Origin of the sequence: Staphylococcus sp. HMSC062H10, from assembly GCF_001836945.1 — a bacterium.
Lineage (GTDB): Bacteria > Bacillota > Bacilli > Staphylococcales > Staphylococcaceae > Staphylococcus > Staphylococcus aureus.
The window spans coordinates 60,887-118,557 of record NZ_KV831003.1 but is presented as its reverse complement, the minus strand read 5'-3'; the positions used below and the strand labels follow the sequence as shown (position 1 = coordinate 118,557).

47 protein-coding genes and 3 pseudogenes (2 of these 50 running past the window's edge) are annotated in these 57,671 nt (G+C 33.8%); 36 read left to right on the top strand and 14 right to left on the bottom strand.

The features are described from left to right. Nucleotides 1-42: pseudogene (locus tag HMPREF2658_RS13525) on the top strand (hypothetical protein); it begins 560 nt to the left of the window's first position. Further along, nucleotides 1-166 carry the 3' portion of an LPXTG cell wall anchor domain-containing protein gene (locus HMPREF2658_RS14965; protein ID WP_306169543.1) on the top strand. It extends 68 nt beyond the left edge of the window, so the window shows 166 of its 234 coding nt (coding positions 69-234); the start codon falls outside the window, past its left edge; the stop codon is at nucleotides 164-166. The pseudogene HMPREF2658_RS13525 and the gene HMPREF2658_RS14965 overlap by 110 nt, the downstream one beginning before the upstream one ends. A gap of 190 nt (nucleotides 167-356) precedes the next feature. Here the strand turns inward: HMPREF2658_RS14965 and HMPREF2658_RS13520 are convergent, their stop codons facing one another. Next, nucleotides 357-1,112, bottom strand: a complete 756-nt coding sequence (locus tag HMPREF2658_RS13520) for a GntR family transcriptional regulator (protein ID WP_083320060.1) — start codon at nucleotides 1,110-1,112, stop codon at nucleotides 357-359. Between the two features lie 235 nt (nucleotides 1,113-1,347). Between HMPREF2658_RS13520 and deoD the strand changes: the two genes are divergently transcribed. From deoD to deoB, 4 genes are all read left to right on the top strand, one after another. Then, the gene (gene deoD / locus HMPREF2658_RS13510; RefSeq protein WP_000843292.1) at nucleotides 1,348-2,055 is read left to right on the top strand and encodes a purine-nucleoside phosphorylase; all 708 of its coding nucleotides are present in this window, start codon (nucleotides 1,348-1,350) and stop codon (nucleotides 2,053-2,055) included. A 6-nt stretch (nucleotides 2,056-2,061) separates the two neighbouring features. Continuing rightward, nucleotides 2,062-3,414: a tetracycline efflux MFS transporter Tet(38) gene (gene tet(38) / locus HMPREF2658_RS13505; RefSeq protein ID WP_054194495.1), complete on the top strand. Its 1,353-nt coding sequence runs from the start codon at nucleotides 2,062-2,064 to the stop codon at nucleotides 3,412-3,414. 80 nt (nucleotides 3,415-3,494) lie between these two features. Beyond that, a complete protein-coding gene (gene deoC / locus HMPREF2658_RS13500) occupies nucleotides 3,495-4,157 on the top strand; it encodes a deoxyribose-phosphate aldolase (RefSeq protein WP_070854473.1) in 663 nt (220 codons plus the stop codon). Nucleotides 4,158-4,184: 27 nt separating this feature from the next. Beyond that, a complete protein-coding gene (deoB, locus tag HMPREF2658_RS13495; protein ID WP_000197806.1) occupies nucleotides 4,185-5,363 on the top strand; it encodes a phosphopentomutase in 1,179 nt (392 codons plus the stop codon). Nucleotides 5,364-5,493: 130 nt separating this feature from the next. Here deoB and phnE (HMPREF2658_RS13490) read toward each other — a convergent pair whose 3' ends face one another. The 4 genes from phnE (HMPREF2658_RS13490) to HMPREF2658_RS13475 form a co-directional block, all read right to left on the bottom strand. Then, the gene (phnE, locus tag HMPREF2658_RS13490) at nucleotides 5,494-6,309 is read right to left on the bottom strand and encodes a phosphonate ABC transporter, permease protein PhnE (RefSeq protein ID WP_000191092.1); all 816 of its coding nucleotides are present in this window, start codon (nucleotides 6,307-6,309) and stop codon (nucleotides 5,494-5,496) included. Then, nucleotides 6,306-7,106: a phosphonate ABC transporter, permease protein PhnE gene (gene phnE / locus HMPREF2658_RS13485; protein ID WP_001127863.1), complete on the bottom strand. Its 801-nt coding sequence runs from the start codon at nucleotides 7,104-7,106 to the stop codon at nucleotides 6,306-6,308. The genes phnE (HMPREF2658_RS13490) and phnE (HMPREF2658_RS13485) overlap by 4 nt, the downstream gene beginning before the upstream one ends. 1 nt (nucleotide 7,107) lies before the next feature. Continuing rightward, on the bottom strand, nucleotides 7,108-7,881 hold the full coding sequence (phnC, locus tag HMPREF2658_RS13480; protein ID WP_000078092.1) for a phosphonate ABC transporter ATP-binding protein: 774 nt from the start codon (nucleotides 7,879-7,881) through the stop codon (nucleotides 7,108-7,110). 213 nt (nucleotides 7,882-8,094) lie between these two features. Beyond that, the gene (locus HMPREF2658_RS13475) at nucleotides 8,095-9,051 is read right to left on the bottom strand and encodes a phosphate/phosphite/phosphonate ABC transporter substrate-binding protein (RefSeq protein WP_000787672.1); all 957 of its coding nucleotides are present in this window, start codon (nucleotides 9,049-9,051) and stop codon (nucleotides 8,095-8,097) included. 228 nt (nucleotides 9,052-9,279) lie between these two features. Between HMPREF2658_RS13475 and HMPREF2658_RS13470 the strand changes: the two genes are divergently transcribed. From HMPREF2658_RS13470 to cap8P, 20 genes and pseudogenes are all read left to right on the top strand, one after another. Then, the gene (locus HMPREF2658_RS13470) at nucleotides 9,280-10,824 is read left to right on the top strand and encodes a hypothetical protein (protein WP_000725618.1); all 1,545 of its coding nucleotides are present in this window, start codon (nucleotides 9,280-9,282) and stop codon (nucleotides 10,822-10,824) included. 50 nt (nucleotides 10,825-10,874) lie between these two features. Continuing rightward, nucleotides 10,875-12,410: a bifunctional metallophosphatase/5'-nucleotidase gene (locus HMPREF2658_RS13465; protein ID WP_000065022.1), complete on the top strand. Its 1,536-nt coding sequence runs from the start codon at nucleotides 10,875-10,877 to the stop codon at nucleotides 12,408-12,410. Between the two features lie 68 nt (nucleotides 12,411-12,478). Continuing rightward, nucleotides 12,479-12,691, top strand: a pseudogene (locus HMPREF2658_RS13460) (zinc peptidase); the annotation flags it as partial. A 384-nt stretch (nucleotides 12,692-13,075) separates the two neighbouring features. Continuing rightward, nucleotides 13,076-15,685 (top strand): bifunctional acetaldehyde-CoA/alcohol dehydrogenase, encoded by a 2,610-nt coding sequence (gene adhE / locus HMPREF2658_RS13455; RefSeq protein WP_000955801.1) that lies wholly within the window; start codon nucleotides 13,076-13,078, stop codon nucleotides 15,683-15,685. Between the two features lie 343 nt (nucleotides 15,686-16,028). Continuing rightward, nucleotides 16,029-16,697: a capsular polysaccharide type 5/8 biosynthesis protein CapA gene (gene capA / locus HMPREF2658_RS13450; RefSeq protein WP_000446307.1), complete on the top strand. Its 669-nt coding sequence runs from the start codon at nucleotides 16,029-16,031 to the stop codon at nucleotides 16,695-16,697. A gap of 15 nt (nucleotides 16,698-16,712) precedes the next feature. Then, on the top strand, nucleotides 16,713-17,399 hold the full coding sequence (gene cap8B / locus HMPREF2658_RS13445; protein WP_000037324.1) for a type 8 capsular polysaccharide synthesis protein Cap8B: 687 nt from the start codon (nucleotides 16,713-16,715) through the stop codon (nucleotides 17,397-17,399). 2 nt (nucleotides 17,400-17,401) lie between these two features. Further along, nucleotides 17,402-18,166 carry a type 8 capsular polysaccharide synthesis protein Cap8C gene (cap8C, locus tag HMPREF2658_RS13440; RefSeq protein WP_000565293.1) on the top strand — a complete coding sequence of 255 codons (765 nt, stop codon included), beginning with the start codon at nucleotides 17,402-17,404 and terminating at the stop codon, nucleotides 18,164-18,166. A gap of 19 nt (nucleotides 18,167-18,185) precedes the next feature. After that, nucleotides 18,186-20,009 (top strand): type 8 capsular polysaccharide synthesis protein Cap8D, encoded by a 1,824-nt coding sequence (cap8D, locus tag HMPREF2658_RS13435; protein ID WP_000940779.1) that lies wholly within the window; start codon nucleotides 18,186-18,188, stop codon nucleotides 20,007-20,009. Further along, nucleotides 19,999-21,027 carry a type 8 capsular polysaccharide synthesis protein Cap8E gene (gene cap8E / locus HMPREF2658_RS13430; RefSeq protein WP_000459062.1) on the top strand — a complete coding sequence of 343 codons (1,029 nt, stop codon included), beginning with the start codon at nucleotides 19,999-20,001 and terminating at the stop codon, nucleotides 21,025-21,027. Before cap8D ends, cap8E begins: the two co-directional genes overlap by 11 nt. Before the next feature lie 12 nt (nucleotides 21,028-21,039). Continuing rightward, nucleotides 21,040-22,149 (top strand): type 8 capsular polysaccharide synthesis protein Cap8F, encoded by a 1,110-nt coding sequence (gene cap8F, locus HMPREF2658_RS13425; protein ID WP_001028280.1) that lies wholly within the window; start codon nucleotides 21,040-21,042, stop codon nucleotides 22,147-22,149. A gap of 3 nt (nucleotides 22,150-22,152) precedes the next feature. Further along, complete coding sequence (cap8G, locus tag HMPREF2658_RS13420) at nucleotides 22,153-23,277, top strand: type 8 capsular polysaccharide synthesis protein Cap8G (RefSeq protein WP_000413171.1); 1,125 nt, start codon at nucleotides 22,153-22,155, stop codon at nucleotides 23,275-23,277. A 2-nt stretch (nucleotides 23,278-23,279) separates the two neighbouring features. Beyond that, nucleotides 23,280-24,359, top strand: a complete 1,080-nt coding sequence (cap8H, locus tag HMPREF2658_RS13415; RefSeq protein WP_001216936.1) for a type 8 capsular polysaccharide synthesis protein Cap8H — start codon at nucleotides 23,280-23,282, stop codon at nucleotides 24,357-24,359. Continuing rightward, nucleotides 24,352-25,746 (top strand): type 8 capsular polysaccharide synthesis protein Cap8I, encoded by a 1,395-nt coding sequence (gene cap8I / locus HMPREF2658_RS13410; RefSeq protein WP_000036954.1) that lies wholly within the window; start codon nucleotides 24,352-24,354, stop codon nucleotides 25,744-25,746. Before cap8H ends, cap8I begins: the two co-directional genes overlap by 8 nt. Beyond that, nucleotides 25,743-26,300: a type 8 capsular polysaccharide synthesis protein Cap8J gene (gene cap8J / locus HMPREF2658_RS13405; protein WP_000636151.1), complete on the top strand. Its 558-nt coding sequence runs from the start codon at nucleotides 25,743-25,745 to the stop codon at nucleotides 26,298-26,300. The genes cap8I and cap8J overlap by 4 nt, the downstream gene beginning before the upstream one ends. Before the next feature lie 8 nt (nucleotides 26,301-26,308). Then, the gene (cap8K, locus tag HMPREF2658_RS13400) at nucleotides 26,309-27,547 is read left to right on the top strand and encodes a type 8 capsular polysaccharide synthesis protein Cap8K (protein WP_054194499.1); all 1,239 of its coding nucleotides are present in this window, start codon (nucleotides 26,309-26,311) and stop codon (nucleotides 27,545-27,547) included. 33 nt (nucleotides 27,548-27,580) lie between these two features. Then, nucleotides 27,581-28,786 carry a type 8 capsular polysaccharide synthesis protein Cap8L gene (gene cap8L / locus HMPREF2658_RS13395; protein WP_001291029.1) on the top strand — a complete coding sequence of 402 codons (1,206 nt, stop codon included), beginning with the start codon at nucleotides 27,581-27,583 and terminating at the stop codon, nucleotides 28,784-28,786. Nucleotides 28,787-28,796: 10 nt separating this feature from the next. After that, on the top strand, nucleotides 28,797-29,354 hold the full coding sequence (gene cap8M / locus HMPREF2658_RS13390) for a type 8 capsular polysaccharide synthesis protein Cap8M (RefSeq protein ID WP_000825099.1): 558 nt from the start codon (nucleotides 28,797-28,799) through the stop codon (nucleotides 29,352-29,354). Then, a complete protein-coding gene (gene capN / locus HMPREF2658_RS13385; RefSeq protein WP_001230683.1) occupies nucleotides 29,354-30,241 on the top strand; it encodes a capsular polysaccharide type 5/8 biosynthesis epimerase CapN in 888 nt (295 codons plus the stop codon). The genes cap8M and capN overlap by 1 nt, the downstream gene beginning before the upstream one ends. 54 nt (nucleotides 30,242-30,295) lie before the next feature. Then, nucleotides 30,296-31,558 carry a type 8 capsular polysaccharide synthesis protein Cap8O gene (gene cap8O, locus HMPREF2658_RS13380; RefSeq protein WP_000779511.1) on the top strand — a complete coding sequence of 421 codons (1,263 nt, stop codon included), beginning with the start codon at nucleotides 30,296-30,298 and terminating at the stop codon, nucleotides 31,556-31,558. Between the two features lie 76 nt (nucleotides 31,559-31,634). Further along, nucleotides 31,635-32,780 (top strand): type 8 capsular polysaccharide synthesis protein Cap8P, encoded by a 1,146-nt coding sequence (gene cap8P, locus HMPREF2658_RS13375; protein ID WP_000723456.1) that lies wholly within the window; start codon nucleotides 31,635-31,637, stop codon nucleotides 32,778-32,780. A 64-nt stretch (nucleotides 32,781-32,844) separates the two neighbouring features. Here the strand turns inward: cap8P and isdI are convergent, their stop codons facing one another. After that, the gene (gene isdI / locus HMPREF2658_RS13370) at nucleotides 32,845-33,171 is read right to left on the bottom strand and encodes a staphylobilin-forming heme oxygenase IsdI (protein ID WP_000480605.1); all 327 of its coding nucleotides are present in this window, start codon (nucleotides 33,169-33,171) and stop codon (nucleotides 32,845-32,847) included. A gap of 6 nt (nucleotides 33,172-33,177) precedes the next feature. Further along, on the bottom strand, nucleotides 33,178-33,561 hold the full coding sequence (locus tag HMPREF2658_RS13365) for a YbaN family protein (protein WP_001237005.1): 384 nt from the start codon (nucleotides 33,559-33,561) through the stop codon (nucleotides 33,178-33,180). 426 nt (nucleotides 33,562-33,987) lie between these two features. Here HMPREF2658_RS13365 and HMPREF2658_RS13360 point away from each other — a divergent pair, with 426 nt between their 5' ends. Together HMPREF2658_RS13360 and HMPREF2658_RS13355 are read left to right on the top strand one after the other, a co-directional pair. Beyond that, on the top strand, nucleotides 33,988-35,475 hold the full coding sequence (locus HMPREF2658_RS13360) for an aldehyde dehydrogenase family protein (protein WP_000290386.1): 1,488 nt from the start codon (nucleotides 33,988-33,990) through the stop codon (nucleotides 35,473-35,475). A 645-nt stretch (nucleotides 35,476-36,120) separates the two neighbouring features. Further along, nucleotides 36,121-37,080 carry a cation diffusion facilitator family transporter gene (locus HMPREF2658_RS13355; RefSeq protein WP_001013475.1) on the top strand — a complete coding sequence of 320 codons (960 nt, stop codon included), beginning with the start codon at nucleotides 36,121-36,123 and terminating at the stop codon, nucleotides 37,078-37,080. A gap of 61 nt (nucleotides 37,081-37,141) precedes the next feature. On the opposite strand, the gene HMPREF2658_RS13350 is transcribed toward HMPREF2658_RS13355, so the two are convergent. Next, nucleotides 37,142-37,345: a hypothetical protein gene (locus HMPREF2658_RS13350; protein ID WP_000356967.1), complete on the bottom strand. Its 204-nt coding sequence runs from the start codon at nucleotides 37,343-37,345 to the stop codon at nucleotides 37,142-37,144. A gap of 179 nt (nucleotides 37,346-37,524) precedes the next feature. Between HMPREF2658_RS13350 and HMPREF2658_RS13345 the strand changes: the two genes are divergently transcribed. The 8 genes from HMPREF2658_RS13345 (at nucleotide 37,525) to ausB (ending at nucleotide 51,800) form a co-directional block, all read left to right on the top strand. Continuing rightward, on the top strand, nucleotides 37,525-38,037 hold the full coding sequence (locus HMPREF2658_RS13345) for a DUF4242 domain-containing protein (protein ID WP_000171926.1): 513 nt from the start codon (nucleotides 37,525-37,527) through the stop codon (nucleotides 38,035-38,037). A 341-nt stretch (nucleotides 38,038-38,378) separates the two neighbouring features. Beyond that, nucleotides 38,379-39,119 (top strand): ABC transporter ATP-binding protein, encoded by a 741-nt coding sequence (locus HMPREF2658_RS13340; protein ID WP_070854471.1) that lies wholly within the window; start codon nucleotides 38,379-38,381, stop codon nucleotides 39,117-39,119. 13 nt (nucleotides 39,120-39,132) lie between these two features. Then, on the top strand, nucleotides 39,133-40,107 hold the full coding sequence (locus HMPREF2658_RS13335; protein WP_000826681.1) for an ABC transporter substrate-binding protein: 975 nt from the start codon (nucleotides 39,133-39,135) through the stop codon (nucleotides 40,105-40,107). Beyond that, a complete protein-coding gene (locus HMPREF2658_RS13330; RefSeq protein WP_000197554.1) occupies nucleotides 40,104-40,865 on the top strand; it encodes an ABC transporter permease in 762 nt (253 codons plus the stop codon). The genes HMPREF2658_RS13335 and HMPREF2658_RS13330 overlap by 4 nt, the downstream gene beginning before the upstream one ends. A gap of 12 nt (nucleotides 40,866-40,877) precedes the next feature. After that, nucleotides 40,878-41,909, top strand: coding sequence for an acyl-CoA/acyl-ACP dehydrogenase (locus HMPREF2658_RS13325; RefSeq protein ID WP_000171665.1), 1,032 nt, complete (start codon nucleotides 40,878-40,880; stop codon nucleotides 41,907-41,909). A 361-nt stretch (nucleotides 41,910-42,270) separates the two neighbouring features. Beyond that, a complete protein-coding gene (locus tag HMPREF2658_RS13320) occupies nucleotides 42,271-43,521 on the top strand; it encodes an MDR family MFS transporter (RefSeq protein WP_000826852.1) in 1,251 nt (416 codons plus the stop codon). Between the two features lie 446 nt (nucleotides 43,522-43,967). Then, complete coding sequence (gene ausA / locus HMPREF2658_RS13315) at nucleotides 43,968-51,143, top strand: aureusimine non-ribosomal peptide synthetase AusA (protein ID WP_070854492.1); 7,176 nt, start codon at nucleotides 43,968-43,970, stop codon at nucleotides 51,141-51,143. A 12-nt stretch (nucleotides 51,144-51,155) separates the two neighbouring features. Continuing rightward, on the top strand, nucleotides 51,156-51,800 hold the full coding sequence (gene ausB, locus HMPREF2658_RS13310) for an aureusimine biosynthesis 4'-phosphopantetheinyl transferase AusB (protein WP_000215727.1): 645 nt from the start codon (nucleotides 51,156-51,158) through the stop codon (nucleotides 51,798-51,800). Between the two features lie 328 nt (nucleotides 51,801-52,128). On the opposite strand, the gene HMPREF2658_RS13305 is transcribed toward ausB, so the two are convergent. The 6 genes and pseudogenes from HMPREF2658_RS13305 to HMPREF2658_RS14485 form a co-directional block, all read right to left on the bottom strand. After that, the gene (locus HMPREF2658_RS13305) at nucleotides 52,129-52,608 is read right to left on the bottom strand and encodes a YagU family protein (RefSeq protein WP_072468837.1); all 480 of its coding nucleotides are present in this window, start codon (nucleotides 52,606-52,608) and stop codon (nucleotides 52,129-52,131) included. Between the two features lie 285 nt (nucleotides 52,609-52,893). After that, entirely contained in the window at nucleotides 52,894-53,664 is a 771-nt protein-coding gene (gene argB / locus HMPREF2658_RS13300; protein WP_000668887.1) for an acetylglutamate kinase, read from the bottom strand. 15 nt (nucleotides 53,665-53,679) lie between these two features. Beyond that, nucleotides 53,680-54,921 carry a bifunctional glutamate N-acetyltransferase/amino-acid acetyltransferase ArgJ gene (gene argJ, locus HMPREF2658_RS13295; RefSeq protein ID WP_000682591.1) on the bottom strand — a complete coding sequence of 414 codons (1,242 nt, stop codon included), beginning with the start codon at nucleotides 54,919-54,921 and terminating at the stop codon, nucleotides 53,680-53,682. Between the two features lie 11 nt (nucleotides 54,922-54,932). Further along, nucleotides 54,933-55,964, bottom strand: a complete 1,032-nt coding sequence (argC, locus tag HMPREF2658_RS13290) for an N-acetyl-gamma-glutamyl-phosphate reductase (RefSeq protein ID WP_000598494.1) — start codon at nucleotides 55,962-55,964, stop codon at nucleotides 54,933-54,935. Nucleotides 55,965-56,002: 38 nt separating this feature from the next. Then, nucleotides 56,003-57,187 (bottom strand): ornithine--oxo-acid transaminase, encoded by a 1,185-nt coding sequence (rocD, locus tag HMPREF2658_RS13285; protein ID WP_054194491.1) that lies wholly within the window; start codon nucleotides 57,185-57,187, stop codon nucleotides 56,003-56,005. A 210-nt stretch (nucleotides 57,188-57,397) separates the two neighbouring features. Further along, a pseudogene (locus HMPREF2658_RS14485) lies at nucleotides 57,398-57,601 on the bottom strand (IS5/IS1182 family transposase); the annotation flags it as partial. Between the last annotated feature and the right edge of the window lie 70 nt (nucleotides 57,602-57,671).

The window sequence follows — 57,671 nt, the reverse complement described above, 5'->3', positions numbered from 1 at the left end:
AGCAAATATGCATCCATCAAATCATCAAATGAACCAAAGTAACAAAAAAGTTTTACCAGCTGCTGGTGAAAGTATGACATCAAGTATTCTTACTGCAAGTGTTGCCACACTACTATTAGTATCTGGGTTATTCTTAGCATTTAGACGACGTTCAACAAATAAATAAACATAATACGATTAATAATAGAAAAATCGTGTGATTATCTGAGCGAGCCTAGGACATAAATCAATGTCCTAGGCTCGCTAATGTTATATTGGCAGTAGTTGACTGAATGAAATTGCGCTTGTAACAAGCTTTTCCATTTCTTGCCCACTTCCTAAATAGTCATCACAAAATTTCTTATATTTCAATAATTTTAATAATCCGATTGTCTTATACGTGTCAGTGTTAATTCAGATATTTCCTGTGGAATATACCACTTATTAATCATAATCGGATAGGGCGTTTGTGCGTACAATGTTTCAATAATCAGCCAACAATGTGTATCACCATCAAACACGTGACTATGATTTTTGAAGTGGGGCGCTTTGGTAATAGACATTTTTAAATCTGATTGATATGCATTGCTATAAATCGTTTGCTCAACGAACGTCTTCATGTCGTCTTCGTTTTGTGTATTCACTTTAAATGTGTCAATGACATTTAACGGTATAAAGGTAAAACAAAATGCATCAGCTTGCTTAGAATGATTTTCCTTTTTTTGATAATAGCGTTCCATTGCAATGACGGCAGAAGGATGGTTTGCAAACAAATGATTTGTATATTCACTTTCTAAATCAACACGATAATTAATTGATGACATAGATACGCGAGCTAGCAATATTTGATCAAGTGGATGCTTAAATTGATCCATACTTGAAGCGTGTTGGGCATTTGTTTGTGGAATAACAAAGTGTCCCTTCCCTCTTGTACTCTCTACGATGCCATCTTCGGCTAACAATTTTATAGCTTGGCGCAAAGTCATACGACTGACATCAAAGCGCGCACAAAGTTCCTTTTCAGTAGGTAATGCATGGCCACTCGGATATTTTCCTATTTGAATTTCTTTATATAACGTATTATAAATCGTTAAAAATTTTGGTTGTGTTTGCGTCACGTAGACAACCTCCATAAAGTTACTTAATCAATCTCATCATACAATAATTTTTACTCGAATTGGAAAAATTATAAAAATTAAACATAGAAACAACTTGAACATTGGTTTTATGCAAGATCAGTAGAGATAACTGTAAAATGTTCTTAATATTGTCAAAATGTAATGCTTGAAAGCGCTTTTAAAAAATATTATTATATACATGGTTAGACAAATAGACAAATCACTATACAAATATTGGGAGGAATATTTTATGAAATCAACACCACACATTAAACCAATGAATGACGTCGAAATTGCAGAAACGGTTCTATTGCCAGGAGATCCGTTAAGAGCTAAGTTCATTGCAGAAACATATTTGGACGATGTGGAACAGTTCAATACAGTGCGAAATATGTTTGGTTTTACCGGAACATATAAAGGTAAAAAAGTTTCTGTCATGGGTTCAGGAATGGGTATGCCATCTATTGGCATTTACTCTTATGAATTAATTCATACATTTGGTTGTAAAAAATTAATTCGCGTTGGTTCTTGTGGCGCGATGCAAGAAAATATTGATTTATATGATGTGATTATTGCACAAGGTGCCTCTACTGATTCAAATTACGTTCAACAATATCAATTACCAGGTCATTTTGCGCCAATTGCTTCTTATCAGTTATTAGAAAAAGCAGTTGAAACAGCACGTGACAAAGGTGTACGTCATCATGTAGGTAATGTGTTATCAAGTGATATTTTCTATAACGCGGATACAACAGCGAGTGAACGTTGGATGCGTATGGGTATTTTAGGTGTAGAAATGGAATCAGCTGCATTATACATGAATGCAATTTACGCTGGTGTCGAAGCATTAGGTGTGTTCACAGTGAGCGATCATTTAATTCATGAAACGTCAACAACACCTGAGGAAAGGGAACGTGCATTTACAGATATGATTGAAATTGCACTGTCATTGGTGTAGATGATTATGAATGTTGAATATTCTAAAATAAAGAAAGCAGTACCTATTTTATTATTCTTATTTGTATTCAGTTTGGTTATAGACAACTCATTTAAATTGATTTCTGTAGCCATTGCTGATGACTTAAACATTTCTGTAACGACAGTAAGTTGGCAAGCGACATTAGCCGGTTTAGTAATTGGTATTGGCGCTGTAGTATACGCTTCATTATCTGATGCCATTAGTATACGCACACTATTTATTTATGGCGTGATATTAATCATTATCGGATCAATTATTGGTTACATTTTCCAACATCAATTCGCATTACTTTTAGTTGGACGTATTATTCAAACTGCAGGTTTAGCTGCTGCAGAGACATTATATGTGATATATGTTGCAAAGTATCTTTCTAAAGAGGACCAGAAGACTTACCTTGGCTTAAGTACGAGCAGTTATTCCTTGTCATTAGTTATCGGTATATTATCAGGTGGATTTATTTCTACGTATTTACACTGGACAAATATGTTTTTAATTGCATTAATCGTAGTATTTACGTTGCCATTCCTATTTAAATTATTACCAAAAGAAAATAATACAAATAAAGCTCATTTAGATTTTGTTGGCTTAATTCTAGTGGCAACTATCGCTACAACAGTCATGCTGTTTATTACGAACTTTAATTGGTTATATATGATTGGTGCCTTAATTGCGATTATCGTTTTTGCGCTATATATTAAAAATGCGCAACGTCCATTAGTAAACAAATCATTTTTCCAAAATAAACGTTATGCTTCATTTTTATTTATAGTATTTGTAATGTATGCCATCCAATTGGGTTATATTTTTACGTTCCCATTCATAATGGAACAAATTTATCATCTTCAACTAGACACAACATCATTGTTATTAGTACCGGGTTATATTGTAGCAGTCATCGTTGGTGCACTAAGTGGTAAAATCGGCGAATATCTTAATTCAAAACAAGCGATTATCACAGCAATTATTTTAATCGCACTGAGCTTGATTTTACCTGCATTTGCAGTAGGTAATCACATTTCAATCTTCGTCATTTCTATGATATTCTTTGCAGGTAGCTTTGCTTTAATGTATGCACCTTTACTTAACGAAGCCATTAAAACAATAGATCTTAATATGACAGGTGTGGCTATTGGTTTTTATAATTTAATTATTAATGTGGCGGTATCTGTAGGTATTGCGATTGCTGCGGCTTTAATCGATTTTAAAGCATTAAATTTCCCAGGCAATGATGCATTAAGTTCACATTTCGGTATTATTTTAATTATTTTAGGTTTAATGAGTATTGTCGGATTAGTTTTATTCGTCATCTTAAATCGTTGGACACAATCTGAAAAATAAATAGATATAAATTCGCGAGATATATTCGTATTTATAGTAAAATTAAATAAAGAGATTATATAACACGAGGAGTAGTAAGTATGAAATTTGAGAAATATATAGATCACACTTTATTGAAGCCTGAGTCAACACGTACGCAAATCGATCAAATCATCGATGAAGCGAAAGCATACAATTTTAAATCTGTATGTGTGAATCCAACGCATGTTAAATATGCAGCAGAGCGACTAGCTGATTCAGAGGTGCTCGTTTGTACGGTAATAGGATTCCCATTAGGAGCGTCGACAACGGCAACGAAAGCATTTGAAACAGAAGATGCGATTCAAAATGGTGCAGATGAAATTGACATGGTCATCAACATCGGCGCATTAAAAGATGGGCGTTTTGATGATGTACAACAAGACATTGAAGCAGTCGTTAAAGCTGCGAAAGGTCACACAGTAAAAGTGATTATTGAGACGGTATTGTTGGACCATGACGAAATCGTAAAAGCCAGTGAATTAACAAAAGCGGCTGGTGCGGACTTCGTTAAAACTTCAACAGGTTTTGCAGGTGGCGGTGCGACTGCAGAAGTCGTTAAATTAATGAAAGATACAGTAGGTGCTGATGTAGAAGTAAAAGCATCAGGTGGCGTACGCAATTTAGAAGATTTCAATAAAATGGTTGAAGCAGGTGCGACACGTATTGGTGCGAGCGCAGGTGTTCAAATTATGCAAGGTTTAGAAGCAGATTCAGATTACTAATATATATAAAATTTGGGAGTGATAGCTATGACAAGACCATTTAATCGTGTACATTTAATCGTAATGGATTCAGTAGGTATTGGTGAAGCGCCAGACGCAGCTGATTTTAAAGATGAAGGTTCACATACTTTAAGACATACCTTAGAAGGCTTCGATCAAACTTTACCAAACCTTGAAAAGTTAGGTCTAGGGAACATCGATAAATTACCAGTAGTAAATGCAGTTGAACAACCAGAAGCATACTATACTAAATTGAGTGAAGCTTCAGTTGGTAAAGATACAATGACTGGTCACTGGGAAATTATGGGATTAAATATTATGCAGCCTTTTAAAGTATACCCTAATGGATTCCCTGAAGAGTTAATTCAACAAATTGAAGAAATGACAGGTCGTAAAGTTGTTGCTAACAAACCGGCATCAGGTACGCAAATTATCGATGAGTGGGGCGAGCACCAAATGAAAACTGGTGACTTAATTGTTTATACAAGTGCAGACCCAGTATTGCAAATTGCTGCACATGAAGACATTATCCCATTAGAAGAGTTATATGATATTTGTGAAAAGGTTCGTGAGTTGACAAAAGACCCTAAATATTTAATTGGTCGTATTATCGCACGTCCATATGTTGGTGAACCAGGAAACTTTACACGTACATCTAATCGACATGACTATGCGTTAAAACCATTTGGTAAAACTGTCTTAGATCATTTGAAAGACGGTGGTTATGATGTTATTGCCATCGGTAAAATTAATGACATTTATGATGGTGAAGGTGTAACAGAAGCGGTTCGTACGAAGAGTAACATGGACGGTATGGATCAATTGATGAAAATTGTTAAGAAAGATTTCACAGGTATTAGCTTCTTAAACTTAGTAGACTTTGATGCATTATACGGTCATCGTCGTGATAAACCGGGTTATGCACAAGCAATTAAAGATTTCGATGATCGCTTGCCAGAACTGTTTAGCAACTTAAAAGAAGACGATTTAGTAATTATTACAGCAGACCATGGTAATGACCCGACAGCGCCAGGTACGGACCATACGAGAGAATATATCCCAGTAATTATGTATAGTCCGAAATTTAAAGGTGGTCATGCACTAGAAAGTGATACTACATTCAGTTCTATCGGTGCAACTATAGCAGATAATTTCAACGTAACATTACCAGAGTTCGGTAAAAGTTATTTAAAGGAATTGAAATAGAATAAATTTAGATATTATAAAAACAGCAGTGAAGTTAACTATAACAATAGTTTTCTTCACTGCTGTTTTTATTATAATAGAGAAACGTAAGACGGTAGGACCTCTTATTTAGGAGTATCCTGATTTAATGTTAAACAATACGTTTTCGGATTGAACCGGAAATTAAATCGACAATTGCGACCATTAGTACTAAACCGATTAATATAATACCTACACGGTCCCAAGAACGTGTTTGAATGGCAAATATGAGTGGTGTCCCGATACCACCAGCCCCAATTAGCCCCAGTATAGAAGCTGAACGTAAGTTTAGTTCAAAGCGATAAAGTATGAGTGATAGAAAGGCAGGCATAATTTGTGGTATGACTGCAAATACGAGTGTTTTAATCTTATTCGCACCACTGGCCTTTAATGATTCTACAGCACTGAAATCTAGACCTTCAATATCTTCAGCTAAAAGTTTCCCAAGCATACCTACGGAATGGATACCTAAAGCTAATACACCTGAAAATGAACCTGGGCCAACAGCTTTGATAAATATAAGTGCCATTACAATTTCTGGGAAGACACGTATAACACTTAAAATAAATTTGCTTACACCTGAAACTGGGCGTAGCTTTACCATATTATTTGCACCTAGAAATGCTAATGGAATACAGATAATTGCGGCGATGAAAGTACCTACAACGGCTATCGCAAAGGTTTCAAGTAAACCACGTAATAAGTCTTCGCCATCTGGTATATAGATATAGCTGATATCAGGATGGAATAATCCGCTGAATATGGATTTTAAGATTTCTAATGATTTACTTTTAAGTTCTAAACTTGGTACACCTGCAAATGCCCAGATGATAATAGCTAAGACGACAATTGCAATAAGCCATCTTTTAATCAATTTTCGTTTGTGTGCTTTTGTGTGAACATTATATTTTGCTATTTCCTGTGTCATGCGAGATGTGCCCTCACTTTCGTACTGATGTAATCAATGACGACGACGATAACTAAAGTAAATAAAATAATCGTTGCTGTTTTTGGATATTGAAATAAACCAAGTGTTTGATCATAAAACAATCCAATACCGCCAGCGCCGACTAATCCAAGCACAGCTGAAGCACGTATATTTACTTCAAATGCATATAATACGTATGACATAAATGACGATATGGCTTGTGGTACAACACCGAAAACAATCCATTTTATTTTATTAGCGCCAACAGCCGTCATTGCTTCCATTGGACCTGGATCTATCGTTTCCAATGATTCATATAATAATTTTCCAATAATACAGATAGTTAAAATAAACAATGCTAATATCCCTGGAATTTGACCGATTCCAAATACAGCCACAAAGATTGCTGCTAATAGCAAATCCGGTATAGTACGAACTATATTTAAAATAAAACGCGAGGGTATTGAAATCCACTTTTGATGAACGATATTGCTAGCACATAATAACGCAATTGGTATTGAAACGATGCTACCTAATACTGTACTTACGATAGCCATTCGAATGGTATCTAACATTGGCGTTGTAATTTGTTGTAAATACTCGAAATCAGGTGGAATCATTTGTTTGAATAGATCACCTATTTGAGGTATTCCTATCATTAAATCTCCAAAATTAAACCCCGTATAAATGAAGCTCCAAATGATAAGCACAATGATTAACATGAAGGTAAAACTCGTTTTTAAAGAAACCTTTTTCTTTAAAAGGGAGTCATACTTTGTAGGTGTTTCTAAAGGCATGTTAGTTCACTCCTAGCTTTTCATCTTCTTTAATTGTACGTCCATATATTTCACTAAATACGTCATCTGTTGCTTCAGATGCAGGACCATCATAGACAACTTCACCATCACGTAAACCAATGATGCGTGTGCCATATTCTTTTGCCAAGTCAACAAAATGTAAATTAATTAAAATTGTGATGCCTAATTCTTGGTTGATTTTTCTTAAATCATCCATAACCTGTTTCGTTGTTAATGGGTCTAATGAAGCAACTGGTTCATCTGCAAGAATAATTTCGGATTCTTGGCATAGCGCACGTGCAATAGATATACGTTGTTGTTGGCCACCTGATAATTCATCAGAGCGTTGATTATATTTATCTAAGATGTTGACCCGTTCTAGTGCATCCATTGCTTTAATTTTGTCTTCTTTTGGAAATAAACCTAATACCATTTTCCAAGTAGGGTGATAACCTACACGTCCACTTAGTACATTTCGTAATACACTTGACCGTTTAACTAAATTAAAATGTTGGAAAATCATACCTATATTTCGGCGCATTTCTAATAATGCTTTACCATGGGCTTTAGTGATTGATTTACCTTGAATGAAAATTTCACCTGACGTGATATCATGCAAACGATTTACAGATCTTAATAGCGTGGATTTCCCAGCACCAGATAGTCCGACAATGACTGCAAATTCACCTTTTTCAATATTTAAGTTAATATTTTTCAAGCCTACATGACCGTTAGGATAGACTTTACTGACGTTTTTAAATTCGATTTGACTCATGTTTGACACCTTTCTTTAATAAAGAAAAGCCAAGGTAAACTGAAATATCATAGACATTGGGTTTCTGTGTACAAATGGTTTCAAATGTACAGCGACACCTTTCTATATCTGTTTCAGTTTAGCGCCTAGCTTTTCAATATTAATCTAGAATATATCTATTGAACGAAAGCTTTTAATACCAAATTCGATAATGATTCATTGGTTAAATAATGATTATTTCATATCTTTAACTAATTTTTCGTACTCTCTTACAATGTCGAAATTTGAATCTTTCGTTTCTGTGTATCCTTCATGTGAATAAACTTCGCTAATAATTTTGTGACCTTCTTTTGATTTAGCAATGTCTATAAAAGCTTTTTTCAATTTTTCTTGGAAATCTTTATCCATATCTGGTCTTACAGAAATTGTGTCATTCGGAATAGCTTGTGTTAATTTTAAAATTCGTGTGTCTTTAAATACATTTGGTTGGTCTTTTTTCACAGTATTACGTGCATCGTTAAATACAGCCGCAGCATCTACATCTCCATTTAATAATGAGATAACTGCTTGGTCATGACCTTTAACATTCACAATTTTCATATCTTTAGTTGCATTAATACCTGCTTCGTTTTTTAACATCGCAAGTGGGAATGTATATCCAGCAGTTGATGTTACATCTTGTAAGGCAATTTTCTTACCTTTTAAATCTTTCAAGCTTTTAATTTTTGAGTCTTTTTTAACAAGAATTTCTGATTTATAACTATCTACAAGTTCTTTACTTGCTGAACCATCTTCTTTTACACCAAAACGTTGTGCTTGTAATAATAAATCAGCTGCTTTTTGATCATGTGCTAATGTGTATGCCGTTGGTGGTAAGAAACCAACATCAACTTTTTTAGACTTCATAGCTTCAACAATTGTATTGTAGTTAGTTGATACAGACACTTTAACTGGAATCCCTAATTCTTTAGATAGTAATTTTTCTAATGGTTTTGCTTTAGCCTCTAATGTTCCAGCATTTTGCGAAGGTACAAATTGTACTGTTAATTCTTTAGGTTTGTATCCTCCTGATTTAGAATCCGAATCATTACTAGCGTTCTTTTGATTATCTAAAGAACTTGAATTTCCACATGCTGCCGCAAAAACAATGACTGCTAACATTAATACAAATAAACACTTAAAATTTTTCATTTGATAACTGTCCCCTTCACATTCTTAATCGTGTAATATGTATGCAATGAAATTACACTTATAGCGTACCACATTTAAATGCGAAAAAGTATTTTATAAAAATGAATTTTAATAACTTTCTTTAAGAGTTTGATAATATTTTGTAAATTTTTCGTTAAATTGCCCATTCCAAACATATATTTATCCTATAATTCAAGAACAAATTTATTTTAAAAGGAGCCTCACAAAATGAAAAAAATATATAAGTCATTAACTGTCTCTGCAATTGTTGCAACGGTATCATTAAGTGTTTTACCGCAATCTTTAGCTATAACGCATGAATCGCAACCTACAAAGCAACAGCGAACGGTATTATTCGATCGTTCTCATGGTCAAACAGCTGGTGCTGCAGATTGGGTTAGTGATGGTGCATTTTCAGATTATGCGGATTCAATACAAAAACAAGGCTATGACGTTAAAGCTATTGATGGTCATTCGAACATAACAGAAGCAAGTTTGAAAAGTTCCAAAATATTTGTAATTCCTGAGGCTAACATTCCTTTCAAAGAATCAGAACAGGCAGCAATTGTTAACTATGTGAAACAAGGGGGGAATGTTGTCTTTATTTCAGATCATTACAATGCTGACCGAAATTTAAATCGTATTGATTCATCAGAGGCAATGAATGGTTATCGACGTGGAGCGTATGAAGATATGTCGAAAGGTATGAATGCAGAAGAAAAAAGTTCTACTGCAATGCAAGGTGTGAAAAGTTCAGATTGGTTATCTACAAACTTTGGCGTACGTTTTCGATATAATGCACTAGGTGATTTAAATACGAGCAATATTGTTTCTTCAAAAGAAAGTTTCGGGATTACTGAAGGTGTGAAATCTGTATCTATGCATGCCGGATCGACATTAGCAATTACTAATCCAGAGAAAGCAAAAGGTATTGTGTATACACCAGAACAATTGCCAGCGAAAAGTAAATGGTCACATGCTGTAGATCAAGGTATTTATAATGGGGGTGGTAAAGCAGAAGGCCCCTATGTAGCAATTTCTAAAGTTGGAAAAGGTAAAGCAGCATTTATCGGTGATTCATCACTTGTGGAAGATAGTTCGCCCAAATATGTAAGAGAAGATAATGGAGAAAAGAAGAAAACATATGATGGTTTTAAAGAACAAGACAACGGTAAGCTATTAAATAATATAACGGCTTGGATGTCTAAAGATAATGATGGGAAATCACTTAAGGCGAGTGGCCTAACATTAGATACAAAGACTAAGTTGCTTGATTTTGAACGACCAGAGCATTCAACTGAGCCTGAGAAAGAGCCATGGTCACAACCGCCGAGTGGTTATAAATGGTATGACCCAACAACATTTAAAGCAGGTAGTTATGGCAGCGAAAAAGGCGCAGATCCTCAGCCAAACACACCAGATGATCATACGCCACCAAATCAGAACGAAAAAGTATCATTTGATATCCCGCAAAATGTTTCTGTAAATGAGCCATTTGAAGTGACAATATATTTAAAAGGATTTGAAGCAAATCAAACACTTGAAAATCTTAGAGTTGGTATTTACAAAGAAGGCGGACGTCAAATCGGACAATTTTCAAGTAAAGATAACGATTATAACCAGCCAGGTTACAGTACTTTGCCAACAGTTAAAGCAGATGAAAACGGAAATGCCACAATTAAGGTCAATGCTAAAGTACTTGAAAGTATGGAAGGTTCAAAGATCCGTTTAAAACTCGGTGACAAAACCTTGATTACAACAGACTTCAAATAAATATATAATAGAAATAAGAAAGATGTTTGTGATTGAAGGAGTGAGTGAGGATGTCAAATATAGCATTTTATGTCGTGAGTGACGTACATGGTTATATTTTCCCAACAGATTTTACGAGTAGAAATCAGTATCAGCCTATGGGATTGTTACTAGCGAATCATGTTATAGAACAAGACAGAAGGCAGTTTGACCAAAGTTTTAAAATAGATAATGGTGATTTTTTGCAAGGGTCACCATTTTGTAATTACTTAATCGATCATAGCGGCAGTAGCCAGCCTTTAGTTGATTTTTATAATCGAATGGCATTCGACTTTGGTACGCTTGGTAATCATGAATTTAATTATGGATTACCATACTTAAAAGACACTTTACGCAGACTCAATTATCCAGTTTTGTGCGCTAATATTTATGAAAATGATAGTACATTGACTGATAACGGTGTGCAGTATTTTCAGGTTGGAGATCAAACGGTTGGTGTGATAGGTTTAACGACACAATTTATTCCCCATTGGGAACAACCAGAGCATATTCAGTCACTTACGTTTCATAGTGCTTTTGCAACACTTCAACAACACTTACCTGAAATGAAGCGACATGCAGATATCATTGTGGTTTGTTACCATGGTGGATTTGAAAAGGATTTAGAAAGTGGTACGCCGACCGAAGTGTTAACGGGTGAAAATGAAGGATATGCCATGTTAGAAGCGTTTTCTAAAGATATAGATATCTTTATTACGGGTCACCAACATCGACAAATTGCTGAAAGGTTTAAGCAAACGGCTGTGATTCAACCTGGTACGAGAGGTACAACTGTAGGCAAAGTTGTCTTGAGTACTGATGAATATGAAAATGTATCCGTTGAATCATGTGAATTACTTCCTGTTATAGATGATTCCACATTTACTATTGATGAAGATGACCAACATATACGAAAGCAGTTAGAGGACTGGTTAGATTACGAAATTACAACATTGCCATATGATATGACGATTAATCATGCATTTGAGGCACGTGTGGCACCGCATCCTTTTACTAATTTTATGAATTACGCTTTATTAGAAAAAAGTGGAGCAGATGTTGCCTGTACAGCTTTGTTTGATTCTGCTAGTGGTTTCAAGCAAGTCGTGACGATGCGAGATGTTATTAACAATTACCCATTTCCAAATACATTTAAAGTTTTAGCTGTAAGTGGTGCAGAGCTTAAAAATGCCATTGAACGATCGGCTGAATATTTTGACGTGCAAGATGGAGAAATAAGTGTGAGCGCAGACTTCCTTGAACCTAAACCACAACACTTTAATTATGATATATATGGTGGCGTAAGTTATACCATTCATGTTGGAAGACCGAAAGGAGAACGCGTGAGTGACATGAAGATAAAAGGTCATCCAGTGGATTTAAAGCAGACATATACAATTTGTGTGAATAATTATCGTGCTGTTGGCGGTGGTCAGTATGATATGTATATCGACGCACCAGTTGTGAAAGATATTCAAGTTGAAGGCGCACAATTGCTTATTGATTTTTTATCAAATAATAATTTGATGCGCATCCCGCAAGTTGTTGATTTTAAAGTTGAAAAGTGACGGATATATGTAAAACTTACTTGATTTTAATCGAGTAAGTTTTTGTTTAAAGCGAGAAAGTATTATCTTTAGACGACGTGATTGAAATGTCACGTCCTGTCAAAATGAATAGTTTATTAAAGTTGTATTTTGATAGAAATATACTGACACCACAAAAATTATTGAATTATTTAAAAGTTGATGAAACATTTTTGAATCATCTAGCAGGTATTAATTTAAAACTCTTTAAGGATTATGTTAATGAAAATAGAGAATATAATATAACGAATCTATATAAATAAGGTACCAGTATTTAAACCTCGAGCTGAAAAGATCATCATTTCAGTTCGAGTTTTTTTGTGTAACATCTGTTGATAGGTATCGACAAGAACCTTTTAATGTTGTGTTTTGTGCGATATAACAAGCTTTTTAGGCTATTAAAGAATATTCAGAATTAAATATATAATTATGAATAAATTATGTCATTGAAAAAATTATGATTATAAAATCATTCTAAAAACACCGAAATAACAATGATTTCATGAAAACATTTATTTTAAAATTTGATATTTGTTCAAATAATATTCGAAATTAAACTTTTTTGCATAGAATTTTCTTTATATCCTGAGAGACATGTACTATAATGTTTGTGAAATAATTCACAAAGTATAAAGGAGTGGTTGTATATGTTAACTATACCTGAAAAAGAAAATCGTGGATCGAAAGAACAAGAAGTGGCAATTATGATTGATGCTCTAGCTGACAAAGGGAAAAAAGCATTAGAAACATTATCTAAAAAGTCACAAGAAGAAATTGATCATATTGTTCATCAAATGAGCTTAGCAGCTGTTGATCAACATATGGTGCTAGCAAAATTAGCACATGAAGAAACTGGAAGAGGTATATACGAAGATAAAGCGATTAAAAATTTATACGCTTCTGAATATATATGGAATTCAATAAAAGACAATAAGACAGTAGGGATTATTGGTGAAGATAAAGAAAAAGGATTAACGTATGTAGCGGAACCAATTGGTGTTATTTGTGGTGTTACGCCAACAACAAATCCTACGTCGACAACTATTTTTAAAGCGATGATTGCAATTAAGACAGGAAATCCAATCATTTTTGCATTCCATCCAAGTGCACAAGAATCGTCGAAGCGTGCAGCAGAAGTTGTATTAGAAGCGGCAATGAAGGCAGGTGCACCTAAAGATATTATTCAATGGATTGAAGTGCCTTCTATCGAAGCAACAAAACAATTAATGAATCACAAAGGTATTGCATTAGTTCTAGCAACAGGTGGTTCGGGCATGGTTAAGTCTGCATATTCAACTGGTAAACCGGCATTAGGTGTGGGACCAGGTAACGTGCCGTCTTACATTGAAAAAACAGCACACATTAAGCGTGCAGTAAATGATATCATTGGTTCAAAAACATTTGATAATGGTATGATTTGTGCTTCTGAACAAGTTGTAGTCATTGATAAAGAAATTTATAAAGACGTTACTAATGAATTTAAAGCACATCAAGCATATTTTGTTAAAAAAGATGAATTACAACGCTTAGAAAATGCAATTATGAATGAACAAAAAACAGGTATTAAGCCTGATATTGTCGGTAAATCTGCAGTTGAAATAGCTGAATTAGCAGGTATACCTGTCCCCGAAAATACAAAACTTATCATAGCCGAAATTAGCGGTGTAGGTTCAGACTATCCGTTATCTCGTGAAAAATTATCTCCAGTATTAGCCTTAGTAAAAGCCCAATCTACAAAACAAGCATTTCAAATTTGTGAAGACACACTACATTTTGGTGGATTAGGACACACAGCCGTTATCCATACAGAAGATGAAACATTACAAAAAGATTTTGGACTAAGAATGAAAGCTTGTCGTGTACTTGTAAATACACCATCAGCGGTTGGAGGTATTGGTGATATGTATAACGAATTGATTCCGTCTTTAACATTAGGTTGTGGTTCGTACGGTAGAAACTCAATTTCACATAATGTTAGTGCGACAGATTTATTAAACATTAAAACAATTGCTAAACGACGTAATAATACTCAAATTTTCAAGGTGCCTGCTCAAATTTATTTTGAAGAAAATGCAATTATGAGTCTAACAACAATGGACAAGATTGAAAAAGTGATGATTGTCTGTGACCCTGGTATGGTCGAATTCGGTTATACAAAAACAGTTGAGAATGTATTAAGACAAAGAACGGAACAGCCTCAAATTAAAATATTTAGCGAAGTCGAACCGAACCCATCAACTAATACAGTATATAAAGGTCTGGAAATGATGGTTGATTTCCAACCGGATACAATCATTGCACTTGGTGGTGGTTCAGCGATGGATGCTGCAAAAGCAATGTGGATGTTCTTTGAACACCCTGAGACATCATTCTTCGGTGCTAAACAAAAGTTCCTAGACATCGGTAAACGTACTTATAAAATAGGCATGCCTGAAAATGCGACGTTCATTTGTATCCCTACGACATCAGGTACAGGTTCAGAAGTAACACCATTTGCAGTTATCACAGATAGTGAAACAAATGTAAAATATCCGTTGGCTGATTTTGCTTTAACACCTGATGTTGCAATTATTGACCCTCAATTTGTGATGAGTGTGCCAAAAAGCGTTACAGCAGATACAGGAATGGATGTACTAACGCATGCAATGGAATCATATGTATCTGTAATGGCTTCAGATTACACAAGAGGTTTGAGTCTACAAGCGATTAAATTGACGTTCGAATATTTAAAATCATCTGTTGAAAAAGGTGATAAAGTTTCAAGAGAGAAAATGCATAACGCATCAACTTTGGCTGGTATGGCATTTGCAAATGCATTCTTAGGCATTGCACACTCAATTGCGCATAAAATTGGTGGCGAATATGGTATTCCGCATGGTAGAGCGAATGCGATATTACTACCGCATATTATCCGTTATAATGCCAAAGACCCGCAAAAACATGCATTATTCCCTAAATATGAGTTCTTCAGAGCAGATACAGATTATGCAGATATTGCCAAATTCTTAGGATTAAAAGGTAATACGACAGAAGCACTCGTAGAATCATTAGCTAAAGCTGTCTACGAATTAGGTCAATCAGTCGGAATTGAAATGAATTTGAAATCACAAGGTGTGTCTGAAGAAGAATTAAATGAGTCAATTGATAGAATGGCAGAGCTCGCATTTGAAGATCAGTGTACAACTGCTAATCCTAAAGAAGCACTAATCAGTGAAATCAAAGATATCATTCAAACATCATATGATTATAAGCAATAATCTATCTGATAATAATCATCTAACTCACCTGAAATTACAAAAGTAAAAAATGCCACATAAACTTAAAGTCGATAATCATTATACGGTTATCGGCTTTTATTTATTGCCAAATCTTCAGAGAGATACAACCTAGACAATCATTTTTTTAATAAAGAAAATATTAAGATTGATACTCATTTCACAAAATATTACTACTTTAGAGTATAATTATTTTTAATTTCATATAAATAAAAATGCGAAAATAATGCGGTTTAAAAGTAATTAATTGTTTAAACGATATGTAATATGTAAATACTATATATATAATACCAATTTTAATGAAAATTTTTAAGGGAGGTAAATAATGGAAAGTACATTAGAATTAACAAAAATTAAAGAAGTATTACAAAAAAACTTGAAGATTTTAATTATTTTACCGCTATTATTTTTAATTATTAGCGCTATTGTTACATTTTTCGTCTTATCACCTAAATATCAAGCTAACACTCAAATTTTAGTGAATCAAACTAAGGGTGACAATCCTCAGTTTATGGCGCAAGAGGTTCAAAGTAATATTCAACTTGTAAATACGTATAAAGAAATTGTTAAAAGTCCTAGAATTTTAGATGAGGTGTCAAAGGACTTAAATAATAAGTATTCACCATCTAAATTATCGAGTATGTTGACAATTACAAACCAAGAAAATACGCAACTTATCAACATCCAAGTTAAAAGTGGTCATAAACAAGATTCGGAAAAAATTGCGAATAGCTTCGCTAAAGTTACAAGTAAACAAATTCCGAAGATTATGAGTGTGGATAACGTATCAATTTTATCTAAAGCAGACGGTACAGCAGTTAAAGTCGCACCAAAAACTGTAGTGAATCTCATCGGTGCATTCTTTTTAGGATTAGTTGTCGCGCTTATATATATCTTCTTCAAAGTAATTTTCGATAAGCGAATTAAAGATGAAGAAGATGTAGAGAAAGAATTAGGATTGCCTGTATTGGGTTCAATTCAAAAATTTAATTAAGGATGGTTGCTACTTATGTCAAAAAAGGAAAATACGACAACAACACTATTTGTGTATGAAAAACCAAAATCAACAATTAGTGAAAAGTTTCGAGGTATACGTTCAAACATCATGTTTTCAAAAGCAAATGGTGAAGTAAAGCGCTTGTTGGTTACTTCTGAAAAACCTGGTGCAGGTAAAAGTACAGTTGTATCGAATGTAGCGATTACTTATGCACAAGCAGGCTATAAGACGTTAGTTATTGACGGCGATATGCGTAAGCCAACACAAAACTATATTTTTAATGAGCAAAATAATAATGGACTATCAAGCTTAATCATTGGTAGAACGACTATGTCAGAAGCAATTACGTCGACAGAAATTGATAATTTAGATTTACTAACAGCTGGTCCTGTACCTCCAAATCCATCTGAGTTAATTGGGTCTGAAAGATTTAAAGAGTTAGTTGATATTTTCAATGAGCGTTATGACATCATTATCGTTGATACGCCACCGGTCAACACAGTGACGGATGCACAACTATATGCGCGTGCTATTAAAGATAGTCTGTTAGTAATTGATAGTGAAAAAAATGATAAAAATGAAGTTAAAAAAGCTAAAACACTTATGGAAAAAGCAGGCAGTAACATTCTAGGCGTCATTTTAAATAAGGCAAAAGTAGATAAATCTTCTAGTTATTATCACTATTATGGAGATGAATAAGTATGATTGATATTCATAACCATATATTGCCGAATATCGATGACGGTCCGACAAATGAAACAGAGATGCTGGATCTTTTAAAACAAGCGACAACACAAGGTGTTACAGAAATTATTGTAACATCACATCACTTACATCCTCGATATACCACACCTATAGAAAAAGTGAAATCATGTTTAAACCATATTGAAAGCTTAGAGGAAGTACAAGCACTAAATCTAAAGTTTTATTATGGTCAGGAAATAAGAATTACCGATCAAATCCTTAATGATATTGATCGAAAAGTTATTACCGGTATTAATGATTCACGTTATTTACTAATAGAATTTCCATCAAATGAAGTTCCACACTATACTGATCAATTATTTTTCGAATTACAGAGTAAAGGCTTTGTACCGATTATTGCACATCCAGAGCGGAATAAAGCAATAAGTCAAAACCTTGACATACTATACGATTTAATTAACAAAGGTGCTTTAAGTCAAGTGACAACGGCGTCATTAGCGGGTATTTCCGGTAAAAAAATTAGAAAATTAGCAATTCAAATGATTGAAAACAATCTGACACATTTCATCGGTTCAGATGCGCATAACACAGAAATCAGACCGTTCTTAATGAAAGACTTATTTAATGATAAGAAATTACGTGATTATTATGAAGATATGAACGGATTTATTAGTAATGCGAAGTTAGTTGTTGATGATAAAAAAATTCCTAAACGAATGCCACAACAAGATTATAAACAGAAAAGATGGTTTGGGTTATAAACAGCAAATGAGGGGTTTTATGGCACATTTATCTGTGAAATTGCGGCTTTTAATACTAGCATTAATCGATTCACTGATAGTGACATTTTCAGTATTCGTAAGTTATTACATTTTAGAACCGTATTTCAAAACATATTCTGTCAAATTATTAATATTGGCAGCTATATCACTATTCATATCGCATCATATTTCAGCATTTATTTTTAATATGTATCATCGAGCGTGGGAATATGCCAGTGTGAGTGAATTGATTTTAATTGTTAAAGCTGTGACGACATCTATCGTTATTACGATGGTGGTCGTGACAATTGTTACAGGCAATAGACCGTTTTTTAGATTGTATTTAATTACTTGGATGATGCACTTGATTTTAATAGGTGGCTCAAGGTTATTTTGGCGTATTTATCGGAAATACCTTGGAGGTAAGTCATTTAATAAGAAGCCAACTTTAGTTGTTGGTGCTGGTCAAGCAGGTTCAATGCTGATTAGACAAATGTTGAAAAGTGACGAAATGAAACTTGAACCGGTATTAGCAGTCGATGATGACGAACATAAGCGCAATATCACAATTACTGAGGGTGTAAAAGTCCAAGGCAAAATTGCGGATATTCCAGAACTAGTGAGGAAATATAAGATTAAAAAAATCATCATTGCAATTCCAACTATTGGTCAAGAGCGTTTGAAAGAAATTAATAATATTTGCCATATGGATGGCGTTGAGTTATTGAAAATGCCAAATATAGAAGATGTCATGTCTGGTGAGTTAGAAGTGAACCAACTGAAAAAAGTTGAAGTAGAAGATTTACTAGGCAGAGATCCTGTTGAATTAGATATGGATATGATATCAAATGAATTGACGAATAAAACTATTTTAGTTACGGGTGCAGGTGGTTCAATAGGATCAGAAATTTGTAGACAAGTTTGTAATTTCTATCCAGAACGTATTATTCTACTTGGCCATGGTGAAAACAGTATTTATTTAATCAATCGTGAATTGCGAAATCGCTTCGGAAAAAATGTTGATATCGTTCCTATTATAGCGGATGTGCAAAATAGAGCGCGTATGTTTGAAATTATGGAAATGTATAAACCATACGCAGTTTATCATGCAGCAGCACACAAGCACGTGCCGTTAATGGAAGACAACCCTGAAGAAGCAGTACGTAATAATATTTTAGGTACGAAAAATACTGCTGAAGCTGCTAAAAATGCAGAGGTAAAGAAATTCGTTATGATTTCTACGGATAAAGCCGTTAATCCGCCTAATGTCATGGGAGCTTCAAAGCGAATTGCAGAAATGATTATTCAAAGTTTAAATGATGAAACGCATCGAACAAATTTTGTTGCAGTGAGATTTGGTAATGTACTTGGATCGAGAGGATCTGTGATTCCACTTTTCAAAAGTCAAATCGAAGCGGGTGGTCCAGTTACTGTAACGCATCCTGAAATGACACGATACTTTATGACGATTCCTGAGGCGTCTAGGTTAGTTTTGCAGGCAGGGGCATTAGCAGAAGGTGGCGAAGTATTTGTGTTAGACATGGGAGAACCAGTGAAAATTGTAGATTTGGCACGTAATTTAATTAAGCTAAGTGGTAAAAAAGAAGACGACATACGCATTACTTATACAGGGATTAGACCCGGCGAAAAAATGTTTGAAGAATTGATGAATAAGGATGAAATTCACCCAGAACAAGTATTTGAAAAAATTTATCGCGGTAAAGTACAACATATGCAATGCAATGAAGTTAACGCGATTATTCAAGACATCGTCAATGATTTTAGTAAAGAAAAAATTATTAACTATGCCAATGGCGAAAAGGGAGATAATTATGTTCGATGACAAAATTTTATTAATTACTGGAGGCACAGGATCATTCGGTAATGCTGTTATGAAACGTTTTTTAGACTCTAATATTAAAGAAATCCGTATTTTTTCACGCGATGAGAAAAAACAAGATGACATTCGAAAAAAATATAATAATTCAAAATTAAAGTTCTACATTGGTGATGTACGTGATAGTCAAAGTGTAGAAACAGCAATGCGAGATGTTGATTACGTATTCCATGCAGCAGCTTTAAAACAAGTACCGTCATGTGAATTCTTTCCAGTTGAGGCAGTGAAGACAAATATTATTGGTACAGAAAATGTCTTACAAAGTGCGATTCATCAAAATGTTAAAAAAGTCATATGTTTATCTACAGATAAGGCAGCGTATCCTATTAATGCTATGGGTATTTCGAAAGCAATGATGGAAAAAGTATTTGTAGCTAAATCAAGAAATATTCGTAGTGAACAAACGCTTATTTGCGGTACAAGATACGGTAATGTGATGGCTTCAAGAGGTTCAGTAATTCCTTTGTTTATCGATAAAATCAAAGCTGGAGAACCTTTAACGATTACAGATCCTGATATGACAAGATTTTTAATGAGTTTAGAAGATGCCGTAGAACTAGTTGTTCATGCATTTAAGCATGCAGAGACAGGCGATATTATGGTTCAAAAAGCACCAAGCTCCACAGTAGGGGATCTTGCGACCGCATTATTAGAATTGTTTGAAGCTGATAATGCAATTGAAATCATTGGTACGCGACATGGAGAGAAAAAAGCAGAAACGTTGTTGACAAGAGAAGAATATGCACAATGTGAAGATATGGGTGATTATTTTAGAGTGCCGGCAGACTCCAGAGATTTAAATTATAGTAATTATGTTGAAACCGGTAACGAAAAGATTACGCAATCTTATGAATATAACTCCGATAATACACATATTTTAACGGTGGAAGAGATAAAAGAAAAACTACTAACACTGGAATATGTTAGAAACGAATTGAATGATTATAAAGCTTCAATGAGATAGGAGAGAGTGACGTTGAATATTGTAATTACAGGGGCACATGGTTTTGTAGGAAAAAACTTGAAAGCAGATTTAACATCAACGACAGATCATCATATTTTCGAAGTACATCGACAAACTAAAGAGGAAGTATTAGAGTCAACATTGTTGAAAGCAGACTTTGTCGTACATTTAGCAGGTGTTAATCGACCTGAACACCACAAAGAATTCAGCTTAGGAAATGTGAGTTATTTAGATCATGTACTTGATATATTAACTAGAAATACGAAGAAGCCAGCGATATTATTATCGTCTTCAATACAAGCAACACAAGATAATCCTTATGGTGAGAGTAAGTTGCAAGGTGAACAGCTATTAAGACAATATGCCGAAGAGTATGGCAATACGGTTTATATTTATCGCTGGCCAAATTTATTCGGCAAGTGGTGTAAGCCGAATTATAACTCAGTGATAGCAACATTTTGTTACAAAATTGCACGTAACGAAGAGATTCAAGTTAATAATCGGGACGTTGAACTAACACTAAACTACGTGGATGATATCGTCGCTGAAATAAAACGTGCTATTGAAGGAAATCCAACGATTGAAAATGGTGTACCTACAGTACCAAATGTATTTAAAGTGACATTGGGAGAAATTGTAGATTCATTATACAAGTTCAAACAGTCACGTCTCGATCGAACATTGCCGAAATTAGATAACTTATTTGAAAAAGATTTGTATAGTACGTATTTAAGCTATCTACCTAGTACAGACTTTAGTTATCCCTTACTTATGAATGTGGATGATAGGGGTTCTTTTACAGAATTTATAAAAACACCGGATCGTGGTCAAGTTTCTGTAAATATTTCTAAGCCAGGTATTACTAAAGGTAATCACTGGCATCATACTAAAAACGAAAAATTTCTAGTCGTATCAGGTAAAGGGGTAATTCGTTTTAGACATGTTAATGATGATGAAATCATTGAATATTACGTTTCTGGCGACAAATTAGAAGTTGTAGACATACCAGTAGGATACACACATAATATTGAAAATTTAGGCGACACAGATATGGTAACTATTATGTGGGTGAATGAAATGTTTGATCCAAATCAGCCAGATACGTATTTCTTGGAGGTATAGCGCATGGAAAAACTAAAATTAATGACAATAGTTGGTACAAGGCCTGAAATCATTCGTTTATCATCAACGATTAAAGCATGTGATCAATATTTTAATCAGATATTAGTACACACTGGTCAAAATTATGATTATACATTGAATCAAATTTTCTTTGATGATTTGGAATTAAGACAACCGGACCACTACTTAGAGGCTGTTGGAAGTAACCTCGGAGAAACGATGGGGAATATTATTGCGAAGACGTATGACGTTTTATTACGCGAACAACCGGATGCACTTTTAATTCTTGGTGATACAAATAGTTGTTTAGCAGCAGTATCTGCTAAACGATTAAAGATTCCTGTGTTTCATATGGAAGCGGGTAATAGATGCTTTGATCAGAATGTACCTGAAGAAATCAATCGTAAAATTGTTGACCATGTCAGTGATGTGAATCTACCTTATACGGAACATAGCAGACGGTATTTATTAGATGAAGGCTTCAATAAAGCGAATATCTTTGTGACAGGATCACCGATGACAGAAGTGATAGAAGCGCATCGAGATAAAATTAATCACAGTGACGTTTTAAATAAACTAGGATTAGAACCGCAACAATACATTTTAGTATCTGCGCATAGAGAAGAGAATATCGATAATGAAAAGAATTTTAAATCATTAATGAATGCGATAAATGATATTGCCAAAAAGTATAAAATGCCTGTGATTTATTCAACGCATCCAAGAAGTTGGAAGAAAATTGAAGAAAGTAAATTTGAATTTGATCCATTAGTTAAACAGTTAAAGCCATTTGGTTTCTTTGATTATAATGCATTGCAAAAAGATGCATTTGTTGTGCTATCAGATAGTGGAACATTGTCAGAAGAGTCGTCTATTTTGAAGTTCCCTGGTGTCCTTATTCGAACTTCCACAGAAAGACCGGAAGTACTAGATAAAGGTACGGTTATTGTAGGTGGTATTACCTATAACAATCTAATCCAATCCGTTGAACTAGCAAGAGAGATGCAAAACAATAACGAACCGATGATTGATGCTATTGATTATAAAGACACTAACGTTTCGACAAAGGTAGTTAAAATTATTCAAAGCTATAAAGATATTATCAATCGAAATACTTGGAGGAAATGACGATGAGGATAGCGATTCTTGGCGCTACAAACATTAAGCATATGTCATTATTATCACATTATTTAAACCATATTGATTTGAACATTAATGAAGTGGACATTATATATACTGACAAATATGATATCGAAGAACATATCCAAGGCATTAATAATTACTATAAATATAGAGTAGATATTAAAGAAGATTGGTCTTTTATCAAAAAAGCTATTGCTTACTATCGATTTAGACCATATGCCAAGAAAATTCTTGAAGAAAATCATTATGATTTTGTCATAGTATGGGGAAGTTACACAGGCCACTTATTTAAAAGGTTTCTAGAAAGAAGCTACAAAGATAAATTTATTTTAAATATCAGAGATTATTTTTTTGAAAATAATAAACTTATTAAGTATAGAATGAAAAAGATTGTTGATGCCAGCAGGCTAACAACATTATCTTCAGAAGGTTTTCTTAAATTTTTACCTAAATCTGAAAAATATAGAATTATTTATAGTTATAACATGAATATTATTAGAGAAAGTAATGTGAGCGAAGAATTCAAAAAACGATGGCCAATTAATATAGGTTTTATAGGCAATGTTAGATTTAACGAGATAAATCAAAAGTTGATAAAGGAACTGGCAAATGATTCAAGGTTCCATATGCAATATTTTGGAACAGGGTCTGAAGAATTAGAAGCCTTTGCACGAGAAAATTATATTAATAATGTAACGTTTTCTGGTGGGTTTGATTTGAAAGAAACACCGAAATATTTAAATGAAATTGATATACTTAATAATTTGTTTGGTAATCAAAATATTGCTTTAGATACTGCTTTATCCATAAGAATGTATTATGCGTTGTTTTTAAATAAACCTATTATTACAACAGATGATACATTCACCGCTACAGAAGCTAATAAATTCGGACTGGGTTTTAGTATTAATCCAGAAAATTTAAAAGGTATTGGTGATGAATTGATGGATTGGTATAACAATTTGGATGTAATTGACATTAATCATAAAAGAGAAGCTTATAGAAATGATGTAATTGGAAATAATAAACAGTTCTATCAAGAGATAGGCAGGATATTTAATGAGTAAGATATACAATGTCACTTCATATGTTATCGCCATTTTAATGTTTCCTTGCCTTATGTTAGGTGATAAACCTTTATTATTTTTAGCACCTATAAGTTATGGAGTAGGAAAGCTCTTTATAAGCTTCTCGAATAATCCGAATTTTAAATTTTCGAAAATTGTATACGATGTTTTAGGTTTTCTTAGATTAGTATTTATACCTGCTATGATAGTGTTTTTCCAGGATTCAACTATAGATAATTTACCATTAGGACAAGCTTATTTTAATCAAGCAGTTATTTATATGAGTGTAGAGTTTATCATAGGCTCACTATTTATATTAATACTATCTAAATTATTCAAACATGAAGTGATATCAAGAAGTAGCTTTACACTTTCTGGTTCATCAATTTATTACATTGTGTTTGGTCTTGTTATTTGTGGGATTTTTGTAGCTTTTCCTGAAGTGCGTAAAAATATATCATTTTTAATTATTAAAACAGATGCAATGGGAAGAGGAACCGAAGTAACAAGTGGTTTAAATGTCCTTTTTGTAATGCTGTTTCAACTTGCCTTAGCATTATTATTCTTAATAATCGCATATGCTTCATATAAAAAGTATAAAGAGAATCCTAAAATTATTTATGTTGTAATGCCGCTAGCTATAGGGATTTTAAATATTAGTTTAATTGTTGGTGAAAGAAGAAGTTACCAACTTTATACGATGGTTGCTGTTTTAACAGTGGTGTCACTCTTGTTTTCTAAGCACAAAAGACGTATCAATATCGTTATTATTTCTGTTGGAATTTTCGTATTAGCATTGATGACACTATATAAAGAATTGTATGTGTTTAATTATAGTTCATATAGCGAGGCGTTAAATAGTACAAGTGTAAGTAATCTTAAAATAGTTGACACGTTGCAATCATATTTTTATGGACCTAGCAATATTGCAGCTTCTATAGACTATTTGAATTACTATAATGGTTCGTTCAAACAATATTTATTTGATAATACCAGAGCTGTTTTTGGCTTTAATTTCTTCTTAGATAAAAAGCAGTTGATTACTAGCCAACTTTTTAACCAATTGATATATGGTAGTAAACAATTGACTGGTCATCTTATTTCGAGTGCTGGATATGGAATTATTTATTTTGGACCCTTATTCTTCTATTTGAATTTAATTGCAAATATCTTTTTTGCATTTCTGAGTGAGTATATTATTCGGAAGAGTCATTCGTTAGAAGTGATATTTATTGGTACATATATTTATATGAGACTTATTACGAGTATTTTTAGTCACCCGACACCATTAATCACATTGATTTCTATGATTTTAGTTGTATATGTTATAGCTATTATCCCAGGCATTATAATAAAAAAATTTACTAAAAAAGTAGGGATAGAATGATTGTAAAAACATTTATGAAATCGAAAATATTTAGATTAATGAATACACCACTATTATTATTTTATAAGAAAGAATATTTAACTGGATATTATTTTGAAAATAAAGTGGCTGGATGGTTATGGGCGTGGAAAGCTGTTCCGTTCAAGCTGTTAGGAATAAATACGAGCTTGCCATTTCCTGCAGATATAACTGTTAGAATGCATAACCCTAATAACATTGTTTTTGATAAAAATGATATTCATATTTTCCAATCGCCCGGGACGTATTTTAATAATTTTTCAGCAGTTATATATATAGGTAGAGGTGTTTATATAGCGCCAAACGTAGGTATTATTACAGCTAATCATAATATTAAAAATTTGAAGTCACATGCACCAGGTGAAGATGTCAAAATAGGGAATTATAGTTGGATTGGAATGAACTCAGTTATATTACCAGGAGTAGAATTGGGGGAACATACAATTGTAGGGGCTGGGTCAGTTGTAACAAAAAGTTTTCCAGAAGGTAACGTTGTTATAGGTGGCAATCCAGCGAAAGTCATCAAGAAAATCTGAGGTTGATTATGAGATTAAATAAATTTATTGGCGATTCGTTCTTAATGATTTTAAGTAGTGGCATCGCTCAAGTCATATTAATCATCACTACCCCAATTATTACAAGACTATATTCACCTGCAGAATTTGGTGAGTTTACAATTTTTTCAAATATCGCAATGATTTTAATACCAATAATAAATGCGAGATACGATTTATTGATTGTGAATGCCAAAAATGACCGTAGTGCTAATATACTTTCACAAATCAGTTTTTTGATATCATTGCTTATTTTATTAATACTGATACCAATACTTGCCATTAGTGCATGGTTGTACCCAAACTTTATATTAGATTTTATTTTCATTATTATTATGTTGTTTTTGGTAAGTTTAACAAACATATTTACAAATTATCTAAATAAGGAACGGAAATATAAAGTGTTAAGTTTGATCAATGTGTTTAGAGCTGGATCAATGGCTTTACTTCAAATCATTTTCGGACTTTTATCATTAGGAAGTCTAGGATTAATTATTGGTTTTTCATTATCCTATATCACAGGCATTACACTAGGATATAAAACGTTTAAAAAGCACTTTAATATTGTGAGAAATAAGGAAGAAACTAAAGCATTATTTTTAGAAAATAAAAATCAGTTAGTTTATTCAACACCATCAATATTATTAAATAGTTTGTCTTTCTCAGTTGTTGTGTTCTTTATAGGTATTTTGTATACCAATACAGAAGTAGGTATTTATGGTATGGCTATAAGAGTATTAGGTATACCAGTGACAATTATTTCACTAGGGTTATCAAAAATATTTATGCAACAAGCTAATGACTATTATATTGAACGTGGTAACTTCCGAAATTTATTACTTAAATTTAGTTCCACACTAGTTATCGTTTCGATAATTCTTTATGTGCCACTTTATTTATTTAGTGAAGAATTAGTCAATATATTAATAGGACACAGTTGGGTTGACGCAATTACAGTTATAAAAATTGTTATCCCATTATTTGTTATAAGGCTGATTGTATCAACGGTATCACTTTCTGTGATTGTATTACAAAAACAACAGTTAGAATTAATACTACAAGCGTTATTTTTAATAGGTACTACTGTAACATTTGTTATATCAAAAATGCTTAATCTAACTTTTTTAAACTTTGTATCTATTAATACAGCTGTTTTAATCGTATCTTACATGATATTTTTCATAGCACTCTATTATTTTGCTAAAAATAAACAGTTCAAAAATTCTTAGTCTAAATTCATTAATAAAAAGGACGTCGATTAGATGAGTGAAAAAAAGATTTTGATTTTATGTCAGTATTTTTATCCGGAATATGTATCTTCTGCGACGTTACCAACTCAATTGGCGGAAGATTTAATTGCGAATCACATTAATGTCGATGTCATGTGTGGATGGCCATATGAATATAGTAATCATCGAGATATATCTAAAACCGAGATGCATCGTGGTATTCGCATTCGACGTCTCAAGTATTCGAGATTTAATAACAAAAGTAAGGTTGGAAGGATCATCAATTTCTTTAGTTTATTTTCAAAATTCGTGATTAATATACCTAAAATGTTGAAATATGATCAGATTCTTGTTTACTCTAATCCACCAATCTTGCCATTAATACCAGACGTACTACACAGACTGCTTAAGAAAAAATATTCTTTTGTGGTGTATGATATAGCACCTGATAATGCGATTAAGACAGGTGCAACACGTCCAGGTAGCATGATTGATAAACTGATGCGTTACATTAATAGACATGTCTATAAGAATGCTGAAAATGTCATAGTCCTTGGTACGGAAATGAAAAACTACTTACTAAATCATCAAATTTCTAAAAATGCTGACAATATCCATGTGATTCCTAACTGGTATGACATGCGTCAGTTACAAGACAATCATATCTATAATGACACATTTAAAGCTTACCGTGAGCAATACGACAAAATTTTATTGTATAGCGGTAATATGGGGCAGTTACAGGATATGGAGACACTTATTTCATTTTTAAAATTAAATAAGGATCAGCCTCAAACGTTAACAATACTTTGTGGTCATGGTAAGAAATTTGCAGATGTCAAAACGGCAATAGAAGACCATCGTATTGAAAATGTTAAAATGTTTGAGTTTTTAACAGGTACAGACTATGCTGACGTATTAAAAATTGCGGATGTATGTATTGCATCGCTGATTAAAGAAGGCGTCGGTTTAGGCGTGCCGAGCAAGAATTATGGCTACCTTGCAGCTAAGAAGCCGTTGGTACTCATCATGGATAAGCAATCTGATATCGTTCAACATGTTGAACAATATGATGCGGGTATCCAAATTGATAATGGCGATGAACATGCCATTTATAACTTCATCAACACTCACTCGAGTAAGGAATTGCACGAGATGGGTGAGCGCGCACATCAACTGTTTAAAGATAAATATACGAGAGAAATTAATACTATAAAGTATTACAATCTGTTGAAGTGAGGAGATAATTATGAAGCGATTATTCGATGTAGTGAGTTCAATATATGGTTTAGTAGTTTTAAGTCCGATTCTGTTAATTACAGCATTACTAATTAAAATGGAATCACCTGGACCAGCCATTTTCAAACAAAAAAGACCGACGATTAATAATGAATTGTTTAATATTTATAAGTTTAGATCAATGAAAATAGACACACCTAATGTTGCAACTGATTTAATGGATTCAACATCGTATATAACAAAGACAGGGAAGGTCATTCGTAAGACCTCTATTGATGAATTGCCACAATTATTGAATGTTTTAAAAGGAGAAATGTCAATTGTAGGTCCTAGACCAGCGCTTTATAATCAATACGAATTAATCGAAAAACGTACAAAAGCGAACGTGCATACGATTAGACCAGGTGTGACAGGACTAGCTCAAGTGATGGGGAGAGATGATATTACTGATGATCAAAAAGTAGCGTATGATCATTATTACTTAACACATCAATCTATGATGCTTGATATGTATATCATTTATAAAACGGTTAAAAATATTATTACTTCAGAAGGTGTGCATCACTAATGAGAAAAAATATTTTAATTACAGGCGTACATGGATATATCGGTAATGCTTTAAAAGATAAGCTTATTGAACAAGGACATCAAGTGGATCAAATTAATGTTAGGAATCAATTGTGGAAGTCGACCTCGTTCAAAGATTATGATGTTTTAATCCATACAGCAGCTTTGGTTCACAACAATTCACCTCAAGCAAGGCTAACTGATTATATGCAAGTGAATATGTTGCTTACGAAACAATTGGCACAAAAGGCTAAAGCTGAAGACGTTAAACAATTTATTTTTATGAGTACTATGGCAGTTTATGGAAAAGAAGGTCAGGTTGGTAAATCAGATCAAATTGATACACAAACACCAATGAACCCTACGACCAATTATGGTATTTCCAAAAAGTTCGCTGAACAAGCATTACAAGAGTTGATTAGTGATTCGTTTAAAGTAGCAATTGTGAGACCACCAATGATTTATGGTGCACATTGCCCAGGAAATTTCCAACGGTTAATGCAATTGTCAAAGCGATTGCCAATCATTCCTGTTATTAAAAATCAGCGCAGTGCTTTATATATTAAACATCTGACAGCATTTATTGATCAATTAATATCATTAGAAGTGACAGGAGTATATCATCCTCAAGATAGTTTTTACTTTGATACATCGTCAGTAATGTATGAAATACGTCGCCAATCACATCGTAAAACGGTATTGATCAACATGCCTTCAATGCTAAATAAGTATTTTAATAAGTTGTCGGTCTTTAGAAAATTATTCGGCAATTTAACATACAGCAATACGTTATATGAAAAAAATAATGCACTTGAAGTTATTCCTGGAAAAATGTCACTTGTTATTGCGGACATCATGGATGAAACGACAACCAAAGATAAGGCATAAGTCATCTATTAAATAAAATCAACATACAAATCGTTTTTATTTGGAGGTTATAGTATGAAGTTAACAGTAGTTGGCTTAGGTTATATTGGTTTACCAACATCAATTATGTTTGCAAAGCATGGCGTCGATGTGCTTGGTGTTGATATTAATCAGCAAACGATTGATAAGTTACAAAGTGGTCAAATTAGTATTGAAGAACCTGGATTACAAGAGGTTTATGAAGAGGTACTGTCATCGGGAAAATTGAAGGTATCTACAACGCCAGAAGCATCTGATGTTTTTATCATTGCCGTTCCGACGCCGAATAATGATGATCAGTACCGGTCATGTGACATTTCGCTAGTTATGCGTGCATTAGATAGTATTTTACCATTTTTAGAAAAAGGAAATACCATTATTGTAGAGTCGACAATTGCGCCTAAAACGATGGATGATTTTGTAAAACCAGTCATTGAAAATTTAGGGTTTACAATAGGTGAAGATATTTATTTAGTGCATTGTCCAGAACGTGTACTGCCAGGAAAAATTTTAGAAGAATTAGTTCATAACAATCGCATCATTGGCGGTGTGACTAAAGCTTGTATTGAAGCGGGTAAATATGTCTATCGCACATTTGTTCAGGGAGAAATGATTGAAACAGATGCACGTACTGCTGAAATGAGTAAGCTAATGGAAAACACATATAGAGACGTGAATATTGCTTTAGCTAATGAATTAACAAAAATTTGCAATAACTTAAATATTAATGTATTAGTTGTGATTGAAATGGCAAACAAACATCCGCGTGTTAATATCCATCAACCTGGTCCAGGAGTAGGCGGTCATTGTTTAGCTGTTGATCCGTACTTTATTATTGCTAAAGACCCTGAAAATGCAAAGTTAATTCAAACTGGACGTGAAATTAATAATTCAATGCCGGCCTATGTTGTTGATACAACGAAGCAAATCATCAAAGCGTTGAGTGGGAATAAAGTCACAGTATTTGGTTTAACTTATAAAGGTGATGTTGATGATATAAGAGAATCACCAGCATTTGATATTTATGAGCTATTAAATCAAGAACCAGACATAGAAGTATGTGCTTATGATCCACATGTTGAATTAGATTTTGTGGAACATGATATGTCACATGCTGTCAAAGACGCATCGCTAGTATTGATTTTAAGTGACCACTCAGAATTTAAAAATTTATCGGACAGTCATTTTGATAAAATGAAGCATAAAGTGATTTTTGATACAAAAAATGTTGTGAAATCATCATTTGAAGATGTATCGTATTATAATTATGGCACTATATTTAATTTTATCGACAAATAAAATGTGTCAAACTAGGGCATACATGATTAAGAAAAGATAAGCTGTCATGTGTTTGAACTTCAGAGAGGATAATGTTATGAAAAAAATTATGGTTATTTTCGGTACGAGACCCGAAGCAATAAAAATGGCACCATTAGTAAAAGAAATTGATCATAATGGGAACTTTGAAGCGAACATTGTGATTACAGCACAACATAGAGATATGTTAGATAGTGTGTTAAGTATATTTGATATTCAAGCTGATCATGATTTAAATATTATGCAAGATCAACAAACGTTAGCGGGCCTTACGGCGAATGCGCTTGCAAAACTTGATAGCATCATTAATGAGGAACAGCCGGATATGATTTTAGTACATGGTGATACTACAACGACTTTTGTAGGAAGTTTGGCAGCATTTTATCATCAAATTCCGGTCGGACATGTAGAAGCTGGACTTCGAACACATCAGAAATACTCACCATTTCCTGAAGAGTTAAATCGAGTCATGGTAAGTAATATTGCTGAATTGAATTTTGCGCCAACAGTAATTGCAGCTAAAAATTTACTTTTTGAAAACAAAGACAAAGAGAGTATCTTTATTACCGGAAATACAGTTATTGACGCATTGTCAACAACAGTTCAAAATGATTTTGTTTCAACGATCATTAATAAACATAAAGGCAAGAAAGTTATTTTACTAACAGCGCATCGTCGTGAAAATATTGGGGAACCGATGCATCAGATTTTTAAAGCAGTTAGAGATTTGGCAGATGAATATAAAGATGTTGTCTTCATTTATCCAATGCATCGTAATCCAAAGGTAAGAGCGATTGCCGAAAAATATTTATCTGGGAGAAATCGGATTGAATTAATTGAGCCATTAGATGCGATTGAGTTCCATAATTTTACAAATCAATCGTACCTCGTACTGACAGATTCTGGTGGTATTCAAGAGGAAGCTCCTACATTTGGAAAACCTGTGTTGGTATTAAGGAATCATACAGAGCGTCCTGAAGGCGTTGAGGCGGGAACATCGAGAGTAATTGGCACAGATTATGACAATATTGTTCGAAATGTGAAACAATTGATTGAGGATGATGAAGCGTATCAACGTATGAGTCAAGCGAATAATCCATATGGTGATGGACAAGCATCACGACGTATTTGTGAAGCAATAGAATATTATTTTGGATTGCGTTCAGACAAGCCGGATGAATTCGTACCTTTACGTCATAAATAATAAAAAACCCCTAATCATGAAGTTGGTTTAGACAACCAGCGGTGACTAGGGGTTTTTAATATGTTTATTTTTGATAGTGGTAGCCAATATCATATTTGAATACTTTATTTGATAATATTGGACTTTGCTGTCCATCGTCATCACTTTTTAAACGTACATTTTTATGAGCTTCTTTAAATACATCGGAATTCAACCAATTATTAAAGCTATCTTCAGATTCCCAAATAGTTAAGATTTTAACTTCATCTGTATCCTTGGTATTTAATGTTTTAGTGACAAACATTTGTTGGAAGCCTTCAATAGTTTCAATACCTTGTCTATTGTAAAAACGTTCAATCGTTTCTTCCGCACTGCCTTTTTGTAATTGTAATCTATTTTCTGCCATGAACATGGGCAATCACTCCTCTATTTTATTATTTGATTTGGGTAATGTTTTTACAAATGTAAAGAGTACAGCGGTTTGTATGATAACCATTATGATTAATCCTACACGGACTGCAAGAACATCCACCATATAAATTGAAAAACCTATTACAATGTATAAGCTAATTAAAATTTTAATTTTCTGTTGTAGCGTGTAGCCGCGATGTAAATAAAAGTTTTCTACATATTCTTTATAAATTTTTTGATTAATAAGCCAATTGTAAAAGCGATCTGAACTTCGAGCAAAACAAAAAACTGCTACGAGTAAAAAAGGGGTCGTTGGCAGTAAAGGTAATACGGCACCTGCAATACCAAGCGCTGTAAATATTAAGCCAATGACGATTAAAATAAGTCGCATTGAAAAAACTCCATTCTAGTACTAATGCGCATGTAATATTGTTTTAGTAATATAACTCATGCTAAATATAATGTGTATGATAAGTGCAATGACTCAGTAAAATGAAACGTTGTTGAATTATCCTTGTCCCATTAACGCATTTTAAGCGCGACTTTCATAACAAGCAAACTATTTAATGAGAATTATTCTCAAGTATTATAGTTATATTATGTGTTTTATTTTTGAAAAGTGCAATATGTTTTCGAAAATAAGATTATTTTTATGTGCAAAAACGACGCAAAAGTTTTAAAAATGAGACTTCTGTGAGCTGATTATTTTATAAAATGTAAACGCTTACTATATAATGTGAATCATATCGTTTAAAAGCATTATTAAATATGATGCTAAGAGATTTATATTATAGCCAATAAACAAAGGAGAGATAATATGGCAGTAAACGTTCGAGATTATATAGCAGAGAATTATGGTTTATTTATCAATGGGGAATTTGTTAAAGGTAGCAGTGACGAAACAATCGAAGTGACTAATCCAGCAACTGGAGAAACACTATCACATATTACAAGAGCAAAAGATAAAGATGTCGATCATGCAGTCGAAGTGGCGCAAGAGGCATTTGAATCATGGTCATTAACTTCTAAATCAGAACGTGCACAAATGTTGCGTGATATTGGTGATAAATTAATGGCACAAAAAGATAAAATTGCAATGATTGAAACATTAAATAATGGTAAACCGATTCGTGAGACAACAGCAATTGATATTCCATTTGCTGCAAGACATTTCCATTATTTCGCAAGTGTTATTGAAACAGAAGAAGGTACAGTGAATGATATCGATAAAGACACAATGAGTATCGTACGACATGAGCCGATTGGCGTCGTAGGTGCTGTTGTTGCTTGGAACTTCCCAATGCTATTAGCTGCATGGAAGATTGCGCCAGCCATTGCTGCAGGTAATACAATTGTGATTCAACCTTCGTCTTCAACACCATTAAGTTTATTGGAAGTTGCTAAAATTTTCCAAGAGGTATTACCTAAAGGTGTTGTCAATATACTAACTGGTAAAGGTTCAGAATCAGGTAATGCAATTTTCAATCATGATGGTGTAGATAAATTATCATTTACGGGCTCAACTGATGTAGGTTATCAAGTTGCCGAAGCTGCAGCGAAACATCTAGTACCTGCTACTTTAGAGCTTGGTGGTAAAAGTGCCAATATCATATTAGATGATGCTAATTTAGACCTTGCAGTTGAAGGTATTCAGTTAGGTATTTTATTCAACCAAGGTGAAGTATGTAGTGCAGGTTCTCGATTATTAGTTCATGAAAAAATTTATGATCAATTGTTGCCACGTTTACAAGAGGCATTTTCAAATATTAAAGTTGGAGATCCACAAGATGAAGCTACACAAATGGGTAGTCAAACTGGTAAGGATCAATTAGATAAAATTCAATCATATATTGATGCAGCAAAAGAATCAGATGCACAAATTTTAGCAGGTGGTCATCGTTTAACTGAAAATGGTTTAGATAAAGGATTCTTCTTTGAACCGACATTAATTGCTGTGCCAGATAATCATCATAAATTAGCGCAAGAAGAAATATTTGGACCAGTGTTAACAGTGATTAAAGTGAAGGACGATCAAGAAGCAATTGATATAGCTAATGATTCAGAGTATGGTTTAGCTGGCGGCGTATTTTCTCAAAATATCACACGTGCATTAAATATTGCTAAAGCTGTTCGTACAGGACGTATTTGGATTAACACTTACAACCAAGTACCAGAAGGCGCACCATTTGGTGGTTATAAAAAATCAGGTATCGGTCGAGAAACTTATAAAGGTGCGTTAAGTAACTATCAACAAGTTAAAAATATTTATATTGATACAAGCAATGCTTTAAAAGGTTTGTACTAGAATAAATATCGTTTCTGAAGCGTGTTTGTATGCAGTCTAGCGGTAAGTCTTAGCATGTTTACGGCGTTGTTTAGATTTTAAGCGAAACAAAATATTTAGGAACATGCATAATGATATTAGGATATAATGACTAAAATAATAGCAGTAGGATGGTTTTTAATTGCAAATCATCTTACTGCTGTTTTTAATTATGCTAATTTGCGATGTGGCTATTATAAGGACAGAGTTGTTTATGAATTATGGTGATTTAGAAATATGAAGTTCAATGTGATAAGTCATCGTTTGTTTTAATATGTGGAACAATCATTAAAGCTATTGTTATTTTTGGACTTGATGAAATAAAACAAATGAATTTGAGAAACTTTTTTGTCATTTTTATGTAACTAACACAATAATCTCGTACATTATTAAAAATTTCTATATGATAGGGATAAAGCAAAGCGCGAGTGTGCTGTAAAAGTTTTTCCAAGCTGATATTACATAAAGGTATAAAGGGTAAAGATTAATGAGTTGTCATGTAAAGAACGATGATGTATAAATCATGGTTAATTACGGAAGCATTAATATTAACCTGAGAAGCTATAAAGAATTATTTTTAAAAGAGACAATATTAAATACGACGCATTTATTTAGGAGTGGCAAACTATGAACGGGAAAAAGGCGAATACGATAAACAGATACAAATATTTTCATCATGTCGATCATCAAAAAATTCAACAAAGTTCTAAAAAGACGCTATGGGCATCACTTATCATCACACTATTATTTACAGTGATTGAATTTGTTGGAGGTTTAGTATCTAATTCATTAGCATTGCTGTCAGACTCATTTCATATGCTTAGTGATGTATTAGCACTCGGTTTGTCAATGTTGGCAATTTATTTTGCAAGTAAGAAGCCGACTGCACGATACACATTTGGATATTTAAGATTTGAGATATTAGCTGCATTTTTAAATGGTTTAGCATTAATTGTAATTTCAATCTGGATTTTATATGAAGCTATTGTACGTATTATTTATCCGCAACCCATTGAAAGTGGCATTATGTTTATGATTGCTAGTATTGGTTTACTCGTCAATATTATTTTGACTGTTATACTTGTAAGGTCTTTAAAACAAGAAGACAATATCAATATTCAAAGTGCATTATGGCATTTCATGGGAGACTTATTGAACTCAATTGGTGTCATCGTTGCAGTTGTATTGATTTACTTTACAGGGTGGCGCATCATCGACCCAATCATTAGTATTGTAATTTCACTCATCATTTTACGTGGTGGTTATAAAATTACGCGTAATGCGTGGTTAATTTTAATGGAAAGTGTGCCTCAACATTTGGATACTGATCAAATTATGGCAGATATAAAAAACATAGATGGCATATTAGATGTACATGAATTTCATTTGTGGAGTATTACAACAGAACATTACTCATTAAGTGCCCATGTTGTGTTAGATAAAAAATATGAGGGCGATGATTATCAAGCGATTGATCAAGTATCATCATTGTTGAAAGAAAAATATGGCATTGCACATTCAACGTTGCAAATTGAAAACTTACAATTGAATCCATTAGATGAGCCATACTTCGACAAATTAACATAAATAAAACATTGTTGCGCCTAAAACATTAATCTATGTCATAGGCGCACGTTTCGTTTTATACTTATGTTGCATCATCTAAATGATTTTCGTCGATGTCTTTGATGGTATCTACATCTAACACGACATCTTTAGGTTTCAAAATATGAATATGTTTTTCATCATTTGTATGTAAAATGCGTTCTATGATGTACCTTTGACCGGTCATTGTTTCTACAGCAATCTTTTTGTTTCTTGCTAAACTTGCTACGACAGATTCTTTATCCATAATGATAGCCTCCTATATATATCTTTATTTACTTATACCCTAACATTATTTTTATACTCTTTGAAAATATATTTTGCAGAATTTTATCTAAATATTTAAAAAAATCGCTCAATATCCTTGTAATCCGATAAGAATTATAGTAATATTTTTTTCAACCATTGTTATAGGAGGTCTTATTAATGACATTATTTTTATTAGAAGCTAACAATCTTGATTTTGCATCAACGAAAGAAGAACTAGAAGCAAAGGCATCATCACTATCTACGAAGACAATTCCAACATTAATTGAAGTACAAGCTACTGAAAATTTAACTCATGGCTATTTTATTGTGGAAGCAAATGACGAAGCAGAAGCTAAACAATTTTTAACAGAAGCAGGTATTAGCATTCAATTAGTCAAAGAGGTACGCTTAGTTGGTAAAGATTTAGATGAAGTAAAAAATGGTGATGCACATGTTGATTACCTTGTAACTTGGAACATTCCGGAAGGCATTACGATGGATCAATATTTAGCACGTAAAAAGAAAAATTCTGTTCATTATGAAGAAGTGCCAGAAGTTGAATTTAAACGCACATATGTATGTGAAGATATGTCTAAATGTATTTGTTTATACAACGCACCTGATGAAGAAGCGGTACGTCGCGCGCGCAAAGCAGTTGATACACCGATTGATGGCATCGAAAAACTTTAATAAGACAACAAGTTGATGAGATATATGTATATAGGTTTGGCGTGGATTTCGATTGCAGTTAATTAGAATAGCTCAATGCTATAAATGTAAGTAGTTGATATGACGAAACTAATGAACTAAATGCAAGTTTTGTCTAAAATAATCATTTTATTGAAATTTAGTAGAGCTGAAATTAATATAACGTCGTTAATTGAATAACGTTTATGTTATAAGAGGGTTCGCACCAAGCCATAATCATCTATAGATATAACAATTCACGATATAAGGGCTGTGTTTGGCATAGCCCTTTAGATATACATTTAATTCTTATTAAAATGGTAGGGATTAAAAGGGGGCTTGTCATGATTAAAATACAACAATTACAACATCACTTTGGATCACATAAAGTAATTCATAACTTTAATTTGGACATTAGCAAGGGAGAAATAGTCACTTTTATAGGGAAAAGTGGTTGCGGGAAGTCTACTTTACTCAATATCATCGGTGGATTTATTCATCCATCATCTGGTCGTGTCATTATTGATAACGAAATTAAACAACAGCCATCTCCAGATTGTTTAATGCTATTTCAACATCATAATCTGCTGCCATGGAAAACGATTAATGACAACATTAGGATTGGATTCCAACAGAAAATTAGTGATGAAGAGATTAACGCACAGCTTAAATTAGTTGATTTAGAAGGCAGAGGAAATCATTTTCCCGAGCAATTGTCCGGTGGTATGAAACAACGTGTAGCATTATGTCGAGCGCATGTGCATAAGCCTAACGTTATATTGATGGATGAGCCATTAGGTGCATTAGATGCATTTACACGCTATAAACTTCAGGATCAACTAGTACAACTAAAACACAAAACGGAATCAACTATTATCTTAGTCACTCACGATATTGATGAAGCTATTTATCTTTCCGACCGCATTGTTCTGTTAGGTGAAGGGTGCAATATTATTTCTCAATATGAAATTACAGCATCACATCCACGCAGTCGTAATGATAGCCACCTACTTAAGATTCGTAATGAAATTATGGAAAAATTTGCATTGAATCATCATCAAGTTGAACCTGAATATTATTTATAAGGAGTGAGTGACGATGAAAAGGTTAAGCATAATCGTCATCATTGGAATCTTTATAATTACAGGATGTGATTGGCAAAGGACGTCTAAAGAACCGTCTAATAATGCCCAACATCAGCAAGTGATTAAAATTGGATATTTGCCGATTACACATTCAGCTAATTTGATGATGACTAAAAAATTATTATCACAACACAATCATCCGAAATATAAATTAGAATTAGTTAAATTCAATAATTGGCCAGATTTAATGGACGCATTAAACAGTGGTCGTATTGATGGTGCATCAACTTTAATAGAGCTCGCGATGAAATCAAAGCAGAAGGGCTCGAATATAAAAGCTGTGGCATTGGGTCATCATGAAGGCAATGTCATTATGGGACAAAAAGGTATGCACTTAAATGAATTTAATAATAATGGCGATGATTACCATTTTGGTATACCGCATCGTTATTCAACACATTATCTCTTACTTGAAGCATTACGAGAACAATTAAAGATTAAACCGGGGCATTTTAGCTATCATGAAATGTCGCCAGCAGAAATGCCAGCCGCATTAAGTGAACACAGAATTACAGGGTATTCTGTAGCCGAACCATTCGGTGCACTGGGTGAAAAGTTAGGCAAAGGTAAGACTTTGAAACATGGTGATGACGTTATACCTGATGCGTATTGCTGTGTGCTAGTACTGAGAGGCGAATTGCTTGATCAACACAAGGATGTAGCGCAAGCATTTGTACAAGATTATAAAAAGTCTGGCTTTAAAATGAATGATCGCAAGCAAAGTGTAGACATTATGACGCATCATTTTAAACAAAGTCGTGACGTTTTAACACAGTCAGCGGCATGGACATCCTATGGTGATTTAACAATTAAGCCATCCGGCTATCAAGAAATTACGACATTGGTAAAACAACATCATTTGTTTAATCCACCTGCATATGATGACTTTGTTGAACCGTCATTGTATAAGGAGGCATCACGTTCATGACACGTCTCACAATTAATAAAATTATATTACCTATTATCACATTTATTATTTTCTTAGGCATTTGGGAAATGGTCATTATTATTGGGCATTACCAACCTGTATTGTTACCTGGTCCTGCTCTTGTAGGAAAAAGTATATGGACTTTCATTGTTACTGGAGAAATTTTCCAACATTTAGCAATTAGTTTATGGAGATTTGTAGCGGGCTTTGTTGTCGCATTGTTGGTTGCTATTCCATTGGGCTTCTTGCTTGGAAGGAATCGTTGGCTATACAACGCTATCGAACCGCTATTTCAATTGATTAGGCCGATATCTCCGATAGCTTGGGCACCATTTGTTGTTCTATGGTTTGGTATTGGTAGTTTGCCAGCGATTGCGATTATTTTTATCGCTGCTTTTTTCCCAATTGCGTTCAATACCATTAAAGGCGTTAGAGACATTGAACCTCAATATTTAAAAATAGCGGCAAATTTAAATTTAACTGGGTGGTCATTGTATCGCAATATATTATTTCCCGGGGCATTTAAACAAATCATGGCTGGGATACATATGGCGGTAGGAACGAGTTGGATATTTTTAGTTTCTGGTGAAATGATTGGTGCACAGTCGGGGTTAGGTTTTTTAATCGTTGATGCACGAAATATGTTGAACTTAGAAGATGTTTTAGCAGCAATATTCTTTATCGGATTATTTGGTTTTATTATTGATCGATTCATTAGTTATATTGAGCAGTTTATACTTAGAAGATTTGGTGAATAAGGAGAGATGATGATGACTTTAGAAACGCTTATCAAAGAACAATTAGATCCTCATTTAGTAGAAGTTGATGAAGGGACGTATTATCCGAGAACATTTATCCAACAATTATTTGTAGATGGCTATTTTGGTGAAGCGACACTGAGAAAAAATGCTGAAGTAATCGAAGCTGTATCGCAGTCTTGTTTGACAACAGGATTTTGTTTATGGTGCCAATTGGCTTTTTCAACGTATTTAGAAAATGCCACACAGACACATTTAAATAATGACTTACAACAGCAATTGTTATCTGGAGAAATATTAGGTGCTACCGGATTGTCTAATCCGATGAAGTCATTTAATGATTTAGAAAAGTTGAACCTTGAACACACTTATGTTGATGGACAATTGGTTGTCAGTGGACGTATGCCAGCTGTAAGTAATATTCAAGAAGACCATTATTTTGGTGCGATTTCGAAGCATGAATCATCAGATGAATTTGTCATGTTCATTCTACGTGCTAATCAAGATGGTATCACTCTTGTTGAAAAAACAAACTTTTTAGGGGTAAATGGCTCAGCAACGTATCAAATTACTTTGAATCAGGTCGTAGTGCCACAATCACAAATTATCACGCATGATGCGAAGCAGTTTGCGGCAACTATTCGCCCGCAATTTATTGCTTACCAAATTCCAATAGGATTAGGCTCAATTAAAAGTTCTTTAGAGTTAATTGATGCATTTTCAAATGCGCAAAACGGAATAAATCAATATTTAGAGTATGATGTTGAAGCTTTTAAAAAACGTTATCGTCAACTTAGAGAGGAATATTATGCAATATTAGATGACGGTAACTTAACTTCACATTTAAATGAATTAATATCATTGAAGAAGGATATCGGCTATTTATTGTTAGATGTGAATCAAGCTTCTGTTGTCAATGGTGGCTCAAGAGCATATACACCATATTCACCACAAGTACGTAAATTAAAAGAAGGCTTTTTCTTTGCTGCATTAACGCCGACATTAAGACATTTAGGTAAACTTGAGGCAGAGTTGCATAGTTAAATGAATTAAGATGGTGCATAATTCTATTCATCGAAAACTACTACCGTTTTATAGATGGTAGTAGTTTTTTAGTGCGATTACGCATATTGATTAGTTCGTTATAGTGAGCATCCGCAACATTTACGCACATATGTGTTCACTTACGCAAATGTTGATAAATTTCACTCAATTGGAATAATATATAGTCATATAGTGCTGATTTTTTTTGAGACATTATATGCAAGATGCATTTTAAAGTCGATGCAATTATTTATTAAATAAATTTGCCATAACTAAAAATTCTTTGCTTCAACATATGATCAAATAATAGATTTTATATAAATGGTAGTGTGCATATGTGCGGATAGGGGTGTAGTTATCAATGAAACGTTTAAGTACGACTTTGAAAGTACGATTGATTAGCAATTTTTTACAGTTAATTATTACGACAGCATTTATACCGTTTATAGCACTATATTTAACAGATATGTTAAGTCAATCAATAGTCGGTATATACCTTGTTGGTTTAGTGATTCTAAAATTTCCATTGTCTATTATATCTGGTTACCTTATTGAGATATTTCCGAAAAAGTTGCTAGTACTTATTTATCAAGCGACGATGGTGATAATGCTTGTGTTCATGGGCATATTTGGGTCACATCAATTGTGGCAAATTATTGGTTTTTGTGTTGCATATGCCATATTTACAATCGTTTGGGGATTACAATTTCCAGTTATGGACACATTAATTATGGATGCAATTACCGAAGACGTGGAACATTATATATACAAGATTAGCTATTGGATGACGAACTTATCGGTAGCTATTGGAGCATTGTTAGGTGGCTTGATGTATGGCTACAGTATGTTACTGCTTTTCTTAATAGCCGCTTGTATATTTTTAATTGTACTGTTTATTTTATATATTTGGTTACCCCAAGACCGAAATCAAGTAAAGCAAAGTGATGACAAGAAACATGCAAGTCGTTATCAAAAATTACAAATAATGAATATATTTCGCAGTTATAAATTAGTTTTGAAAGACCGTAATTATATGTTATTGATTTCGGGGTTCAGTATCATCATGATGGGTGAATTTTCAATTTCCTCATATATTGCTATTAGACTAAAGGATCAGTTTGAAACAATAAGTATAGGTTCATATGATATTACAGGAGCTAAGATGTTAGCAATCTTGCTAATGATTAATACGGTCGTCGTCATTTTACTCACGTATTCAATCTCGAAAGTTGTATTGAAAATAGATTTTAAAAAAGCTTTAATCACTGGTTTGCTGATTTATATTGTTGGCTATAGTGGTCTAACCTATCTTAATCAGTTTGGCTTATTAGTTGTTTTTATGATAATTGCGACTGTAGGTGAAATTATTTATTCGCCTATAGTTTCAGAACAACGTTTTAAAATTATTCCTAAAGCTAAAAGAGGAACATATAGTGCAGTTAATGCATTAGGCATTCATTTTTCAGAAACACTAGCTAGGTTAGGGATTGTGTTGGGTGCTTTCTTAACGACATTACAAATGGGACTGTATATGTTTATAGTTTTAACAATTGGTGCTAGCATGCTTGTTGCTGGTGTATTCGGGGGGCAAAAACAAGTTAATACAAATTGAATTTATTTAAATATTTATTCTATGCATCTTTTTATGTTGAAAACCTATTAATTTGGTCGTAATTAAAATAGAGATAAATTTATTAAGAATTTGTTAAAATTTAATGATAACAATTGTTTTATGCGAGTTGTTTGTTTAATATAAACTTGCTTCATGGATATTTTGTAACAACTGTACTGAAGTTAATGAATGATATGAACAAATGATAGTTATGAGTGAAAAACAAAGTGTTATTTATCAAAATGTATGCAAATTACATTTAAAACGTTTGATGATTGATACAAGATGTATTTTAGGGTAAAAATATATCGCTATTAACCTGGTGTTACAAATGATATTTCGTCATAATCATCTTCTAACGAGATAAGTAGTACTATCATTCATTATCATATCATCATGCAATTTCAGTAAGTAATGAGTATTATGATATGAAAGAAGGACTTTTTATGATTATGGGTAATTTGAGATTTCAACAGGAATATTTTCGTATATACAAAAATAATACAGAATCAACGACACACCGTAATGCGTATTGGGTTAAACTCGCTAAAAATGTTGAAGCTACTAAAATGATGTATGCATTATCGACAATTGTGCAACAACATGCATCTATAAGACATTTTTTTGATGTTACTACCGATGACAATTTAACAATGATACTTCATGAATTTCTGCCTTTTATTGAGATAAAACAAGTTCCATCTTCTTCTGTAAACTATGATTTAAAAGCTTTTTTTAAGCAAGAATTAAGTACTTACCATTTTAACGATTCACCTTTATTCAAATTTAAATTGTTTCAGTTCGCTGATGCTGCATATATACTATTAGATTTTCATGTGTCCATTTTCGATGATAGTCAAATTGATATTTTTCTTGATGATTTATGCAATGCATATCGTGGCAATACTGTTATTAATAATACTCGACAGCATGCACATTTAAATAGAAATGATGATAAAGACAATCAAGATGCATCGCATATAGCATTAGACTCAAACTACTTTCGGTTAGAGAATAACTCTGACATCCATATTGATAGTTATTTACCAATTAAGCATCCATTTGAGCAAGCTTTATATCAAACGTATTTGATTGATGATATGACATCAATAGATTTGCCATCGTTGGCTGTTAGTGTGTATTTAGCTAACCATATAATGAGTCAACAACATGATGTCACATTAGGTATACATGTACCATCACATTTACCAAATGATTTACACGGAAATATTGTGCCATTAACGTTAACAATCGATGCAAAAGATGTATGTCAACGTTTTACAACAGATTTTAATAAAAGTGTGTTGCAAAATATGTCGCAATTACAGTGCGCGAAGTCTTCGCTTTCATTAGAGACTATTTTTCATTGTTATCATCAAATGATGTCTTGTTGTAATGATGTTATTGAGGATGTACATCAAATACATGATGCACATACATCTTTAGCGGATATTGAAATTTTTCCACATCAACACGGGTTCAAAATTATATATAACAGTGCAGCATATGATTTGCTCTCAATCGAGACTCTGAGTGACTTAGTTCAAAATATTTATTTGCAAATTACTGAAGAAAATGGAAATAAACGAACAACCGTAGATGAACTTAATTTGATGACAGAAAGTGATATTCAATTATATGACGATATCAATTTAAGTTTGCCTGAGATAGATGATGCGCAAACAGTTGTTACCTTATTTGAGCAACAAGTTGAAGCAACGCCGAATCATGTCGCTGTGCAATTTGACGGAGTGTTTATAACATATCAAACATTGAATGCACGCGCGAATGATTTAGCACACCGTTTGAGAAACCAGTACGGTGTTGAACCTAATGATCGTGTCGCTGTCATAGCTGAAAAAAGTATTGAGATGATAATAGCGATGATAGGTGTGTTGAAAGCTGGTGGGGCTTACGTGCCAATTGATACGAACTATCCAAGTGATCGTCAGGAGTACATTTTAAAAGATGCAACGCCTAAAGTTGTAATCACATATCAAGTAGCATACAACAATAATGATGACTGTATCCCACACTTTGAGTTGGACGCGATCGTGTGGGAAGAAGTTGATAATCTTTCTAAATGTAACACGTTAGAAGATCATGCTTATGTTATTTACACGTCGGGGACAACTGGTAACCCTAAAGGGACACTAATTCCGCACCGAGGTATTGTTCGCTTGGTCCATCAAAATCATTATGTACCATTAAATGAAGAGACGACGATTTTGTTATCAGGAACTATAGCCTTTGATGCTGCAACATTTGAAATATACGGTGCATTGCTCAATGGTGGAAAACTGATTGTTGCTAAAAAAGAACAATTATTAAATCCAATAGCGTTAGAACAATTAATCAATGAAAATGCCGTTAATACTATGTGGTTAACCTCCTCATTATTTAATCAGATTGCTAGTGAACGAATAGAAGTATTGGTACCGTTAAAGTATTTATTAATTGGTGGAGAAGTATTGAATGCTAAGTGGGTGGATTTGCTTAATCAAAGACCGAAGCATCCTCAAATTATTAATGGTTATGGACCAACTGAAAATACAACATTTACAACGACGTATAATATACCTAACAAAGTTCCAAATCGTATTCCTATTGGTAAACCGATTCTTGGTACTCACGTTTATATCATGCAAGGCGAGCGTCGATGTGGCGTTGGTATTCCTGGAGAATTATGTACAAGTGGCTTTGGGTTAGCTGCTGGTTATTTAAATCAGCCAGAATTGACAGCAGATAAATTTATCAAAGATTCAAATATAAATCAGCTGATGTATAGAAGTGGTGATATCGTTCGTTTGTTACCCGATGGCAACATAGATTATTTATATCGTAAGGACAAACAAGTTAAGATTCGAGGATTTAGGATTGAGTTGTCAGAGGTTGAGCATGCGCTCGAGCGTATACAAGGTATTAATAAAGCAGTTGTTATTGTTCAAAATCATGATCAAGATCAGTATATCGTTGCTTATTATGAAGCGATGCATACATTATCACATAATAAGATTAAATCACAATTACGTATGACCTTACCGGAGTACATGATACCAGTTAATTTTATGCATATTGAGCAAATTCCTATTACTATTAATGGGAAATTAGATAAGAAGGCATTGCCTATCATGGACTATGTCGATACGGATGCCTATGTAGCCCCGAGTACAGATACCGAACACTTGCTATGCCAAATTTTTGCAGATATTTTACATGTGAATCAAGTAGGTATTCATGATAATTTCTTTGAATTAGGTGGCCATTCATTAAAAGCAACGTTAGTGGTGAATCGGATAGAGGCATCTACTGGGAAACGATTACAAATTGGTGATTTATTACAAAAGCCAACTGTATTTGAACTAGCACAAGCAATTGCTAAGGTTCAAGAACAAAACTATGAAGTGATTCCTGAAGCTATAGTTAAAGATGATTATGTGTTGAGCTCTGCACAAAAGCGTATGTATTTATTATGGAAATCAAACCATAAAGATACGGTATATAACGTACTTTTTTTATGGCGGTTATCATCAGAACTTAATGTAGCTCAATTGCGACAAGCAGTTCAGCATTTGATAGCGCGACATGAGATTCTACGAACACAATATATTGTTGTAGATGATGAGGTTCGACAACGTATTGTGGCAGATGTTGTAGCTGACTTTGAAAAAGTTAACACACATTTTACGGATGAACAAGAAATCATGCGCCAATTTGTGGCACCTTTTAATTTGGAAACGCCGAGTCAAATTAGAGTGAGATACATTCGAAGTCCATTACATGCATACCTGTTTATAGATACACATCATATCATTAATGACGGTATGAGTAATATACAATTAATGAATGATCTTAACGCACTTTATCAACATAAATTATTGTTACCACTTAAATTGCAATATAAAGACTATAGTGAGTGGATGTCGCATCGTGATATGACGAAACATAGACAATATTGGTTATCTCAATTCAAAGATGAAGTACCTATTTTAAGCTTACCGACAGACTATGTTAGACCAAATATTAAAACGACAAATGGAGCAATGATATCATTTACAATGAATCAACAAACGAGACAGCTACTTCAAAAGTATGTAGAAAAGCATCAAATTACTGATTTTATGTTCTTTATGAGTGTGGTCATGACGCTGTTAAGCAGATATGCTCGAAAAGATGATGTTGTAGTCGGTAGTGTCATGAGTGCGCGTATGCATAAAGGCACGGAGAAAATGCTAGGCATGTTTGCTAATACGTTGGTATATAGAGGGCAACCGTCACCTGATAAAATGTGGATACAGTTTTTACAAGAGGTTAAGGAAATGAGTTTGGAGGCATATGAGCATCAAGAATACCCATTCGAATGTTTAGTAAATGACTTAGATCAATCACATGATGCCTCACGGAACCCATTATTTGATGTCATGTTAGTACTACAAAACAATGAAACGAATCATGCTCATTTTGGGCATAGTAAATTAACACACATTCAACCCAAATCGGTGACGGCGAAATTTGATTTATCTTTCATCATTGAAGAAGATTGCGATGACTATACAATCAATATCGAGTATAATACCGATTTATATCACTCAGAAACAGTTCGTCACATGGGTAATCAATGTATGATTATGATTGATTATATTTTGAAGCATCAAGATACACTACAAATTTGTGATATACCAAACGGCACGGAGGAACTTCTAAATTGGGTTAATACGCATGTTAACGATCGAATGCTTAATGTCCTGGGAAATAAATCTATCATAAGTTACTTTAATGAAGTTGTCTCACGACAAGGTAATCATGTTGCGCTAGTTATGAATGATTTGGCAATGACGTATGAGACGTTACATGAATATGTAGATGCTATTGCGCACATGCTCCTATCAAATGGTGTGGGCAATGGTCAACGGGTTGCCTTAATAACAGAACGTAGTTTTGAAATGATTGCGGCGATGTTGGCGACAGTTAAAGTAGGTGCATCTTATATACCTATCGATATTGATTTTCCGAAAAAGCGACAATGTGCAATTTTGGAGGATGCTAAAGTAACTGCAGTCATGTCTTACGGCATTGAAATTGAAACGACATTACCAGTCATTCAATTGGAAAATGCTAAAGGTTTTGTTGAATCAAAGGAAAATGAACAATATGATGATTTACATGGCGATCAACTTGAAAACACAGCGATGTTAGATAATGAGATGTATGCTATTTACACATCTGGTACGACCGGGGTGCCTAAAGGGGTTGCCATACGACAACGAAATTTGTTGAATTTAGTGCATGCATGGTCAACTGAATTGCAATTAGGCGACAATGAAGTATTTTTGCAACATGCAAATATTGTTTTTGATGCATCAGTTATGGAGATTTATTGTTGTTTGTTAAATGGTCATACGCTTGTGATTCCAGATAGAGAGGAACGTGTTAATCCAGCACAGTTACAACACCTCATTAATAAGCATCGTGTTACGGTGGCATCGATTCCATTACAGATGTGTAGTGTTATGGAAGACTTTTATATTGAAAAATTGATTACAGGCGGGGCAACTAGTACGGCATCCTTTGTTAAATATATTGAGAAGCATTGCGGCACGTATTTCAATGCCTATGGACCATCTGAGTCAACAGTCATCACATCGTATTGGTCACATCAATGTGGTGATTTGATACCTGAGACGATTCCAATTGGCAAACCCTTATCTAACATCCAAGTGTATATTATGTCAGATGGTTTGTTATGCGGTATTGGTATGCCAGGCGAGTTGTGTATTGCAGGTGATAGTTTAGCGATAGGATATATTAATCGTCCAGAATTAATGGCTGATAAATGGCAAAATAATCCATTTGGTAAAGGAAAGTTGTATCATAGTGGTGATTTAGCACGTTATACATCTGATGGTCAAATTGAATTTTTAGGAAGAATAGATAAACAAGTGAAAGTTAACGGGTACCGTATTGAACTTGATGAAATTGAAAATGCAATATTAGCTATTCGTGGTATATCTGATTGTGTTGTCACAGTAAGTCACTTTGATACGCATGATATATTGAATGCTTATTATGTCGGAGAACAACAAGTAGAGCAGGATTTGAAGCAATATTTAAATGATCATCTGCCTAAGTATATGATTCCTAAGACTATAACGCATATCGATTGTATACCATTAACTACGAATGACAAGGTGGATACTACGCGTTTGCCAAATCCATCACCTATACAACAGTCTAATAAAGTGTATAGCGAACCATCTAATGAAATTGAGCAGACATTTGTTGATGTATTCGGAGAGGTATTGAAACAAAATGATGTCGGTGTTGACGATGACTTCTTTGAACTTGGTGGTAACTCATTAGAGGCGATGTTAGTTGTCTCGCATTTAAAACGATTTGGCCATCATATTTCAATGCAGACATTATATCAATATAAAACCGTGCGACAGATTGTTAATTATATGCACCAAAATCAACAATCATTAGTCGCATTACCGGATAATCTTTCGGAATTACAAAAGATTGTTATGTCTCGTTATAATTTGGGTATTTTAGAGGATAGTCTAAGTCATCGACCTCTAGGAAATACACTATTGACTGGCGCTACAGGTTTTTTAGGTGCTTATCTGATTGAAGCACTACAAGGATACAGTCATCGCATTTATTGTTTCATACGTGCTGATAATGAGGAAATAGCATGGTATAAGTTGATGACGAATTTAAATGATTATTTTTCAGAAGAGACGGTTGAAATGATGTTATCAAACATTGAAGTCATTGTTGGTGATTTTGAGTGTATGGATGATGTTGTTTTACCAGAAAACATGGATACGATTATTCATGCAGGTGCTCGTACAGATCATTTTGGTGATGATGATGAATTTGAAAAAGTAAATGTTCAAGGTACTGTTGATGTCATACGTTTGGCACGTCAACATCATGCAAGGTTAATATATGTGTCTACGATAAGTGTGGGAACTTATTTTGATATAGACACAGAAGATGTGACATTTTCAGAAGCGGATGTCTATAAAGGACAACTACTAACATCACCATATACACGGAGTAAATTTTATAGTGAATTAAAAGTATTAGAAGCTGTAAATAATGGCTTAGATGGTCGGATTGTACGTGTTGGTAATTTGACGAGTCCTTACAATGGAAGATGGCATATGAGAAATATAAGGACTAACCGTTTTTCAATGGTAATGAATGATTTGTTACAACTAAATTGTATCGGGTTTAGCCTCGCTGAAATGCCTGTAGATTTTTCTTTTGTGGATACGACTGCAAGACAAATTGTCGCATTAGCACAGGTCAACACACCACAAATCATTTACCATGTGCTATCACCTAATAAAATGCCGGTGAAATCTTTGTTAGAATGCGTTAAGCGTAAAGAAATTGAACTCGTCAGCGATGAATCATTTAATGAAATTTTACAGAAACAAGACATGTACGAAACGATTGGATTAACTAGTGTTGACCGTGAACAACAACTAGCAATGATAGATACAAAATTAACATTAAAAATAATGAATCATATCAGTGAAAAATGGCCAACGATAACTAACAATTGGCTGTATCATTGGGCGCAATATATCAAAACAATATTCAATAAGTAAGTAGGGAAAGTTATGACAGTATTTGTAATGCAATTACAGAGTAACTTGAAAAGTATTGAAGAATTAATATCACAAAGTCGTTGGTCATATAAAAAACCGCGTACAGTCAACTATAGATACAATCAAGATAAACTCATGCACAGATTGGGAGATATTTTAGTGCAATATGGAATTCAACATGACACAGGTTTATTACCACATGAATGGCATTATCACATTTCGCCACGAGGTAAGGCAGATATTGTTCAACACAATCGTGATGGACAGCCCATCTATGTGAGCTTATCATATAGTTATCCTTATATCGTGTGTGTTGTCGATAAAGAACCAGTTGGTATTGATATCGAAAAGATATCACAACGTTTAGACTGGCGTACATTAGTGACGTGTTTCTCTACAAACGAAGCACAGCAAATATGTAGTTTAAATGATTTTTATCAAATATGGACACAAAAAGAAAGTTTTACAAAATTGATTGGTGAAGGTTTAATCAAAGGATTGGACATTTATGATATGACGCAATCACACTTTTATCAATCACGTGAAGTGAAGTTCAAACAATTTATTTTTGATCAGTTTATGGTACAGGTATGTTTCTTAGGACAAGCACCCTGGGGGTATAAAAAAGTGTCTGTATTTCAGTTATTGAGTAGTTAATATGACGTCTGACAGTATCATTGCGCAGTGATTTTAAAATATACTGCCTAAATGTTTACTGTTAGATGTTTTTTTTATTGGAAAAATGAAAGGTGAATACACGATGGCATCATTCAAAATCATAACGAGATTAAAGTAAGTGATAAGGTGAAAATATACTGAGCAATATTGAAATTGCCAAAAATAATGGCTTGTTACGACGCATTTGAGACTTTAATGCTCACGTAAGTTGGCTGGAATCATATCATGTCAGTTAATAAAATAACGTGAGTATCAATCATCATACTCAAACGATGATTTAAAACTCACGTTAATGTTAGTCAGTGTATTAATTTAATTTATAGCGATAGACAAAATGTTGTCGCACTAATTCAATTGTCATCATCCAGACGATATGGCCAAAGAATTCTGACAGATGCTCTTGGAATGGTTGATCCCACATAGCAGGTACAGTATGCATGATTGGCATAATGATAAGGTGGAATAATACCCAAATAGCAATACCAAAAACAGCACCTTGTCCCATTGCTAAGTAAGCGTATTTTTTAACTAATATGCAGTAAATAATTGCAATGACGATAGAAAAACTAAAGTGGACAATAAAGCTTACCCAAGGCAATTGCATATTTGAAAATGTATATGTTTGATGCGTAAACTCACTACTAAATCCTAATTGTTGCAATAACTCTTGAGGTGGGTTCGTTGCATTACGTTCTGGTGTGCGAGGTGGAAACATGACCTCCCAACCTAATTTTACAATTCCAGATAACAAGCCACCGATAATTCCAGCATAAATGAATATACCCATTTGTCGTTTTGTCAACTTAAGGACTCCTCTCTATTTACTATCCTCATTATAGTATTTTGTGAAAATAATCACAATGAAAAGCTTTGCAAAACTTAAAATATTTTGATGAACAAATTTGTAAAAGGTTATTAGTTTTTTTGCATCTCATATTGTATCATACTGTATTCTGAAATTTCTTTTGTGAAATGAGACAGGTGAAAAGGTGACGCTGCATAATCATTAAACAAATAGGTACAACTATGTTTCGAAGCCGAATAATACAAGATTGAGTGGTCATATTCAAAGTCATACTGATGATTTTAGTATCGTTGTCCCAACAAAATCATTATTATAAATAGCTTCAATGATATTTGGCTTGTTTCCTGATGCAATGATAACTTTAGGACAGCCATTTTCAATAGCATTTTTAGCATCAAGCACTTTGGGAATCATACCTCCATAAATATCACCATGCTCAATATACTGATTAATATCGACTAATGGCAATTGAGGTATAACAACATCATTGATGAGTACACCTGCAATATTACTTAATACATAAATAGGCGCTTTTAATGATGATGCAATAAAATAGGCAAGCGTGTCTGCATTTATGTTGTAAAATTCTCCATCATGGGTATTGAAACCAATCGAATTGATGATAGGTACAAATTTAGTACATATATACAGTAAAGCATCCTTATTTAAAGCGGTCGGTACCCCGACATATCCATATTGTTGATCAAAACGTTTAATTTCAAATAATTGAGCATCCAAACCACATAAGCCTATTGCAGAACATTGGTGCTGGTTAAATTGAGCTACTAATGCAGTGTTAACGTCTGCAATGAGCGTGTGTTTAGTAATAGTCATGGTTGCTTTATCAGTCACTCTTAGGCCATTAACAAAGTGTGGCTCGATTTGCTGATTTGATAATGCTTCATTAATAAATGGGCCACCGCCATGAACGATAATGGGGTAGATGTTGTTTGATCGTAAATGCTTAATGTTGTTAATAATTGATGGATGCATGTCACTTAGTGTACTGCCACCAATTTTAATGACAATAAATTTCATCTAACCAACACCACCTTATGTTCGATATGATGCGTTAATACGCACATAATCATAGGATAAATCACAACCGTATGCAGTCGCTGCAGCGTTACCTAAACCAAGCTGAACGTCAATTGTGACATTTTCATGAGTTAATGTATTCGACATAGCTTGCTCATCAAATAGTACAGCCATACCTTTATCCACGACAGGTATTTGGTTCAGTTGAACATATGTGCTGTGTGGATTAATGTCACATCCGCTGTAGCCAATAGCTGTAATGATTCGACCGAAATTGGCATCTTCGCCAAAAATTGCTGATTTGACTAAGTTTGAACTTACGATAGTTTTACCGATTTTTCTTGCGTCTGATATTGATTTAGCGCCTGAAACATTGACACTGATTAACTTTGTTGCGCCTTCGCCATCTCTGGCTATAGCTTTAGCTAAAAATGTACAGACAAAATTGAATGCATCAACAAATGTTTCCCATTGTGGATGGTTTTGATTTAATGTTTGGTGATCAACTTGCTGATTTGCCATAACTAATACCATGTCATTTGTACTTGTATCGCCATCAACAGTAATCATATTAAATGTATGATCAGTCGAAGATTTTAATAATTGATGAAGTGTATTCGATTCAATTGATGCATCTGTTGTTATAAAAGCAAGCATGGTAGCCATATTTGGGTGAATCATACCTGAACCTTTGGCGCTACCACCAATTGTAACGGTTTTACCATCGATTTTTAGTGATACAGCGATATGCTTTGTACATGTATCAGTTGTTAAAATTGCCTCGTTAAACGCACCAGCCGTTGTATACTTAGTATCCTTAATATGTTCGGTCCCAGTCTTAATTTTATCCATAGGCAAATATTCGCCAATAACACCAGTAGACGTTACAGCCACGTGTTCAGACGGTATATGGAGTTGCTGAGCAGCCCAAGCTTGTGTTTGTCGTGCATCATCTATGCCTTGTTGACCGGTACAAGAATTTGCATTTGCTGAATTCACAATGAGTGCCTGTAATTTTCCTTTAGACTTTTGTAAAGCTTCTGCAGTAACGATAAGTGGTGCAGCTTTAAACTGATTTAAAGTATATACGGCAGCTGCACTTGCTAAAGACGATGAGTAAATCCAGCCAAAGTCTTTTTTGTTAGCGCGTAAACCGATGTGCATACCACCGGCCGTAAAGCCTTGAGGTGTACTGATATCGCCATGTTTAATAATTGAAAAGTTATGTTGTTGTGATGTCGTTTCTTGATGTTTCATTCTAACACCCCTTATGGATAAACTGGTGATTGTTTTAGGCCAGTCGTAACTTCAAAATCATATAATATATTTAAGTTTTGAATGGCTTGACCACTTGCCCCTTTGACAAGGTTATCAATCACTGATACTAAAATTGCTGTTTGCGTTGTTTCATCTACATAGATACCGATATCGCAGTAGTTACTGCCGAGTACTTCTTTGGTAGTCGGGAAATTTCCGATATCTCTAATTCTGACAAAAGGTTGGTCAGCATAATAAGAAGATACTAATTTATGTAATGATTCAGTTGTATATTTAGAAGTTAATTTGACATAAATCGTTGATAAAATGCCACGTGTCATTGGTACGAGATGTGGTGTGAATATCACTGATACATCTTGACCCGCAATGATAGATAAATATTGCTCGATTTCCGGTTTGTGTTTATGGTTTCCGATTGCATAAGCGCTTAGATTTTCATTCATTTCTGAAAAATGAACACGTTGTGATAATGAACGTCCAGCACCTGACACGCCGGTCTTAGCATCAATAATAATAGATGACAAATCTACAATTCTTTCGCTAATGAGTGGATGTAATGCTAATAATGTTGCTGTAGGGAAACAGCCAGGATTAGAAATGAGCTTCGTTCCATTGTTATTAAACGATTGCCATTCTGAAATGCTATAGATAGCGTGATTTAAGTCGTCTTGTGATGCAGCAGTTTCTTTGTAATATGCTTCATATATTTCACGGTTTTTAATTCTGAATGCACCAGATAAATCAATAACATGAATTCCTTTTTCTACTAAAGGAGGGATACATGTTTTACTCACGGGTGCCGGTGTAGCAAAGAAAATTACATCACAGTCATTATTGTCAACTGTAAGTGCTTCGAAATGTTGCATAATATGTTGTAAATGTGGAAATGTTAATTTCAACGGTTCATCTACTTTTGAATGTGAGTAGATGTGTGCAATCGTTACATGAGGATGTGTTTGTAATAATCGAATTAATTCAATTGCGCCATAACCGCTACCGCCAACGATACCTACTTTAATCATCATGAATCCCTCCTATATCATATATAAATGATTAATTGTTAATTTTTAAAAACGTCTTGAAAAGCTGCAACAATTTGATTGATTTCCTCTTTATCAATGACTAGAGGTGGTGACAATCGAATGATAGTACGATGCGTGTCTTTGCATAAGATTCCACGTTTAATCAGTTGATCCACAAAAGGTGCAGCATCTGTGTTAAGCTCTATGCCTATAAATAAACCACGACCTCTAATTTCTTTAATACTAGGATGTTTAAGTTGTAGCAACGCTTTTAATAAAAATGAACCTAAGCGTTCTGATTGTTCAACCAGTTGTTCATCTTTAAGTACATCAAGCGCTGCGGTCGATATTGCAATGGCTAAAGGGTTACCCCCAAATGTTGAACCATGTGTACCTGGTGTTAGAACACGCATGACATCATTATTTGCTAGTACAGCAGATACAGGGTATAAGCCACCGCCCAATGCCTTGCCTAAAATATAAATGTCTGGAACGACTTGCTCCCATTCCATAGCAAACCATTTCCCAGTTCTACCAAGACCAACTTGAATTTCATCTGCAATCAATAATATTTGATGTTTATCACATAATTGACGTACAGCTTGGATATATCCTTTCGGTGGTATATTAACGCCACCTTCACCTTGAATTGGTTCCAAAATAATTGCTGCTGTATTCGGTGTAATAGCTTGTGTTAGTTGCTCAATATTTCCAAATTCTACTGTTGTAGTGCCTTGAAGTAGGGGGTGAAATCCTGCTTTATATGCGTCGTGGTTAGATAGTGATAATGAGCCAAGTGTACGACCGTGAAAATTGTTATTCATAGCGATGATTTCAACTTGTCCGTCAGTGATGCCTTTAACTTCAGAGCCCCATTTTCTAGCAATTTTAATGGCTGCTTCAACAGCTTCAGTACCAGAGTTAAGGGGGAGTACTTTGTCTTTCTTAGCAAGATGACAAATTTTTTCTTCCCATTTCCCGAGATTGTCACTATAAAGGACACGTGAAATGATAGACAACTTTGAAGCTTGTTCTGTCATCGGTTTAACAATTGTTGGATGACAATGGCCTTGGTTTGCAACTGAAAAACCTGAGATGCAATCTATATATTGTTTGCCATTAGTATCCCAAACTTTGACCCCTTTACCTTTAGAAATGACAAGCTTCAGTGGTGCATAATTGTTAGAGCTATAATGATCAGTTAATTCAATGATAGAATTCATGGGTCTCCCCCTCCTTTATATTTATACATTTTAAAGAATTAATATTAATATATTACAGTTGTTCAATATAAGTGTCAAATGTAAATTTAATAATATAAAGATAAGATTGTGTTTGTATTAATGTGATTCGTAAAATGAAAGTACTAATATTTTTCGTGGATAACCATTGATATGTATGTATACGAGTGCAGTTTAATGTAGTATGAATAAAAAATCAGATTGAGTATATGCATATAAGATGATTTTTAACATCATTTTTGGATGATAGGATGTTGCGCCACGATGATGTCTGAATTCATCGAATTCGCTATCAGGTATCGTTTCAACAATTTCATTAACATATCGCGAAATATCATTTTGAGGAATTCTAACAGAAGTTTCTATTGGTAGTGTAAGTTGGGCAAAGTGTCTTATTTTTTAAAGTATTTAAAAGTAAAATTACATGTTAAAACGTAGTATTAATGGCGAGACTCCTGAGGGAGCA

Bases quoted from the DNA above. Each gene is read 5' to 3' on its own strand.
- HMPREF2658_RS13520 (WP_083320060.1), bottom strand. From the start codon at position 1,112: ATGGAGGTTGTCTACGTGACGCAAACACAACCAAAATTTTTAACGATT.
- deoD (WP_000843292.1), top strand. From the start codon at position 1,348: ATGAAATCAACACCACACATTAAACCAATGAATGACGTCGAAATTGCA.
- deoC (WP_070854473.1), top strand. From the start codon at position 3,495: ATGAAATTTGAGAAATATATAGATCACACTTTATTGAAGCCTGAGTCA.
- deoB (WP_000197806.1), top strand. From the start codon at position 4,185: ATGACAAGACCATTTAATCGTGTACATTTAATCGTAATGGATTCAGTA.
- phnE (WP_000191092.1), bottom strand. From the start codon at position 6,309: ATGACACAGGAAATAGCAAAATATAATGTTCACACAAAAGCACACAAA.
- phnE (WP_001127863.1), bottom strand. From the start codon at position 7,106: ATGCCTTTAGAAACACCTACAAAGTATGACTCCCTTTTAAAGAAAAAG.
- phnC (WP_000078092.1), bottom strand. From the start codon at position 7,881: ATGAGTCAAATCGAATTTAAAAACGTCAGTAAAGTCTATCCTAACGGT.
- HMPREF2658_RS13475 (WP_000787672.1), bottom strand. From the start codon at position 9,051: ATGAAAAATTTTAAGTGTTTATTTGTATTAATGTTAGCAGTCATTGTT.
- HMPREF2658_RS13470 (WP_000725618.1), top strand. From the start codon at position 9,280: ATGAAAAAAATATATAAGTCATTAACTGTCTCTGCAATTGTTGCAACG.
- HMPREF2658_RS13465 (WP_000065022.1), top strand. From the start codon at position 10,875: ATGTCAAATATAGCATTTTATGTCGTGAGTGACGTACATGGTTATATT.
- adhE (WP_000955801.1), top strand. From the start codon at position 13,076: ATGTTAACTATACCTGAAAAAGAAAATCGTGGATCGAAAGAACAAGAA.
- capA (WP_000446307.1), top strand. From the start codon at position 16,029: ATGGAAAGTACATTAGAATTAACAAAAATTAAAGAAGTATTACAAAAA.
- cap8B (WP_000037324.1), top strand. From the start codon at position 16,713: ATGTCAAAAAAGGAAAATACGACAACAACACTATTTGTGTATGAAAAA.
- cap8C (WP_000565293.1), top strand. From the start codon at position 17,402: ATGATTGATATTCATAACCATATATTGCCGAATATCGATGACGGTCCG.
- cap8D (WP_000940779.1), top strand. From the start codon at position 18,186: ATGGCACATTTATCTGTGAAATTGCGGCTTTTAATACTAGCATTAATC.
- cap8E (WP_000459062.1), top strand. From the start codon at position 19,999: ATGTTCGATGACAAAATTTTATTAATTACTGGAGGCACAGGATCATTC.
- cap8G (WP_000413171.1), top strand. From the start codon at position 22,153: ATGGAAAAACTAAAATTAATGACAATAGTTGGTACAAGGCCTGAAATC.
- cap8H (WP_001216936.1), top strand. From the start codon at position 23,280: ATGAGGATAGCGATTCTTGGCGCTACAAACATTAAGCATATGTCATTA.
- cap8I (WP_000036954.1), top strand. From the start codon at position 24,352: ATGAGTAAGATATACAATGTCACTTCATATGTTATCGCCATTTTAATG.
- cap8J (WP_000636151.1), top strand. From the start codon at position 25,743: ATGATTGTAAAAACATTTATGAAATCGAAAATATTTAGATTAATGAAT.
- cap8K (WP_054194499.1), top strand. From the start codon at position 26,309: ATGAGATTAAATAAATTTATTGGCGATTCGTTCTTAATGATTTTAAGT.
- cap8L (WP_001291029.1), top strand. From the start codon at position 27,581: ATGAGTGAAAAAAAGATTTTGATTTTATGTCAGTATTTTTATCCGGAA.
- cap8M (WP_000825099.1), top strand. From the start codon at position 28,797: ATGAAGCGATTATTCGATGTAGTGAGTTCAATATATGGTTTAGTAGTT.
- capN (WP_001230683.1), top strand. From the start codon at position 29,354: ATGAGAAAAAATATTTTAATTACAGGCGTACATGGATATATCGGTAAT.
- cap8O (WP_000779511.1), top strand. From the start codon at position 30,296: ATGAAGTTAACAGTAGTTGGCTTAGGTTATATTGGTTTACCAACATCA.
- cap8P (WP_000723456.1), top strand. From the start codon at position 31,635: ATGAAAAAAATTATGGTTATTTTCGGTACGAGACCCGAAGCAATAAAA.
- isdI (WP_000480605.1), bottom strand. From the start codon at position 33,171: ATGTTCATGGCAGAAAATAGATTACAATTACAAAAAGGCAGTGCGGAA.
- HMPREF2658_RS13365 (WP_001237005.1), bottom strand. From the start codon at position 33,561: ATGCGACTTATTTTAATCGTCATTGGCTTAATATTTACAGCGCTTGGT.
- HMPREF2658_RS13360 (WP_000290386.1), top strand. From the start codon at position 33,988: ATGGCAGTAAACGTTCGAGATTATATAGCAGAGAATTATGGTTTATTT.
- HMPREF2658_RS13355 (WP_001013475.1), top strand. From the start codon at position 36,121: ATGAACGGGAAAAAGGCGAATACGATAAACAGATACAAATATTTTCAT.
- HMPREF2658_RS13350 (WP_000356967.1), bottom strand. From the start codon at position 37,345: ATGGATAAAGAATCTGTCGTAGCAAGTTTAGCAAGAAACAAAAAGATT.
- HMPREF2658_RS13345 (WP_000171926.1), top strand. From the start codon at position 37,525: ATGACATTATTTTTATTAGAAGCTAACAATCTTGATTTTGCATCAACG.
- HMPREF2658_RS13340 (WP_070854471.1), top strand. From the start codon at position 38,379: ATGATTAAAATACAACAATTACAACATCACTTTGGATCACATAAAGTA.
- HMPREF2658_RS13335 (WP_000826681.1), top strand. From the start codon at position 39,133: ATGAAAAGGTTAAGCATAATCGTCATCATTGGAATCTTTATAATTACA.
- HMPREF2658_RS13330 (WP_000197554.1), top strand. From the start codon at position 40,104: ATGACACGTCTCACAATTAATAAAATTATATTACCTATTATCACATTT.
- HMPREF2658_RS13325 (WP_000171665.1), top strand. From the start codon at position 40,878: ATGACTTTAGAAACGCTTATCAAAGAACAATTAGATCCTCATTTAGTA.
- HMPREF2658_RS13320 (WP_000826852.1), top strand. From the start codon at position 42,271: ATGAAACGTTTAAGTACGACTTTGAAAGTACGATTGATTAGCAATTTT.
- ausA (WP_070854492.1), top strand. From the start codon at position 43,968: ATGATTATGGGTAATTTGAGATTTCAACAGGAATATTTTCGTATATAC.
- ausB (WP_000215727.1), top strand. From the start codon at position 51,156: ATGACAGTATTTGTAATGCAATTACAGAGTAACTTGAAAAGTATTGAA.
- HMPREF2658_RS13305 (WP_072468837.1), bottom strand. From the start codon at position 52,608: ATGGGTATATTCATTTATGCTGGAATTATCGGTGGCTTGTTATCTGGA.
- argB (WP_000668887.1), bottom strand. From the start codon at position 53,664: ATGAAATTTATTGTCATTAAAATTGGTGGCAGTACACTAAGTGACATG.
- argJ (WP_000682591.1), bottom strand. From the start codon at position 54,921: ATGAAACATCAAGAAACGACATCACAACAACATAACTTTTCAATTATT.
- argC (WP_000598494.1), bottom strand. From the start codon at position 55,964: ATGATTAAAGTAGGTATCGTTGGCGGTAGCGGTTATGGCGCAATTGAA.
- rocD (WP_054194491.1), bottom strand. From the start codon at position 57,187: ATGAATTCTATCATTGAATTAACTGATCATTATAGCTCTAACAATTAT.